A 57,671-nucleotide genomic window follows, 5' to 3' on the forward strand; every position below is an offset into this window, starting at 1 on the left:
ATGTCCCCGAGCGACACCCCCGCCAGGCTCGCCCGCCAGGCCGCGTGCGCCTCGGCCATCGTCCGCGCGAGCGGGCACGTCTCCTGGCACTCCGCCGCGCTCAGGGCGCCGCGTCCTTGCTGGCGGATCTCGCGGCATTCGTAGGGCGCCACCGCGCCGTCCACCGCCTCCACGATCTGCAGCAGCGTGACGTCCTTCGCCGGGCGCGCGAGGCGGAAGCCGCCGCGGGGGCCGGTGGTGGCGGCGAGGATTCCTGCGCGGGTCAGCGCCTGCAGCTGTTTGGCCAGGTAGGGCGCCGGGAGGTCGTAGTACGCCGCCAGTTGGGCCGCCGACGCGGTTTCGCCGGGTTGCAGCTGGGCCAGGGAGGCGGCGCAGTGCAGGACCCATTCGGTGCTGGTCGGCAGCTTCATGGGTGGGATTCTATCTCAGATATTGCAGATCTATTTAGTCCGAGATAGAGTCGTGCCCACGATCCCGGGAGAGACAGGGTCTTGCGAAAAGGAGCCATCACCATGCGCATCGCCGTCGCCGGAGCCACCGGCAACATCGGAACCCGCACCGTCGCGGCGTTGGAGCGCGCCGGGCACGAGGTCGTGGGCATCAGCCGCAACCAGGGCGTGGACCTGGTCACCGGGGAGGGCCTGGACCAGGCGCTGGCAGGTGTGCAGGCGGTCGTGGACGCCAGCAACGGGCCGGTCGGCACGCTGGAGGAGACCGTCGCCTGGTTCGGCGGCACCACCGCGAACCTGCTCGCCGCCGAGGAGCGGGCCGGCGTGCGGCACCATGTCCTGCTCTCGATCGTCGGCGTCCACCGCGTGGAGGGCAACGCTCACTACGCCGGCAAGCGCGAGCAGGAGCGGTTGGTCCAGGCCGGAAACGTGCCGTGGACAATCGTCCCGGCCACGCAGTTCCACGACTTCCCCGCCATGGTCGCCGGTTGGACGACGCAGGACGGCGTCGCCCCGATCGCCCCGCTGCTGCTGCAGCCGATCGCCCCGGCGGACGTCGCCGCCGTCCTGGCGCTGGTCGCCACCGGCGAGCCGAAGGCCCGGTTCGCCGACGTCGCCGGGCCGGAGACCCAGGACATGGTCGACATGGCCCGCCGCACCCTCCAGGCCCGCGGCCAGGCCGTCAAGCTGGTGCCGACCTGGGACGGCGGCATCTTCGGCGTCGCGATGGCCGGGAACACGCTGCTCCCCGGAGAAGGCGCGCGCATCGCGCCGACGACCTTCGACGCGTGGCTGGAGCAAGAGCGCAAGGCCGCGCAGAAGTAGCGGCCCGAGCACTCCGCGGCCGCAGCCTTACCGCCCCGCAGTCTTACCGGCCCGCAGCCTCAACGCCCCGCAGAAAAAAGCAGCGACCGCGCAAACCGCCGGCTGCCCCATCTGCCCCATCGCCCCGATCGTCAGCTCACTCCCAGATACCGCAGCACGGCCAGCACGCGCCGGTGGTCGACGTCGGTCTGCGGCAGGTCGAACTTGGTGAAGATGTTGGCGACGTGCTTCTCGACCGCCCGCTCGCCGATCACCAGCGTCCCGGCGATCGCGGCGTTGGTCCGGCCCTCGGCCACCAGCGCCATCACCTCGGCCTCACGCGGCGTGAGCCGTTCGGCGCGCCCGGGCTGCCGGTTCGCCCCGACCAGCTGCGTGACGACCTCCGGGTCCAGCGCGGTGCCGCCGGCCGCGACCCGGTTGAGCGCGTCGACGAAGTCGTCGATGTCGACCACCCGCTCCTTGAGCAGGTACCCCACGCCCTTGGAGCTGTGCGCGAGCAGATCGGTCGCGAAACGCGCCTCGACGTACTGCGAGAACATCAGGATGCCGAGACCCGGATACCGCCGCCGCAGCTCGACCGCTGCCCGCACGCCCTCGTCGGTGTGGTCTGGCGGCAGCCGGATGTCGACGACCACGACGTCCGGACCGTGCTCGTCCACCGCCGCCAGCAACGCCTCCGCGTCCCCGACCGCCGCGGCCACCTCCTGCCCGCGCGACTTGAGCAGCTGCACGAGACCGTCCCGCAGGATCGCGGTGTCCTCGGCGATGACGATGCGCACGGTGTGCTCGCCCTTCGGTGCGGCGTTATACGGCGGTGGCTGTGGTGGGCTCCACGGTAGCGTGCGGTCCGTGAGCCAAGACGAGGTGGAGATCGACGGCGCGGCGCTTTCCTGGGACGGCGAGTCGTCCCTGGAACGGACCCCGCGGATGCAGTTCTGCGTGGACGCCACGGCAGCCGGCGGCGAACGCTCGGTCATCACGGTGGATGCCGCCTGGCTGAACGCGGGCATCGGCGGAACCGAGATCGTCGTCTCGCCGGACGAGCAGTACGCGGCCCTCTACCACTACTCCGGCCAGAGCGAGGAGGGCTACTGCGCGTTCCGGATCAAGCCGCAGCTGGAGTACGTCGGCGGCTGGGACGAGTGCGGAGAAGGCGAAACCCCGGTCTTCTCGCCGGGATCGCAGTACCTGGCGCACATCCTGATCACCCGCCAGGGATTCCTCTCCCCATCGGGCGAGCCGGACTCCGAGTTCGACTTCTTCGAAGTCCCCGACACCAGGCCGCTCGTCTTCGAGTACGCCGACCTCCGCGTCCACGAGCTGCCCGCCGGCGGCATCAAGCGCTACCCACTCAGGGTCCACCTGCCGGCGGACTTCGGCCGGTTCCTCGCCGACCAGAACACCTCAGCCGAGGAATGGCTCGGCGAGTCCTTCATGACGCAGCTGGAATTCGTCTCGGACCAAGTCCTGCGCATTCAGTGCACGAAGCTGGCCGAGCCGGTCGATGTGAAGCTGCCGATCACCGGCCCCGTCGTCTTCGACCTGTCCGGGTTCTAGCCCTCACGCCTTCATCGGCAGCGCGACCGTCACCGCCGTCGGCCCGCCGGCCGGACTGTCGATCTCGATCGTCCCGTCCACCGTGCCGACCCGGTCCGCCAACCCCGCCAACCCACCCCCGGGTCGCATCCGCGCACCGCCGCGACCGTCGTCCGTGACGCGCAGCATCAGGTGGCGGCCATCGGCCTCGACCGTCACCGTCGCGCACGTCGCATGCGCGTGCTTCGCGGCGTTGGTGAGCAGCTCGGCGGCACAGAAGTACGCCATGGTCTCGATCGCCGCGGCCGGTCGCGGATCCGGCACCCGCACGGTCAGCGAAGTCGGGATGGGCCCGTTGGCGGTCAGCGTCCGCAGCGCGGTCTCCAACCCCTGGTCCAACGTCGGCGGGTGGATGCCGCGCACCAGGTCACGCAGTTCCGCTATCGCCGTCTTCGCCGTGAGCTGCGCCTGGTCGACCAGGCCGCGGCTGTGCTCCAACCGCGCGTCCTCCGCCGAGTCCGCCGACTCCGCGTCGAGGCTGTCCTTCAGCATCACCAGCTGCATCCCAAGCGCGACCAGCCGCGCCTGCGCCCCGTCGTGCAAATCGCGCTCGATCCGGCGCAACGTCGCCGCCGAGTCGTCCACCGCGTAGCTGCGCGACCGCTCCAGCTGCTGCACGCGCGCTGCCATCCGCCCCGAACCGAGGACCACGCGGTAGAACCGCAGGTCCAGCGCCACCAGCTTGCGCGCCGTCCACGCCGCCAGCGCGACCGTCAGCAGCCCGGCGCCGGTGAGCAGGAACGAGCGCGGGAGCGTGTCGAACCAGAACCCGAAGATGTGGATCCCCCGCCGGACAGTGCCGTCCGGTTCGCGCGTGTAGAGGTCGTCCCAGTTCCGCATCAGCGGCCAGAACACCCACAGCAGCCCGTAGACCCACAGCCCCACGCCGACGATCAGGTTCAGCAGCGCGATCGGCAGCCGCACGGACAGGAACGCGGCCTCCGTCCAGCCGCCGCCGTCACCGCCGAGCATGAAGCGGCGCCAGGCCAGAGCCCCGCGCTCGGTGCGCTCGGCCGGCGGCTCCAGCCGCGCCCCGAACAGCCGCAACACCAGCCCCCGGTACAGCACCCCGAACCCGCGCGCCGCGGCCACGGCGAGCGCGATCACCCACGGCCCGATCGGCGTCACCGTCAGCACCACGCCGAGCAGCATCAAGGCACTGACGGCGACGAACGCGACGGCCCACAGCACGGAGCTGGCCACGAGGTAGAGCGCCGCCGCGACGAAGCCGATGTGCGGGGCTTCGGGGGCGGCGGCATCCTCGGCGGACTCCGGCGGCGTGGTGGGCATGACCACCATCATGATCGACGGCCGGCCCGGAACCCAGGGGGCAGGCACGTAGGTCGCACGGTTCGGTTAACCGCCCCCTCGCGGTCAACCGCCCCTCGGTCAACCAGCGCTAAACGTGCAGGCTGCCGGTCAGGATCTCCTTCCCCCAGCCGCACCTTGACCGGCGCTTCGCTGCCCGGCATGGGACCGGTCGTCGGGCACTTCGAGGTCGACATCCACTACGGCGAGTTCGGCGGCGCCGACTGCGGCCCGATCGACAAGCACGGCGACTTCACTGCCGACGACGGCTCGACGATCCATGTCGAGGCGGTCGGCAGCCTGTGCAAGACGCCGACCGCGTCCCCGGCCGGGCAGGCGTGGTACGTGAACACGCGCTCGAACGTCGCATCGACATGCGCTCCGTTCGCCGGAGCGGCGGCCTGCGCCGACGGCATCGCCCAGCACGCCGCCGACGCCACTGCCGCCGCGAGGCCCACGGCCGTTCTCCTGGTACGCGTCATCGTCGTTTCTCCTTCGGGGATTCGCGAGAACAGAACGGGAACTGATGTCCGATCGCCGGTCCAGACTTGCGCCGGGCCCGCGCACGCGTCCAATACTTGATCCGGGCCGGGGCATAAGCGCCACTTATCAGGCCACGTCGAAGGGCCGGAACCGTGATCGAAGTCCGCTTGCTGCGCTCGTTCGCGGTGATCGCCGAGCTGGGGTCGTTCACCGAGGCCGCGCGGCATCTGCACGTCTCGCAGCCCGCACTGAGCCAGCAGATCAAGGCCCTGGAACACCAGCTGCGGACGCCGTTGTTCGTCCGTTCCTCGGGCCCGACGCGCCCCACGCCGGCCGGCGAGCAGCTGCTCCGCCACGCCCTCCGCGTCCTGGCCGCGGTCGACGACGCCACCGACGCGATGCTCGGCCTGGCCTCCGCGCGCACCGGACGCCTGCGGGTCGGAGTCGTGGTCGGCGGCTTCTGGGACATCCTGCATCCGGTGCTCCGCGCACTGTCGGAGGAGGTGCCGGAAGCCAGATTCCGGGTCCGGCAGATCCCGTCGCAGGACCAGCTGGCCGCGGTCCGCCGAGGCGACGTCGAGGTCGCGCTCTACCGCCGCATCGCCGAGGAGCCCGAGGACGGCCTGGTCATCACCCCGCTGCGCGGCGACCCGCTGATCGCCGTCGTCGCCGACGACCACCCCGCGCTCCGCCCGGACGGCTCGCTACCGCTCGCCGAACTGGCCGGCGAGCGCTTCGTCGCCTTCCGCCGGGTGTGGATGCCGCTCACCTACGACCGCTGCCTGGAAGCGTGCCACGACGCCGGCTTCACACCCGACATCGCAGAGCACTGCGAGGACCCGCTGACCATGGCGTTCGCCGTCGCGGGCGGTGCGGTCGCGCTGACCGGCGCAGGCATGGCCGGACGCTATCCGGGGTTGGCGTACCCGGTGGTCACGCCGGTCCGCTCGATCGCGGAGGTGTCGCTGGCGTGGCGGCAGGACGCCGACAATCCGCTGCTGCCGGTGTTCGCCAAGCAGGTGCTGGCGCTGTGCGGTGATCCGGTTCAGTACTGGCAGCAGCCTTCAGACTTACAGCCGCGCCCTCACTGAGACTTCTCGTCCGGCAGAGCCCAGCGCCACACGCAGGTTCGAATCCCCATGTTGCCCTCAGAGAGGTACGGGACCTCCCGTCCCGGGCCGTCGGGTTGCAGGGCACTGTCATAGACCAGGCACGCCTGGCGCGCCACATCGACGTTGCCGCCGGACACGGTGACCATCTCGGGGCAGCCCTGGCCCTTCGGGTGGGTCGGCGCGGGAAGCCCGTCGGGCCAGAACTGGGTCGCGGTGGTCGTGCTGACCGGGCATTCGTACGCCAGGCGCACGGCGGTGCCGACGTAGATGGTCTGGGACTGGGATGCCTTTGAGCTCTTCATCGTTTCGAGGGCGTTGTAGGCGGCGACGACCGGGGCGGGATAGGCGCCGTTGGTCAGGCGGCGGGAGAGCGCGTTCGCGCGCACCGTCTGGTAGCTGCCGTCGGTGCGGCGCACGCCGAGGACGGTGTCGCCGACATCAGGCATCGCCTGGCCACTGGCGCCGGTCAGGACGGCGGGCTGCCCCGCGAGGTCCTTCTGGAGCTCGGACACCAGGGTCTGGAGATCGGTCGGAGAGAGCTGGAACAATCCGTCGGGGCCGAGGACGACGCTGCCGTCGCCGAAGACCGCGATCTCCGGGGGCTGATAGCCCAACGAGCCGAAGGGGCTGTTGCCGCCGACGGCGCTCAGTTCGGCGACGCGTGCGCCGTGGATGTTCGCGGGCGGGATCGAGCCGATGATGATCGGTGGCGATACGCCGCCGGCGGACGCTGGTGACGAGGCCGACGGGGATGTGTTCGATGAAGAGGATGTCGACGTGTCGCTCGGCGACGTCGAGGCGGACGGTGTCCCGGTCCCGGATATCGACGTCGGGGAGCTGGTCGAAGACCCGTAGGCCGACGGTTTCGCCGACGACGACGAGCAAGCCGCTGCCAGGCAGGCGATCGCCACCGCCGACAGTCCGATTCGGATCTTCGAAGCCGTACCAATCCCCGCACCCGGCATCGGTTCCCCCATCTTTCTAGCTGGTCTCAGGGCTCTTATGCCCCGACCGTCCCGACACAGCTTCCACCACCGAGCCGCCGACGGCCAGAGGCTTTGCCTTCGGCGCGGTTGAGCTTAGGTCGGTGCGCCCGCTGTGGTCAGCTCCTGGACCTGCGCCGTCACCGGGCCCAACTTCGCCACCCCGGCCTCGGTCATGGTCCGACCCCAGTGATCGCCCCGACCCTTGACGCAGCTCGTGAGCGGGGCGAGAGTAGCGCCCATGGCTGCTGATCATGACCGCCTGGTCGTCGCCGGCACCCGACGGTACGGCCGACTGCCGAGCCGTCCGGCCGTCGTCGACCCGCTCGCCGAGTACCAGGGCCTGGCCCGGGCGCACCGCCGTCTGCGGTTGAAGGAGTGGGTCGGCTTCACGCTGCTGCACCCGGAGATCTACTCCTCGCTGATCCTTCAGGACGCGCACTACCTGGCGGGCTCCGAGATCTACGTCTACGACCGCGACTCCGGGCGCCTGCACCAGCACGCCGCGAACGCCCTCGGCGGCTCGCTGAACCTGCCGCACAACCTGATGGACAACAGCTGCGCGATCGCCCAGCGCGGCTACCACATCGCGTACGACTTCTCCGAGCAGACCGGCCGGCATCACATCAAGGTCGACATAGCCGCCTCCGGCCAAGCCCCGGCGATCACCGCCGACCTCACGCTGGACGCGACCGCATCGAGCGCGCCGCTGTCGGTGAGCTCGCACCTGCCCGGCGGGAAGATGTACACGCACAAAACCCTGTACCCGGTGTCGGGCACGCTCCGCTTCGGCGACACGACGGTCACCTTCTTCCCCGAGCGGGATCTCGCCATCCTCGACGAACACCGCTCGCTGCTCCCCTACCGCACGCGCTGGGTCTGGGGCACGTTCGCACTCCCGACGGAAGACGGACCGGTCGGCGCGAACTTCGTGAACCGGCGGGAGATCATCGGCCAGCCGGAGGAGTCCTGTCTGTGGGCGCCGGGCTCCTGCGAGCCGCTGTCCAACATCAGCTTCACCAAGCAGGCCGGCGACACGACCGCGCCGTGGCGGATCGCGTCGGCCGACGGCCGCCTGGACGTCGTCTTCACCCCTGAGGGACGCAAGACGGTCAAGCACCACCTCGGTGTTGTGGCGATCGACTACTTCCAGATGTTCGGCAGCTACACCGGCACCCTGCGCACCGACGACGGCACGGTCGTCGAAGTGAAGGACGTGCACGGCGTCTGCGAAAGCATGGACGCGCGGATGTGAGTCGCTATCATGGATCGCGCGTGACCTACGCCGAACCTCCTGCGGCCGTCCCCAGCACGGCCTGACCAGCGGAGGCAAAGGGACCCACCGTCTCAGGTCGCTGTCGAGGTGCCGCCGTTCCGGGCGGATCGCTGGGGGATCACCGTTCGGAGCGTGGAAGGCCGAGATGACAGCGAACAAGAGGTTCAAGAAGCGGGTGCGTTCCCGCGCCGCCAAAACCGGCGAGTCCTACACCGCTGCCCTCCGGCACTTCCGTACAGCTTCAGGAGGAGCTGAGGTGTCGCAACAGCGATCAGAATCAACGGCAGGCGGCGGGAAGCACGTTTCGGTGGCGGTGGCGCAGACCACCGTCGCCGACGACCCGCGGGACGCCGCGGCGCTGCGGGCCGCCGGCGCGCAAGTACGGGACCTGATGCGGGAGGCGGCCGGGGCAGGCGCGCGGCTCGTGCTCTTCCCCGAGGGCGCGATGTGCGCGCCGAACAAGCGGGTGATGTCCTCGCTCCCGGACGAGGTCGGTCCCTCGGACTGGTCCCGCTTCGAGTGGGACGTGCTGCGCGAGGAGCTGACGGCCGTCGCGAAGCTGGCCGGCGAACTGCGGCTGTGGACGGTGCTCGGCGCCGTGCACCGGCTGACACCGCCGAACCGGCCGCACAACAGCCTGTACGTCATCTCCGACCGCGGCACGGTCGAGGGCCGCTACGACGAGCGCCTGCTGTCGAAGACCAAGGTGACGTACATGTACGCGCCCGGCGCGGCGACGATGACCTTCGACGTGGACGGCGTCCGCTTCGGCTGCCTGCTCGGGATGGAGGTCCACTACCCGGAACTGTTCGCGGCGTACGAGCAGCAGGGCGTCGACTGCGTCCTGTTCGCGACGACGGGCACCGGCACCGACGACTGGGAGAAGGCCTTCGCGACCGAAGCGCAGGGCCTCGCGGCGGCGAACGGCATGTGGGTGGGATTCGCGGCGGCGGCGTCACAGGGCACGAACACCCCCTCGGGCCTGATCGGCCCCGACGGCACCTGGTCGGCACGCTGCGCCGCGTCCACCGCCGCCGCGGTCGTCGTCGGAGAGATCGACGACGGCGCGGCGGAAGTGGAGATCGCGGTGCGGTACGCGCGCCCCTGGCGCCGGGAGGCCCGGAGCGGACTGTACGAAGCGCACCGGGTGGTCGCGGATCCGCGCAGCGAGGCGCGGAGCCGCTTCTAAAGCCTGGGGAGTCAGAACCTAGGGAAGTCAGACCCTAGGGAACGTCAGGCCGAGCAGGCGTGCTCTCCTGCGCGGGCATGCTGTTCGACGTCGGCAGCGGATACGGGATCCCGACGTCCAACGTCCCCGTCAGCGCGTTCAGCACCGCCTACTCGGCCACCGACGTGTCGCCGATGTTCACCACCGGCAGCGTCGGGAAGCTCGTGTCCGGCCGGCGCGGTCAGGTTCAGCGCGCCGGTGAAGTCGCCGGTCACGCCGCGCCGCCAGGCCTTCAGGTTCGGCACCTCGACGACCGGTTCTCCTGCATCAGGACCACGACGTGCTCGACGTCGCTCAGGCTCCCCGCACCGCTCGCCGACGCCGGCCAGCGCGGCCGCACCCAGCGCCCCCGCCGATCCGGCGATCAGCTCCCGGCGGCTCTCACGGGTTCCTCCGGTGAAGGGAAATCGCCGCGGTACCGGGGCGCGGATGACAGCGCCGAAGGCTTCACTCTGCCTGCACGAACTTAGTTCGTGCCGGGGTAGGGTGGCACGCATGGCCCCAGACCCCAAGCAGCGTCGCGCCGCCCGCCATGCCCAGCCTGAGGACGCGGACGCGACTGCCGCGAAGCCCCGGACGCCGATCACCACCGAGCGCATCACGGACGCCGCGTTGCAGGTCGTGGCCACCGAGGGCTACGACGCGCTGACCATTCGGCGCGTGGCGAACGTGCTGGGCACCGGCCCGTCGTCGCTGTACGCGCACATCGTCACCAAGACCGACATCGACGACCTGATCATCGGCCGGCTGTGCTCGCAGATCGTGCTGCCGGAGCCGGACCCGGCGCGCTGGCAGGAGCAGTTGCGGGACGTCTACGCGCAGATGCGCGACCTGTACCTGAAGTACCCGGGGGTCTCCAAGGCCGCGCTGGCGATGGTCCCGACGAACCTGGAGATCCTGCGCGTGGGCGAGGGCATCCTCGCGATCCTGCTCGCCGGCGGAATCGGGCCCCAGACCGCCGCCTGGGCCATGGACGGCATGACGCTCTACGTCGCCGGCTACGCGCTGGAGGTCTCGCTGGTGCAGCAGCGGCAGAAGGACCAGGACGCGACGTGGGTACTGAGCCAGGACGAAATGGTCAGCCGACTCACCTCACTGCCCGAAGCCACGTTCCCGCAGACCAGGCGTTACGCGACCGAGCTGACGTCCGGCCACGGGCACCAGCGCTTCGACTTCACGCTGTCGCTGCTGATCGAGAACCTCACTCAGGGCGGCTGAAGCTGCCAGGATGCAGGACGCTCATCCAGATGTGAGTGAGCACATCCACCAGAGCCTCCTCATCGGCGAACGGCTCGACCCCGATCGCCGCCAGGTAGTACAGCCGCTCGCCTAACCAGGTGAGGGCCGCAGCCAGGTCGCCGGTGTCCACTTCGCCACTCGCACCGCTCACATCACCACGGACCACCGCCTCGCCGACAGGCCCCTGATCAGCGGCGATCCGTTCGGCGGTCGCGGCGGTGAAGCTCCCCATCATGCCCAGCCAGAGCTCGCCGAGCTCCGGATCGCTACGCCAGTTCTCGACCATCGCCCTCAGGACCTGGGCCTCGTCCCGCCACAGCTTCGCGCCCTCGCTGATGCCGTGCCGGATGGTCTCGCGCGGGTCGTCGGAACTCGCCATCCACGGTTCGGCGGCCTCGTGACCACGGGAGACGGCACGCCGCGTGAGCTCGGCCAGCACCTGGTGCTTGCCGGCGAAGTAGAAGTAGAAGCTCCCTCGGGCCACACCGGCGGCGGCCAGGATGTCAGCCACGCTCAGCTCGTCGAAGCGGCGCTCGTCGAGCAGACGGCGCGTCGCCGCGAGGATCGCCTCGCGGACTTCGCCCTCGTCACGGCCGGTCCGACGCGGCGCTCCAGCTCCCTGTGCCATGGCGGTCATGGTAGCGACCCTCATGAACACATCGTCTAGACAACCAGTCTAGACAGACTGTCTAGCAGCTGCGTATCGTGGCGCCCATGCGATACACGACCTTCGGGAACACCGGCCTCCGCGTCTCAGAAGCCTTCCTCGGCACCATGGGCTTCGGCGAGGACTGGGGCTGGGGCGTCTCCGTCGAGGACTGCCGGAAGATCTTCACCGCCTACGCCGAGGCCGGTGGCAACGTCATAGACACCGCGAACCGCTACACCGAGGGCTCCAGCGAGCGCATCGTCGGCGAACTGCTCACCAACGACCGCGACCGCTTCGTCCTGGCCACCAAGTACACCCTGTCGATGGACGGCACCGACCCCAACGCCGCAGGCAACCACCGCAAAAACCTGCGCCGCTCAGTCGAGGACAGCCTCCGCCGCCTCAACACGGACTACATAGACCTGCTCTGGGTGCACATCTGGGACGCGCACACCCCGATCGAGGAGACAATGCGCGCCCTGGACGACCTGATCCGCTCAGGCAAGGTCCTCTACATCGGCCTGTCCGACGCCCCGGCCTGGGTAACCGCCCGAGCCCAAACCATGGCCGAACTCCGCAACTGGACCCCCTTCGCCGGCCTCCAGCTCAACTACAGCCTCCTGGAACGCGGCATCGAACGCGAACTCCTCCCCATGGCCGAAGCACTACACATGTCAGTCGCAGCCTGGGCACCCCTAGCCCGCGGCGTCCTCACCGGCAAGTTCACCCGCGACGCCGCCACCGAAGGCTCCCGCACCACCCGCGACAAGCTCTCCGAACACGACCTACACGTCGCAACAACCCTCGACACCATCGCCGACGAACTCGCAATCCCCTCCCCCCAAGCCGCAATAGCCTGGACCCGCACCCACCACCACTGGATCCACCCCATCATCGGCGCCCGCACCGTCAACCAGCTGAACGACAGCGTGGCCGCACTAAACGTCGAGCTGCCACCGGACGCAGTCCGCCGCTTGGAGGAAGCCACCTCCTTCGAGCTCGGATTCCCCCAAGACTTCATCGCCATGACCACCGAATTCGTCTACGGCGAGGCCGGCAACCGCTTCGAGCCGCGCCGCTAGCGGGAACGCTCCCGCCTCGGGCGCCACAGCCACGCTGGGCGCGGATGGTGACGGGCCAGCCTGGCCGGCGATGTCGTTCGTCGTGTCCGACCGGACCATGCGGGGTGTTGGTTCTGGGTCCCTCGCCGCGTCGGCGGGCGCAGCCAACCTGGCCGGGCCGGTGGTGTCAAGCCGAACGAGGCTGGACCACAGCAGCAGTGATCCGGCTTTACACCACCGGACCGGGCTGGTTCCGTTTACGGCGACGACGCGGCGAGGGACCCAGAACCCGGCGACCACAAGCAACACCGCCAGCAGACAGCGCGGCGCACCACGAGCGGACAGAAAGCCGACCAGTCGCGGGCCGCCGCCAAACAGCCCGACGCGCGGGTCGCCCCCTCGCTGTAGAGCGCCCGCCGGAGGCCTCAAGGCGCCCACCACGCCCGACGATTGCCGCCTACGCAACGCGTGCGCAGTGACTCGGACCTGTGCGCGGTCGTGGACACGAAAACCGGCAGCCGCCAGCGCAACCAGCGGGGCACAACCGAACTGCGTCCCCCTGCGAGGTCATCAAACCATTGGCGAAGCCGTAAAAATCGTATGCAAAACCACATACTGCCCACGCCACAAGCTTGCTCAACGACCCATCGTTCCCGGACCCGTCGTTCCTAGACCCGCCCTCCGCCCTAGTCTCCCCCTGGGCCCGCAAACCCCAACCGGGTGAACTTCACCGGACTCAACGACGAAGCAACGAACCCCACACCCACCAACCCGGCCATCCACCACCAAAAAACAAAACGGCCGGATGCTCTCTCGAACACCCGACCGACTGCGGAGGCGGAGAGATTTGAACTCTCGATGGGGTTTAAGCCCCAAACCGCATTAGCAGTGCGGCGCCATAGACCGGACTAGGCGACGCCTCCAAGACCCACAGCCACCGAACCACCGGCGCTTGTACGGTCGCCGATAGCGTACCCGGTCGTCTCGGTGGAGACAAAAGCCTTTGCCGACGGGGTGGGACGCGGGGGATCTCGGAGGCGGGGGAGACGGGCTCGGGGTGCTTGTGGGATAGTCGCCTATCGGTGACCATCGCCACCTTTTCTTCCTCTGCCGTCGCCTCTGGTGCGGGTGTGGGGCGGGATGGTGGGCCCGGCGGCGTGTACCTGTCGCTCGCGGGGGTAGTGGCGCCTGACGCACGCCACGAGGAGGGCCACGGCTGGATGGACCGTTCACCGGTGCGGGGTGTCGCCCGGTTGGCGGCGATACTCGACTCGCTGCCCGAGGCGCTGCTGCTCGTCGACGGCGGCGGGCGTGTAGTCAACGCGAACGCCGTGGCCGTGGGCTGGTTCGAGGCGCCGGGTGCGCCGCTGGTCGGCCGGCCCGTCACTGATCTGCTCTCCGGGTTCGGCACCGCCTTGGCGCGGGTCGCCTCCCCCGACCCGACCGCCGGGGTGTGGACTGATCCGGGCGACTCCGGGGCGGGCTCGGTGTCCGGCGGCGATGCCGGGGTGCCCACCCGCATGGTCGCCAAGCTCGCCGACGGCTCGGCCTTCCCGGCCGAGGTCGTGCGCTCGTTCCTGCCGGCCGGGCACGGCGGGCTGGAGGTCGTGGTGGTGCGCGACGTCTCGGGCGTCGCCGACGCCGAGGCCGAGCTGCGCCGCCAGCAGCGGCAGACCGAACTGATCCTGCGCGCCGCCAGCGAGGGCATCGTCGGTGTGGACACCGGCGGCCGTGTGGTGCTGGTCAACCCGGCCGCCGCGCGCGTCCTCAAATACCGTGCCTCCGAGCTCGGCGGGCTGGAGTTCGACGCGCTGATCGGCGGGTCCGCTCCCGGCGAGCCGTCGCCGGTGGCCGACACCCTGCGCACCGGGCGCAAGCACCGCCTCGGCAGCGAGGCCGGGCTGCACCTGATCGCCAAGGGCGGCGGCACGGTGCCGGTGGAGCTCTCGACGGCCCCGGTGATGGAGGACGACGCCCTGGTCGGCGCGGTCGTCACCTTCGTGGACCTGTCCCGCTTCCGGCTCCCCGCGGTCCAGACCCCGCAAGCCCCCAACGGCGCCGGCGGGCCCGGCGGCCACCCCGGCGTCGGCGCGTTCAGCGGGGCCAACGCCTTCGGCGGGGGCGGCGCGGGTATCAACGGCGCCAACGGCTCCGTCCTGAGCGCGGAGTCGGTCAGCGCCCTGCGACGTCCGCTCGACGCGGCGCGCACCGGCCTGGCCCGCCTGGCCAACACCGGCGACGCCCTGACCCCCGGCACCCGGCACCAGCTGGCCCACGTCACCGCCGAACTCGCCGAGGCCGCGCGCCTGGTCGAGGAGCTGATCGACGCCGCCGCCGGCCCCACCGGCCTGCGCAAGCGCCCCGCCGAGCTGGGCCGGATAGTGCACGCGGCCACGGACGCCGCGACCGACCTGGCCGGCGCGGCCGGCATCGACCTGGCGGTGCACACCGGCCCGGCCGAGGTCGTGATCGACGCCGAACGGATGACGCAGGCGGTCCGCCACCTGCTGGTGGACACGGTCCAGGCCTCTCCCCCGGGCTCCACGGTCGTGGTCGCCGCCGCCCGCCGCGGCCCCATCGCGCGCATCGAGGTGCGCGGCGCGGAGGTCGCCGGCGTGCCGGAGCACCTGAGCTTCGCGCGCACCGTCGTGGAACGGCACGGCGGCCAGCTGACCGTGCACCGTGTGGACGGCAAGGGCGTCACCTATGTGATCGAGCTGCCGGTCGGCGCCGAGGGCGAGAACGAGCTGGCCTCCGGCGCCTCGTCGGCCTCGCGCAACCTGGTCGAGGAGACGCGGATCATCCCGATCGTCCGGGAGATCGAGTCCGCGGAGCCGGCCGGCGTGCTCGGCGGACGGCGGCGCGGCGATTCGGCCGCAGCCACGACGACGACCATCCCCCGGCAGATCGCGCCGCCGGACGAACGACGAGAACTGGGAGACCTGGGAGAACGAGGAGACCGCGCGGACCGCGGGCACCTCGGCTTCGGTCAGACGACCCATGTGCCGGCCAACGCTTCGGCCTCGGGCAGCAGCATGTCATCGTCAGCCTCCAACGGGTCCGGAGCAGCAGGGGCGACCGAGACAGCACCCCGGGGACGTCGCCGCGCAGCGCAGCAGGCGGCCGCGGCCAACGAGAACTATCTGATCCAGCACGTCGAGTCCGCGGGCGACGCAGCGCTACGCACGTCCGGCTCGTACCAGGAAGAAGCGGCGCTGGCGACGTCGGGGAACTTCACTCCCGAGGCCCAGAAAGCTCAGCAGACCGCTTCGCTGTACGGCGATCCGGTGTTCCGCGAACCGGACGGCGGCGACTCGCGCTTCGGCGCGCCTCGGGCTGTCGGGTCGGGGTCGCTGTACGGTCCGGATCCGGCGCAGCCGTTGTTCCGTGACGAGGTTCCCGGTGCTGACGCCGCAGGTGTAGGGCATGGTGGCTTCCCTCCGGGCCCGGGCGCGTTCGGCGGCGAGGCGGCGAACGGGCAGCAACCGGCGACCATGTTCGCCGGCGACGCCCGGGGCGAGCTGCTCTCCGTGCCGAAGACGTCCTCGCCGTTCGGCGACATGGCGGGCTTCGGGAGTCAGGCTGCCGACGCCGTGTTCGGGACCGGGGCGCAGGGTTCCGAGTCGGTGAACGGAAGCCAGAGTGTCGTATTTCCGCCAGTCGGCGATGCGCCGGCGCCTTTGCCCTTCTTGACCGAGGCTCAGGCTCAGAATTCCGCGTTCCCGATCCCGGAGCCGTTCGATCCGAACAGTAAGAGTTCTGATCGTCAGACCTCCGGGCTCTCGCCGGCGGTGTTCCCGCCTCAGCCCGCCCCGTCGCCCCAGCCTCCCGCGCCGTTCCTGACCGAGGCACAGACCGCGTCGCCGTTCGGCGCACTCCCTCCGTCGCCGTTCGCGGCGCCGAAGCCGGCCGTCAGCGAAGTGGCGGCGTGGCCGAACCCGGAGGAGCCGGACCCGGCCCCGCAGGGTGCGGACGCGTGGCCGGCACCGGGCGGCGAGCGGCGCGGGGCCGCGCCGACGCTGCTGGTGTGGCCGACGCCGGAGACCGGTGCCGAGCAGGTGCTGGCCGCGCAGGGGTACGCGCCCACGGCGCTGAAGGCGCCCGCGCAGCTCAGCGAGACCGGAGCGGCGCGTCCGGTGGCCTTGCTGGCCGACCCGGTCGGCGTGCCGGTGACGCGCGCCGCGCTGCACACGCTGCGCGCGGCGGCTGCCGACTCGGGCATCCCGCTGTTCGTGACCGCCGGGTTGGGCGCCGTGCCGGCTGCCGCGATGTCGGCGACCGCGCGGCGCGGGGCGGATCCCTCCGCGCTGCTCAGGGCCCTGACACCGGAGCAGGTGGCGGCGCCCCGGGTGCTGCTGATCGAGGAGAACCCGGATCTGGCCGCCAGCTTCGCGATCTCGCTGGAGCGGGACGGGATGCGGGTGATCCAGGCCGCGAGCGAGAACGACGCGATGGCGGCGATGGTCGCCGAGCATCCGCAGCTGATCGTCATGGACATGACGCTGGTGCGGCGGCGGCGCTCGGGGGTCGTCGACTGGCTGCGGACGTACGAGCGGCTGCATCTGGCGCCGACTGTGCTGTACACGGTGCCGGCGTCGATGACGACGGATGCCGGGGTGCTGCGCGCGCTTCGTTCCGGCGAGGCGGTGGTGCATCTGGTGGACCGCGAGGTCGGGCCGGAGGCGGCGCAGCGGATCGGCGACCTTATGGGGAAGATCGTGGACTGAGGCGGGCTCCGTTTCCGCTCGGAGTCTGGTGTTCTCAGCGCAGTTCGGCTGTCGTGATCAGGCGAATGGCGGCGTCGGCCCACGCGTCGAACGCCGCGCGTCCCGGGTCCGGGCCGAGCGTGCGATTCAGCCCACGAAGATCCGTCGCGCAGCGTCCGAGGCCGGCGGCGTCGAGGCGGTCGGCCGTCGCGTCCAGGCGTGCCGTGAACGAGGGCGGCAGGTGGCGTGCGCCTCGGTGCGTCATCTCGGCGAGGAGTTCGAAGGCGTTCTCGATCGCCGCGGTGAGGCGGTCGGGCGTCAGGGCGGCGCCGTCGTCGAGGTCCTTGGATCCGTCGCCGGACGCCAGGTCGGGGACCACGACGCGGCCCTCGGCGACCACCGCGATCGGCGTCAGGACCAGGCCGCCGCGGCCGCGCCGGACGGTGGCCGACACGTAGTCCGGGTTCCGTTGAAGGGCTTCGGCGAGGGCGTCGAGAGCTCCGGGCACGACGGAGCGGTACTCGGAGACGATGTGCGCGGTGCCGCCGGCCGTGCCGCGGACGACTGCGGACAGGCGCTGGCTGCCGGGTTCGTACCAGAGGTGTTCGACCTCTGCGATCGCCACGACGCGCACGTCCTCGGCGTCGACGCGCGGCCGTACCAGGCGCGGCGGGAGCCGGTCGAACTCAGCGGCGAGCGCGTCCAGGTCGCGCGCGAGCAGCGTGCTGGGCAGGTGTCCCCACGCTCCGCCGGACTGGCTAACGGTCGTGCGCGCGACCCGGTTCACCGCCAACCGCAACCGCCGATCGGCACGCCGGTGCGCCGTCTCGGTCACGACGTTGCCGCCGGCCAGCACTCCCACGGTGCTCCCGGCCAACCGCCGCCCGACGAGATCGGCCCCGGTGGCGGCACCCTCATAGCGGCCATCGAGAGTGAGCACGACACCGGCCGCCGGATCGGCCAGGAACACCAGAGCCCTGCGATCCCCGCCGACGGCGAGCACTCGGCACCCGAGCGCGGTCAGCCGCAGCCGCCGCAACGCGACCTCGGCCGCCTCCTCGGTGCCCAGCACGCGCGACTTCGGCTGCCCCACCGCCGCCCCCGCGACGCGAGCCCGCGCGACCAGCTCGGCCAGCAGATCGGCGACCAACACCTGCTGATGCCGCGCGGCCCGATCGGCATGCGCGGCGACCTGATCGGCCAGATCCTCGGCGGCCAGCAGCGGCCACCGCAGACTCGCGGAGTCGAGATCACGGCGCACGCGCGCCAGGCGCGGGGTGAAGCCGGCCGCGAGGTTCGACACGCCGGTGAGGAAGATGTCGGCGGCGAGGTCTACGGCGGAGGCCAAGGCTTCCGGGACGGCGGTGCCGAGATCCGCGCCACCGCCAACACTCGAACCAGAACCAGAACCAGAACCACTATGCCCAGCGCCAAGACCGCCAGCCATGCCCCGCGCACCTGCCGCGCCATCGCCCGGACCAGTTGTGCTGCCACCACCGGAACCGGCGCCGACTTGCCCAACGCCAAGGCCGCTGATGCCAGGCGCGCTAGCCACGCCATCGGCTCCGGCGCCGCCGCCAGCGGCAGAACTGGAACTGGAACTGGAGACAGCATCACCACCGGGATCGCCAGCCAGGTCCGGCGCACCTGCCATGCCGTCAGCACTGCCGGGGCCGGAGCCCGAGCCGACTGCCGCGCGCTCGTCCGCACCCCCCACCGCGAAGTGCCGATCCCCCGCCTCGCTCCCCAGCGCATCCCACGCGCGCCAGGCCCAGACCGCCAGTGCGACGGCCTCCTTCGTGTCGCGGGCGTCGCTGCGGGCGTAGGCGAGGTCGTGGGGGACCAGGAAGCGGACTGAGCAGTTCGGCAGCTCTACCCAGGGGACTTGCTCGGTTGCGGTCGCCGGGTGCACGCGCGCCAGGTAGCCGGTGGAGTGGCGGCGGCGGGCCGTCGCGAAGCTGCGCTTGCCGAGGAGGGTTTCGAGTTCCTCGTCGGTGAATTCTGAGGGCGACCATTGTTCGAACTTCTCTGCGCCGTCCGAGGCCGTGGCCTGGTACGCCAGTACCACCGCGACGACGTGGCGGCAGGCGCCGGACGCACCGCAGGTGCAGGCTGCCGCTTCCAGGCCGCCGGGTGGGAGGGCACAGATGACGCCGTCGGGGAAGGTGCCGCGGATGGCGTCGGCGTCTTCGGCGATGATGGGGCCGGTGCCGGCTGCGGCTTCTTTCGCCGCGCGCTTGTACAGGCCGCGGTTGGTCAGGGAGACCAGGGCGTCCTCGGTGAGGGCCAGGAGGTCCGCTCGGGTGGTCATGAGTTCACCGCTTCCGCGACGAACGCCGCGAGTTCGCCGGGGGTCATGGCGCCGACGAAGGCGCCGAGGTCGGCCAGGCGTTCGCCCATGTCGCGGTTGAAGGCGGGGTTGGCGTCCTCGTCGAGGGCGCACAGGGCGAGGAAGCGGCAGCCCTGCTCGATCAGGGAGCGGGCGCCACGGAGCAGGCCCGCGTCGCTGCCGCCTTCGTAGAGGTCCGATATCAGGGCCACGATGGTGCGGCGGGGGTTGGCGACCAGTTCGCCGGCGTAGCTCACCGCGCGGGCGATGTCCGTGCCGCCGCCGAGCTGCACCTTCATCAGCAGGTCCACGGGGTCCGTGACGTCGCTGGTCAGGTCGACCACCGACGTGTCGAACGCGACCAGGTGCGTGCGCACGCCGGGCAGCCCCCACAGGCAGGCCGCCGTCACCGCCGAGTGGATCACCGACGACACCATCGACCCCGACTGGTCCACCAGCAGGATCACCTGCCAGTTGTCGACGTGCCGCCGGGAGCGCGTGAAGAAGTGCGCGTCCTCGATGTAGAGCTTGCGCTCCTCCGGCTGGTAGTGCCCGAGGTTGCCGCGAAGGGTGCGCTTCACGTCGAAGTTGCGCGCCAGCCGGACCTGCGACGGACGGCGCAGCCGGGTTCCGGAGAACGCCACGCGCACCTCGGTCGCCAGCTTGCGCATCATCTCCGCGACCACCGCCGCGACCAGTTTGCGCGCCAGCTCCAGCACCTTCGGGTCCATCAGCTGCTTCGTCCGCAGCACCGCCTTCAGCAGCGCCGGGCTCGGCTCGACGCGTTCGAGCACCTTCGGGTCGGTGACGATGTCATGGATCTGATACCGGTCCACCGCGTCCCGGGTCAGCCGCTCGACCGTCTCCTTGGGAAACAGCCGCGTGATCCCGTCCAGCCAGTCGACGGTCGTGAGCACCGAGTCCTCGCTGCCGCCGGGACCCTTCGGGCCGCCCGACGCGGCACCGCCCTTGCGGACGCCGCGCTGCGCCAGGTCGTCGTCGCGGCCGTACAGCCAGTCCAACGCCGCGTCACGCGAGGCGTTGTCCGGGCTCAGCGACGTGCCGGCCGACGCCGGGGCGCCGAGGATCATCCGCCACCGCTCCACGGCGGCAGCCGCGTCAGCAGCAGCCACGGCGTCGGCACCAGCACCGGCCACCGCTCCAGCGGCATCAGACCCCTGCGGAACCGCGTTCACCGGACCAGCCCCTCCCGCTCCAGCACCGCCTGCACATGGCTGTCCAGCTCCCGTCCTCGCGCCAGGGCCAGCGGATCGTCGAGCTTCCCCCGCACCAACGACCGCGCCGAATCCCCCACCCCGTACAACCGCAGCACCTGCCCGGCGATCGTCTCCCGCTCCCTGGGCGGGAAGTACGCGAACGCCTGCCGCAGCGCCGGCAACGCCACCAACAAGTCCCGATCCGTCATCGCCGTGACCAGATCGTCCAGCACCGTCAGCACCGACGCCTCCTGCAGGCACTGCTCCCGCGCCAGCGCGAACAACCCGCCGAGCCAGTCCCCGAGGCTCGCCGGATTCCCGGCGGCCCGGATCGTGCGCTCGGCGTCCGGCGGCGGCGTGCCCAGCGACCAGCCGAATCCGAACGCCGCGCCGCGCAGGTCCGGCCCGGCCTCCGCGTTGTCCGCGATCCGCGCCATCACCTCCAGCGCACGCACCGTGTCCAGACCGAGCCGGGCCGCCGCGTGCCGCAGCGCGTCGCGCAACGCCCGGACCGCGGCGATCCGCCGCGGCGCGGCCGGCGCCCCCGGAGCGCCCGGCGCCGATTCCACCAGCCACAGCAGCCGGTCCACGGCCGCGCCGATAACGATCCCCAACGTCTCGGACTGCTGAGCGTCGAGCAGCTGGTCGTGCCGCCACAGACCGAGCACGGCGGCCAGCACCTCGCCCAGCGGCTCGGGATCGCCGCCGGTGGCCACGGACCGCGACAGCGAGGCCAGCACCTCCCGCGACCAGTCCTCGATCCCGCACAGCACCGCGTCGAACAGCGCCTTCGCGGCGTCCAGGTTCCCGCCGCCCTGCACGCGCTCCCCCAGCCGCGCCGTCGCCGCCAGCTCGACCGTCGGGCCGTAGCCGCCGGCCTCGATCAGCGCGGCCAGCCGGTCCTGGTGGGGGGAGATCCGCCACTGCTCGGAGAACGTGCTGTCCTCGGCGGCCGGATCCGGTCCGGAGACCCGTTGGTAGCCCGGGATTCCCAGAACCCTGAGTCGGTGCAGCAGCCGCGAGGCACCGCGCTCGGCGATGACCGTCAGGTCGAGCGTCGCAGAGTCCTTATCGGCGAGCCCGTGCCGTTCCAGCTCCGCCTCGGCGTCGTGTACCAACGGCGGCAGCGGCGTGTCTTTGTGCAGCCGTCCGACCCGGTCGCCGGACAGCGCCGCGACCATTTCCACGACCGCCGGATGCGTCCCCGGCGCCAGCAGCCGGCGCCCGGTCCAGGGCAGCGGCTGGTCCAGCGCCTCGCCGACCAGTGCCGACACCAGACCGTCGAGCAGGTCGGCGCGGGCCGGATGCCGGTGGCCGCGCACGGCCGCCAGGCCCTCGCCGTTGACCCGCGCCGCGATCAGGTCGGCGGTCGAGACCCGCTGGCTTCGGCCGCGCAGCCGCCGCACGACCTCCTCGGTCAGCGCCGCAGCCGCCGCACGTGGTCCGAGCTCCCACAGCCGCTGGTAGTAGCCCGGGGACGGCATGCCGGACTGGTAGCCGTCGAAGGCGTCGAGGCGCTTGAACGAGTAGGGGACGAGGTAGCTGACGGCGGATTCGACGGATACCGGCTCAAGCTCGGGCCAGCCGACGTCCTGGGACTCACCCGCGAGCCGCAACAGCGCCGGCCGGTGGAACCCGCCGCACACCACCAGTACCGGCCGATCAGGGCTCTGACGCAACGCGGCCGAGATCCACCGCGCCATGTAGCGCTCTCGGATCTCGTCAGACGTCGGCTCACTCTGACCGCCCGGCTCCCGGTCGGCGTCGGACGCCGACCGGACCAAATCAAAGTACGTGTTCAACCGCTCGCCGAGCTCCGCCGACGGCACCTCGGAAGCCTCGATCTCCGCCATGTGGTCCCACAGCGTGTCGATGTTGTCCATCCCGAACTGCCGGCACAGTTCGTCCACAACCTGTGTGTAACGCAGCTCGGCGTCGGCGTACCGGTTGGTCAGCACCGAGAACGCCGGATGCCAGGCCGGCAGGTCGATGAACCGCACCTCGGCGCCGGCCCGCGTGCCCTCGGTCAGCGCGACCCACTCCGGCGAGTACTCGCAGAACGGCGACCACGAGCCGCGCGCCATCGAGCCGTCCCGCACCGACGTGAACACCGCGACCGGCAACTCGTGCCCGAGCAGGAACTCCCCGATCCGGTCGTTCATGTCCGACGGGCCCTCGATGAGCACGTGCGCCGGCCGCAGCCGCTCGATCGCCTCGCGGACCAGGCCCGCGCACGCCGGACTGTGGTGCCTGACGCCGACGACGGTGAGATTCCCGATGACGTCCGCGGTCGGCGTCGAGGCCGCCGGCGGAGCCACCTTCTCAGAGGACGTCATCAGCCGGGCAGCCGGTGCCGCGCGTCGTACAGTTCCTGCCACTGGTCGCCCTTGCGCCGCTGCGCGTGCTGCTCCAGATACGTGCGCAGCTTCGCCAGGTCGTCGGCGTTGTCCTTCGCCGCGGTCCCGGCCAGGCACTCCACGATGTCCGTGGCCGTCCCGGCGTCCCCGCGCAGGAACCAGCCGCGCAGGCCCACGGCGTGCGCCACCGAGACCGCCTCGGCGGTGCTCATCACCGATGACAGCCGCTCCATCGCGTCGCCCCGGTCCGTCTTGCCCTCGCGCAGTTCGCGGAACGCGGTGACCAGCACCTCCAGCACATCGCGGCGCGGCGGCACCGTGACGCCGGAGCCCTGCAGCAGATGCGTCGCCTCCTGCTCGACCAGGGCGAGCTCGGTGGCGAAGTCGGTGATCGCGAACACGGTCTCGAAGTTGAAGCGCCGCTTCAGGGCCGCGCTCATCTCGTTCACGCCCCGGTCCCGGGTGTTCGCCGTCGCTATGACGTTGAACCCCTCGCGCGCGAATACCAGCGCGTCCTCGCCGGTCAGCTCCGGAACCGCCATGACCCGGTCCGACAACGGCGAGAGCAGGCAGTCCTGCACCTCAAGCGGACAGCGCGTGATCTCCTCGAACCGCACCACCCGGCCCTCGGTCATGCCGCGGTACAGCGGCGCCGGGACCAGCGACTTGGTCGAGGGACCCTCGGCGACCAGCAGCGCGTAGTTCCACGAGTACTTGATCTGGTCCTCGGTGGTGGCCGCGCCGCCCTGCACGGTGAGCGTCGAATCGCCGCTGACCGCCGCCGCCAGCAGTTCCGACAGCAGCGACTTGGCGGTGCCGGGTTCGCCGACCAGCATCAGGCCTCTGCTGGTGGCCAGCGAGACCAGCGCGCGGTCGATCAGCGAGGGGTCGCCGACGAACTTGCGGCTGATGCCGACCCGCTCGTCGCCGAGGATGAAGCGCCGCGCGGCGCGCAGGCTCAGCGCCCAGCCCGGGGGCCGCTCGCCGGAGTCGTCGGCGCGCAGCCGCGACAGTTCGTCCGCGTAGCGGACCTCGGCGGCCGGGCGTTGGACGCGCTTGCCGTCGGCGCCCGAACCCGAGCCCGCGTCCCCGGCGGTGTTCTTGGCGGTCACTGTGCGGTCACCTCAGTCAGATCGCGAAGTATTTCGGATGCGGTCACAGGGTCGAGTGTGCCGAACGGGTCCGACCGTTCGGGAACCGGGAGGCAGTACAGGGCCCTGCCGTCGGGCATGACGAACTCCTCGTTCGCGGTCACTGTCAGTGCACCTCTTCCAAATCCCGCAGGACCACCGCCGCGACCCCCTCGTCGAGCCCGGCCAGCGGCAGGGCGTCCCGCTCGAAGTCCGGCTCGTCGCCGGTCGTGCTCAGCCAGACCGCGGTGATGGCCTGGTAGGGCGACAGCGGCACGGCTCCCGCCTCCACTCCCGGCACCAGGTCCATGACCACCCACGTCCCGTCGCCGACCGGTCGGAGCAGCCGCGACCACTTCCGCTCGGCGCCGATCGGGCCGCGCTGCCAGCCGCGGCCCGCCAGTGCTTCGAACTTCGTCGGGCCGAAGCGGACCTCGTACACGGCAGCGTTGCCGGGCACCGCGTCGGGCGAGATGTACGGCCGCACCAAGTGCTTGCCCGCCTGCTCCTCGCCGTTCAGGCCCAGCGGCGGCCGGCCCAGCTGCTCAAACGGCTGCAGCAGCTCGTAGTCGGAGAACACCTCGGACCACCGGGCCAGCGCGGGCCCGAGATCGACCGGATGCGCGACGCCGATCTGCGCGCCTTCGGGGACCTCGTAGTGTGCGTCGTCGACGTCTGCGAAGCTCAGGTCCTCGGCGATCCGGAACGAGCCGAGCAGCCCTTCGTCCTCGGCGTAGACGCCCCACACCAGGCGCCGCGCGATCCGGCCCAGCACGAGGTGCCGGACGACGTACTCGGCGAACTCCTCCGGGATCCAGCGGCGGCGCTGGAGCATCGCCTTCTCCATCCGCGCCGCCTGCTCCTGCGCCCCGTCCTGGACCTGCTTCTTGAGCGTGCCGAACCGTTTGTAGGAGGCGGCGGCCAGCTCGACGTCGTCCCGCTTGCCGGGCTTGGGCAGCGTGCGCAGCACCGTGCCGGCCTCGTCGGCGACGACCGGCCGCAGCAGGTCGTCGAAGGACACGTCGAAACAGCGCCTGCCGTAGTCCAGCCGGACGGTGCCCTCGGCGGTCAACCCCGAGGTCGGGACCAGCCGGTCGGCGAGCCGGTCCGGGGTCAGGTCCAGAGCCTCGGCGACGTCCTCGAACGTGGTCCGGGCCTTGCGTTTCAGCGTCATGGTCCACGAACGGCCGGCGAAGCCGTGCAGCGCCGTCAGCGCGCGATCGCCGCCGATCACGGCGAGCGCGTCCAAGCCGTCGCGCACGAGCTCCGGCTTCGCCCGGCGGTGCCAGGCCCGGATCAGCTCTTCCAGCCGCGCGACCGTGGTCTGGTCGCCCAAGAAGCCGAGCGCGCCGACGACCCAGCGGTCTTCCTCCTCACCGCCCGCCAGGTCCCAGGTCTGGGCCAGGGACCAGACGAACTCGGCGAGCGAGGTCGCGTCGCAGTGCTCTTTGACGATCTCCAGGCCCGGGTAGGGCGCGTCGGGCTTGGAGAACATCAGCATCTCCAGGACCGCTTGCGCGGCGCTGCGCGGAAGCGGGGTCGTGCCGTCCTTCAAGCGGATCTCGGCCAGCAGCGCCGCGCGAGCCCACATCGGTGCCGGCGGAACGGTCCGAGGGTAGGCCTCAAGACCCCGGTCCCCCATGACCTCCTTGACCGCGGTGGCGGCCTCCTCTCCATACGTCTGCTGCGTGATGGTCACGACATCGACACCGTCGGCTTCGAGCCACCGGAGCGCGGCGACGGTGTTCTGCCGGAGCTTGCCGGGCTTGCCCAGCGCCGTCGGCATCAGGCCGCGCACCGCGTCCTCGGGGTGCCGGCGCAGCCAGGAGACGGCGTGCGCGCGCACGGAGCGCAGCCGCACCAGTCCGTCGGCCATGATCGCGGCGATCTCGGCACTCGCGAACGGCTGGAGCAACCGCGCCCGCACGGCCGGGAACCGCGTCAGGGACAGCACCGTCGGAAGCGCCAGGAGCTCGTACTTCGCGACGAACGTCCGGGCCCGGTCCGTGACCTGGCGCATTGGCGGCTGCCAGGCGGGGAGCTGCGGACGCACCAACTCGTCGGGGGCGTACGCGGCGAAGTAGGTCGCGAGGTGTTCGTTGGCGGTGCCGTCCAGGATCTCCGGCAGGACGGCCTTCCAGCCCTGCTCCGGCGTCCAGCCGGCACCGTGCCCGGCGAGCCAGGCTTCGCGCTCGCCGGGCTGCCAGTCGACGGTGACCTCGACCGGCGGGGTCAGGCCCTCGATCACGACCGGCTTACCGCGCTTGTGCTTCTTGTCCCGCCACGGCGGGGCGGCCAGGATCTCGGGCAGATCGAGCGCATCGACGTCGGGGGCGTCCGCGCCGAGCAGCGCTTCGATCCGGTCGCACGCCTCAGGGCTCATCCGCACCGCCTCGATCTTGGCCCGGTCGGGATCGGCGAGGACGACCATGGTCAGCAGGCGGGAGATCTGCGCGGACGGCGCGGCCTCGGCCAGGATCCGCAACGCCCGACGGGGAAAGCGCTTGACCGCTGCCTGGAGGTGTTCCCCCACCCCGTCCCGGTCGATCCACTCGACGAGCACGGACAGCGCCGCGTCGCTCGGGATCCGGGCGATCAGGCCGAGGCAGCGCCGGTGGATCAGGCAGGATCGCGGACGCCCCTTGCGCGGGGACGGGCACCGGTGGCCGACATCGCACCACGCGGTGAGCCACGGCAGCGCCTCGGATCCGGCGACGGTCAGGAAGGTCACCTCGACCTGGGATTCGTGATCCCACTGCCACTCTGTAAGTCCACTGAAACGGTCGGCGAGCGCCGAGGCCTGAGCCGCGGTCGACACCGACGGCAGCAGCGCGGTGAACGCCGGCGCTCCGTGCTCCGCCGCCCCGAGATCGGCCCAGAACCACTCGGGCCGCTCGGGAAACAGGAACGAGGTCAGGGACCGGGTCGCCGCACCGGGTTCGTCCCGGCGCATGCGCTCGGCCGTGGCTAAGAGCTCGGCACGCTCCGCGGCCGAGGCCGAGCGCACGAATGCCAGCAGCCGCAGGAGACCCCACCGCGGACGGAAGTGGTCGTTGCCCGGCACGAAGGAGAAGAAGTCCCCGGTGACCAGGCCCATGATGGCGCTGTACTCGACGAAGGCCTCCATCGCGAAGGCCAGGCTTCTGCTCTGGGCCCACCGATCGATCACGGACACGCCGTGGACAGTCTCCGTGATCAGCATGGACTCGATCAGCGCGGCCTGGAGCGGAGTCTGCGCGTCCAGGTCGGCGATATCGACGCCCGCCAGCACGGCCGCCGGGTCCGGAACGTACCCGAACGCGGCCGCGAACGTGGACTCCGGCGCCGACAGGGCGGCGGCGATCGCCGCCTCATAGTCCGCCTGGTTCTGGCGGCGCAGGCCCAGGACGTTCACGGCTCGCTCGTCGAACTCCGGCGGCTCGCCCGACGGCTGCCACGCGCGGTCCAGGGGCGCGACACCACCGTAGATGCCGGCCAGCTCGAAGAGGTCCTCAGGGTCCTGTGTCGCGGTCTCGCCGCCAGCCGTCACGATGGTCATCGTCCAGTCACCTCGGCCAGGTCTCGCAGGATCTCCGAGGCCCGCACGGCATCGAGTTCGGACAGCGGCACCGAGTGCTCGTCGATCGAGGCGTGCGCGCCGGCCACACTGAGCCAGACCCGGTCGATGGTCTGGTAGCCGGAGCCTTCCGCCACGGCGCCCTTCAGCCCCGGCGAGATGTCCACGATCATGTACCGGTCGTCTTCGCCCAACGGCCGGAGGAACCGCGACCACACCGGCGGATCGCCCATCGGGCCGCTGGACCAGCCGCGGGGCTCCAGGGCGACGATCACGCTCGGGTCCAGGACGATCCCCTGGAACCGCTTCAGCGTCCGGCCGGCCCGCTCGGCGGCGGTCAGCTCCAGCGCCGGTCGGCCCAGCTGGTCCAGGGACTGAAGGATCTCGTAGTCGGCGAACAGGTCGCTCCACTCCGCCACGGCCGAGCCGAGTTCCACCGGGTGCGCGACGCCGATGACAGTGCCTTCGGGAACCTCGTAATGCGCGTCGTGGACGTCGGCGTAGCTGAGATCTTCGGCGATCCGGAAGGAGCCGACGGTCGCGCCGTCGGAGGCGTAGACGCCCCACACCACGCGCCGCGTGATGTGGCGCAGCAGCGGATGCGCAACCATGTACGCGGCGAAGCTCTCCGGCTCCCAGCGGCGGCGGGTGAACATCGCCCTCTCCAGGCGCTTGATCTGGTCCACAGCGATGATCTGCGCGGCCTTCTTGACCTCCGTGAACTGCTGGTACGCCGCCTTCGCCAGTTCTTGGTCGTCGTTCTTGACCGGCCGCGGCATCCGCTGGAGCACCTTGCCGGCCTCGTCGGTGACCCGGGGCCGCAACAGCTCGTCGAAGCCGACGTGGAAGAAGCGCGGGCCGTAGTCCAGCCGAAGCGTGCCCGAGGGGCCCAGGCCCAGGGTCGGGACCACGCGGTCGGCGAGTTCGTCGGTGTCGAGGTCGAGCGAGGCGGCGACGTCCTGGAACCGCTGCTCGGCCCGGCGCCGGACCGGCTTGCGCCGCCCCTTCTGGACCACGGAGTGCAGGGCCGCCAGGGCCCGGTCGCCGCCGATCATGCCCAGTACGGTCAGCGCGTCGCCGACGAGCGCGTACTCGCGCCCCGTGGTCCAGGGCCCGATCAGCGGTTCCAGCCGGTCCACTGTGCCGTCGTCGCCGAGCTGTCCCATGGCGTCGAAGGCCCAGCGCTCCGCCGCGTCGGACCCGCACTCGTGCCAGTTGTGGAACAGCGCGAAGGCGAACTCGCCGAGCGAGGACTCGTCGCAGAGCTCTTTGACGACCTCCAGGCCGGGATAGGGGGCCTCCGGCTTGGAGATCTGAAGCATCTCCACCACGCTCTGGGCCGCGCGCGCCGGGAGCACTCCCGTCCCGTCCTTGAGCCGGATATCCGGCAACACCGAGGATCTGGCCCACATCGGCGTTTCGGGCATGCTGCGCGGATAGGCGCCGAGCCCGCCGTCGCCGAGCAGCTCCTTGACGGCGACGCCGACGGCTTCGCCGTACGCGCCGGAGGCGACGCCCACGACGTCGGTGCCGTCGGCGGCGAGCCAGCGCAGCGCGGCGTCGGCGTTGCGCCGCTGCTGGCCGGCCCTGCCGAGTGCGGCGGGCAGCAGGCAGCGCGTGGCGGCTTCGGGATGGCGTCGCAGCCAGCCCAGGGCTGTGCCCCGAGCCGCACTGCGGCGCCGCGTCATTCCCGCGACCATCGTGGCGGCGATGTCCGCGCTGACGAACGGCTGGAGCAGCCGGCCCCGGACGGCCGGCAGCCCGCGGATGGCCAGCACCGCCGGCAGCGCCAGCAGTTCATAGCGGGCGACGAACGAGTGCGCCCGATCGTCGGCCCGCCGCAACGGCGGCAGCCAGCCGTCCTCCAGCATCGACCGCACCAGCTCCGGCGGTGCGTAGGCGGCGAAGTAGAGCGCGACCGGCGTCATCGGGTCGTCGGGCTGCGCCGGCTGTGTACGCCAGGCCGCGACCTGCTCGGCGATCGCCGGCCAGCCCTGGCTCGGCTCCCAGCCGGCGCCGCGGCCGAGCCAGCGCTCGCGCTCCCCGGGCAGCCAGGCGGCCTCGACGTCGGCTGGCGGCGTCAGACCCGCGACCTGGACCGGCTTCGGCCGCTTGGCCTTCGGGTCCGACCACGGAGGCCGGGAGAGGATGTCAGGGATCTGCGTCTCGGACGCGGCGGCCGGAGCCCTTCGGGTGAGAACGGTGATGACATGGGCCGTGGCCGGGGTCGGTTCCATCTCGGACAGCACACGCAGCGCCGTGTCGGGGAAACGCACCGCTGCGGCGTGCAGGTAAGCCAGAGTCTCGGACCGTCCGTTGTGCCGCTCGGCGAGCGCCCGCATCGCCGCGTCGCCCGGGATCCGGGAGATCAGCTCCAGGGCCTGATGCCGGCTCTCGTTCAAGCCCTGGCCCTGCTTCGGCTGGCTGTCGTACCAGGCCAGCAGGAAGGGCAGCGCTTCGACGCCGGCGACTGACAGGAACGTCAGCTCGACGGCGGGGTCGCCGTCCCATGTCCACTTCTCGTCGGCCCGCAACAGCTCGCCGACCGTGCGCGCCTGCTCGGCGGTGGCGACCGACGGCAGCAGCGAGGCGGCCGGGATCTCCCCGCTGCGCGCCGCCGCCAGGTCCGCCTCAAGCCAGTCCGTACGCTCGGGGAACAGGAACGTGGTCAAGGCCCGGGCAAGGCTCCGGCCGTTGCCCTCCGTCGCGCGCGAGCGCTCGGCGACGGCCATCGCCTCGGCGTGGACGTCGTCCGGCGCCAACCGCACCAGATCCAGCAGCTGCCGCGCCGGAGTCATGAGGTCCAAGAGCGTGGACCGCTCGCGCGGCCCCTGTCGGCAGTATTCGATGAACGCCTCCAGGGCGAAGGGCACGCCCCGTACGTGGCTCCAGACGCCGACGGCCAGGTCCCCGCCGAAGTCCTCCAGACGTTCGAGTGTGCCTTCGGCCAGGGCGGCCTGGTGCGGACTCATCACGGTCAGGTCGCCGAAGTCCACCCCCTTCATCATCTCGACGCTGCGCTTGTTACTGCCGGGATGCTTCATGGCGGCGTCAATCATCGCCTTGGAGGCCTCGACCACGCCCAGCCGCCGCGCGTAGAGCCGCTGGACGTCCTCGCGGTCGATCGGCGGCACCTGATCGGGACGGCACCGGCCACGCGCGATCGCCTCGACCCGCTGGTAGTCGTTCGGCAGCTCCAGGTCACCGGTCATTGTGCGGTCACCTCGCTCAGGTCGTTCAGGATCTCCGAGGCGGTCACCGGGTCCAGGGACGAGAGCGGATCGGTGTGCTCGCCCTGGCGCCAGTAGTCGTGGGCCGAGGCGCCGATCCACATCTTGGTCAGCTCCTGGTCTTCGGCCTCGCCGGCCCAGCCCGCGCCGAACCCGGGCTTCAGCTCGACCACCGCGGTGCGACCGTCGGGCAGCGCACGCAGCAGGTAGGCCTGCCAGCCGCCGTCGCCCGGATCTTCGCGCCGCCAGCCGCGTCGCTCCAGGCCGAGCACCTTGCCGGCGGGCGTCCGGATCCCGGCGAAGCGTGTCAGCAGACTGTTCTGCTCCTCCTCGGCGGTGAGGACGAGGACCGGCCGGCCGAGCTGTCGGAACGGTTGCAGGATCTCGTAGTCGGCAAACACCTCCGACCAGCGCGGCAGATCGTCGCCGAGGTCCACCGGGTGCGCGACGCCGATCAGGGCGTCGTCGGCGAGCGTGAAGGGGTCGTCGTCGACGTCGGCGTAGGAGTCGTCCTCGGCGACGCGGAACGTGCCGCGCACACCGGTGCCGTCGGGTCGGAAGTCCGACCACACCAGCCGCCGGACCAGGTGGCGCAGCAGCGGATGGCCGACGAAGTACTCCTCGAAGTCGGCCTTGGTCCAGCGGCGGCGCGCCACCATCGCCAGCTCCAGCCGGATGATCTGGTCCGAGGCCAGGGTCCGCACGTCCTTCTTCAGGCCGCTGAACCGCTGGTAGGCGGTCGGCGCCAGCTCGGCGTCGTCCTTCACGCCGGGCTTGGGCAGGGACTTCAGGCGCTTGCCGCTCTCGTCGGTGACGCCGGGCTTGAGCTGCTCGTCGAAGAAGACCTGGAAGCGGCGCGGGCCGTAGTCCAGCTCCATCGAGCCGGATCCGTCCAGGCCGAGGTCCGGGACCAGCCGGTCGCCGAGCTGGTCGCGGGTCAGGCGCAGCTCCTTGGCGATGGCCTCGACGCGCTCCTGCGCGCTCTCCTTCAGCCCCCGGAACTTGCCCTTCTGCGAGATCCCGTAGAGGTGGAGCAGCGCGGTGTCGCCGCCGATCGCGGTCAGCACGTCCAGACCGGCGACCGCCCGGGCGTGCCCGCCGTCGCCGGGCCAGACCCGGATCAGCGGGGACAGGCGGCGGACGGCCTCGTCGCCGCCGAACCAGCGCAGCGAGTCCATCGCAAAGGACTGTTTCGCCGGGTAGTCGGCGGTGTGCCAGTTCTCGAACAAGCCCCAGACGAAGTCCGCGAGCGAGCGAGCGTCGCAGAGTTCTTTCACGGTCTCCAGTCCGAGGTACGGGTCCTCGGCGGTGGAAATCATGAACATCCGGACCACGGTACGCACGGCCGACTGCGGCAGCGCCTCCTTGCGACCGGCCATCAGCAGCTGCGGCAAGCTCTCCGGCTCGGCCCAGCTCGGCGGTTCCGGCATGGTCTTCGGCAGCGCGGCGAACAACGGATCCTGAGCGAGGAGCTGGACGACACCGGCCTCGGCTTCGCTGCCGTAGACCGCGGCCTCGGCGCGAACCTCGTCCTGGAAACCCTCGGCGACCAGGAAGCGCAACGCGGTCTCGGCGGCCTGACGGGCCCGGCCGGCCTTCCCGAGCGCCGCGGGTATCAGGGTTCGAGCGGTCAGCGCGGGGTGCCGGCGCATCCAGGCCTGCCCCGGGGCGCGCAGCGTCTTCAGCCGCAGGTTCCAGTCCGCGACCAGCGGCGCTATCTCGGAGCAGGCGAACGGGAGCAGGAGCTCGGCGTTCTCCAGGGGGCTGCTGCGCACCGCGCTCAGCACCGAGGGGAAGGCGTCGATGCCGAAGCGCGCGGTAGCGGTGCTGCACCAGGCGAGGGCGTCGTAGGAGTAGCCGTCCGAGAGGTTCCGGAGGGCCTGCCGGGCCTCCTTTTCCGGGCCCCGCATGACGATCACCATGAGCTGGTAGGCGTTGCGGCGGCCCAGAGCCTTGGCGAGTCGCTTGCCCCAGTCCTCGTCCTCGCGGTGGTGCACGCCGAGCGTGTCGGCGCGCCAGTCCGCGCGCTCTTGATCGTTCATCCAGACGACGTCCGCGCTGGCCGGCGCCGTCAGGCCCTTGATGACGACGGGCTTCACGACCTCGCGCACCCGCTCCCACGGCGGCGTGGTCAGCAGCTCCGGCAGGGCGTCGGCTGCCGCGCGGGGCAGCGGTGCGGCGACGGCGTTGACCAGTTTCTCGACGCGCGCGCGGGGCTCGTCGGCCAGCTGCGCCGCGACCACGCGGGCCGCCTCCGGCCGACTGACGACGGTCAGCCGCAACACTCGCTCCACCGCGGTACGTACCGCCGGCTGGTCCGGCGCGGCCTCGACGAGCAGCCGGATGCCGCGCTCGGGAAAGCGCTGCGCGGCCTCGGCGAGCACGGCCGCGGTGCCGCGGTAGTTCAGCTGGCCGAGCAGCGCCAGGAAGGCCTCGTCGCTGTCGAAGCCGGCGAGCACGCGCTGCACGCGCTGCCGGGACTCGACGCCGTCCCAGTAGTCCTCGGCCCAGCTCGCGATCGCCGGGATCAGGTCCAGTCCGACGGTGGCGACCATGGTCGCGGTCGCCGCCGAGCACAGGCGCAGCGCGTCGGCGTGCGCCCACTTCGTGAGCCGCTCGGCCTGCCGGGCCGTTGTCACCGCGCCGATCAGCAGCCAGGCGGCGAGGCCGTCGCGGACCTCCCAGCGGCGGCCCAGCGGGCCGGAGACGTCCTCGTCGACCCACTCGGAGCACTCGGGGAACAGGAAGGAGATGAAGGTGTTGCGGACATCGGCCGGGCTCCGCAGGGCACCGGCCGCGGCGCGGGCGGCGACGTAGTCGTCGTCGCCGGCCGTGACGAGGTGGCGGCGCATCCGCGCGGCCATCGCGAACCGCTCCTGCGCCTGGGCCGCGTCGTGGTCCTTGCGGCGCAGGGCCGGAATCTTCTGGCCCTTACGCAGGAAGAAGATGCCGAAGCCGCCGAGCTCGATGGTCGCCGCCGCCGCGAACGGGACGCCCCGCGCGGCAACCCAGGCGTCGACCAGGACGTAGGGCTCGTAGTTCTTCGGAGCGTCGTAGATCACCACGGCCGCGGCGATCGCAGCCTGCTGCGACGTCATCGCGGCCAGGTCGCCGAACTCCGACTCCCGCATGGCCGCGGCCAGGTCGCCGTCGGTGCCGTCGTGGCCGAGCACGAGCTCGACGGTCTTCGCCGCCTTGCCGAAGACCCGTTCGAAGTCTGCGACGGCGTCCGCGGCCGGTTCGAACACCGCGTCCGGAGCCGCCGACCTGTCATCGCGGCGCGGTATCACCAGCGACCGGGGATCAAAGTGCTTGTCGAACAACCCTGCGACAGCGTCCACCGGTTCCAGGACGTTCCCCACTAGCCCTCCCAAGCCAATCGCTCGCCCGAATGGGGATGACCCTAGCGAGGCAAACCGACAGGGGTGGCAGGGTCTGGAGACCTCGGTCCCGAACAGCACCGCGTGAGCGTCATCCGCACGTAGCCCTCAAGTTGCTGACCCGTTCGGGTGCATGATCCCCTCGAACTTATGGCGCTCCGGTTCGCGGCATTCATGGCGCTGTGGACCGTCTTCTACTACTCGGTTCCCAGTTTGCACCTGCTGACCTGGACCGTGATCGGCCTGGGCGGGGTCGGCGCGGTGCTGGTCGGGGTCCGCCGCCACCACCCGAGCAGCCCGCTCGCCTGGTACTTCCTGGCCGGGGCGATGCTGACGCTGGTCAGCGGGGACACCGTGTACAACCTGCTGACCGACGTCTTCGACGAGGTCGAGCCGTTCCCCTCCATCGCCGACGCCATCTACCTGCTGACCTACCCGCTGGCCGCGGCCGGCGTGATGCTCATGGTCCGGCGGCGCAGCCCGCTGCGCGACCGCGCGGCGCTGATCGACGCCGTCATCCTGACCACGGCCGCGGCGCTGCTGCTGTGGGTCTACATCATCACCCCGACCGTGGACGACCGGACGCAGTCCTGGACCAGCAGCGCGGTGTCCATCGCCTACCCGCTCGGGGACGTGATGCTGCTGGCGGTGAGCGCGCGGCTGGCCACCGGCGGCGCCCTGCGCGGGCCGGCGGTGCGGCTGCTGCTGCTCGGCGTGGTCGGGCTGACCGGGTCCGACGTGGCCTACGCGCTGGTCCGGCTGTACGGCGTCTGGCATGTCGGCACCCCCGCCGACCTGGGCTGGGTGGTCTTCTACGTGGCGTGGGGCGCGGCCGCGCTCTCGCCGTCGATGACCGAGCTCACCGAGCCGGTGGCCCGCGGCCGGCGCGGCGCGGACCGCGCGCGGGTGCTCCCGCTGGCGGTCGCGGCCCTGGTCGCGCCGAGCGTGCTGATGATCGAGTCACTGGAGGCGGACCTGCGCGACGGCCCGGTCATCGCCGTGACCTCGGCCTTGATGTTCCTGCTGGTCCTGCTGCGGCTCTACCTGGCCGGCCGCCAGACCCGGGAGCTGGACAACCGCGCGCACACCCGGGCCATGCTGCGCGAGCTGAAGTACCGCGCCTACCGGGACTCGCTCACCGGCCTGGGCAACCGGCTGCGCTTCCAGGACCGGGCCGAGCGCGCCCTGGCCCGGGCCCAGGACTGCGGCGGCGTGGCCGCGATGCTGCTCATCGACCTGGACAACTTCAAAGAGGTCAACGACACCCAGGGCCACAAGGTGGGCGACGAGCTGCTGGTGGCCGCCGCGTCGCGGATAGCCGGGGCGGTCCGGCCCGGCGACCTGCCGGTGCGCCTGGGCGGCGACGAGTTCGCGGTGCTGCTGTCCGACGGCGCCTCCGAGGCCGCGGCCGTGGCCCTGGCGCAGCGGCTGATCGGGGTGCTGGCCGAGCCGTTCCGGCTGGCCGGGGCGCCGGTGCCGGTCCGGGCCAGCATCGGAGTGGCGACCAGCCCCGGCGGCGCCGGCGGCACCGAGGAGGTGCTGTTCCGCAACGCCGACCTGGCGTTGTACGCGGCCAAGGCGGACGGCAAGGGCACCTGGCGGCTGTTCGATCCCAGCCTGTACGACGCCGCGCTGCAGCGCCTGGCGCTGCGCACCGGCCTGGACCGGGCGCTGGCCGTCGGCGAGTTCGAACTGCACTACCAGCCGATCGTGGACCTGCAGGGCCCACCGCGGGTGGCCGGCTTCGAGGCGCTGGTGCGCTGGCGGCATCCCAAGCTGGGGCTGCTGGCGCCGGGGAACTTCGTGCCGGTGGCCGAGGAGACCGGGCAGATCACCCCGATCGGGGCCTGGATCCTGGAGCGCGCGACGGCCGACGCGGCCGCGGCCGGGTTCGGGTACGTGGCCGTGAACGTCTCCCCGCACCAGTTCAGCGGCGGCGGGTTCGTCGACACGGTGCGCTCGGCGCTGCGCGCGGCGGACCTGCCGGCGGACCGGCTGACCGTGGAGATCACCGAGAACGTCTTCCTGCACGAGGCCACCGCCGACGCCCTGGCCGACCTGCAGCGGCTGGCCCTGCTCGGGGTGCGCATCGCCATCGACGACTTCGGGACCGGCTACTCCTCGATCGGGTATCTGCGGGACCTGAAGTTCGACGTGATCAAGGCCGACAAGTCGTTCGTCGACCGGATCACGGACAAGAAGGATCATGAACGGCTCCTCCGGGGGATCGTCCATGTTGCCGCGACCATGGACCTCGCCGTGGTGGCCGAGGGGGTCGAGACCATCGCACAGCGGGACCTGCTGCGCGACATGGGGTGTGCCTACGCACAGGGCTTCTTCTACTCGCCGGCGGTGCCGCTGGCGGAGACGTCCGGTGTACGGGCCGCCATAGAGATGGGAGAGAACTGATGGCGCGGCACGAAGTGTGGGCCGAGCTGGCCCGGTTGAAGGACACCACGCGGTTCTACGACGCCGTCATCGAGGAGCAGGACCGCGCCGAACCCCGGCGGATCCGGATCGGCGACGAGTGGCTGTCCGACTTCGCCTCCTGCAACTACCTCGGCTTCGACGTCGATCCGGAGATCATGGCCGCGCCGGCGGAGCTGATCGCGAAGTGGGGCACGCACCCGAGCTGGTCGCGGCTGCTCGGCAATCCCAAGCCGTACCTGGAGATCGAGGAACAGCTCACCGACCTGTTACAGGCTCCTGACACGCTCGTGCTGCCGACCATCACGCACATCCACATGACGGTGATCCCGGTCCTGGCCGGCAAGGGCACGGTGTTCTGCGAGGCGCAGGCGCACCGCACCATCTACGACGGCAGCTCGGTGGCCCGCGGCAACGGCGCCACCCTGCACCGCTGGCGCGCCACCGACCTCGGCGGACTGGCCGTGGCGCTGCGCAAGGCGCCGAAGGACCTGCCGCGCCTGGTGTGCATGGACGGCATCAACAGCATGACCGGCAACGAGCCGGGGCTGGCGGCGATCGCGGACATCTGCCGGGCCGAGGGCGCGCTGCTGTATGTGGACGACGCGCACGGCTTCGGCGTGATCGGCGAGCGGTCCTCGGCGGAGACCTCGCCGTACGGGGCGTTGGGGAACAGCATCGTGCGGCACCTCGGGGAGTCGTACGAGGGACTCGTGCTGGTCGGCGGGTTCTCGAAGGCGTACTCCTCGCTGATGGCGTTCCTGGCGCTGCCCACGCAGATGAAGGAGTACCTGAAGTTCGCGGCGGCGCCGTACCTGTACTCGGGCCCCTCGCCGACGGCGTCGCTGGCCACGGTCCTGACCGGGCTGAAGGTGAACCGGGAGCGCGGCGAGGTGATCCGCGGCAGCCTGTGGCACAAGACGGCGCGGGTCATCGACCACGTCCGCAAACTCGGGCTCTACACGCCGAACCGCAGCGGCTTCCCCATCATCGAGCTGCCGGCCCGCGAGCCCTCCGACATCGACGAGATCGCCTCGATCCTCTGGGAACGGGGCATCTACGTCACACTGGCGGCGTACCCCCTGGTGCCGCGGGACCAGGCCGGCTTCCGGATCCAGGTGACCGCGGCGAACACGGACGAGGAGATCGACCAGCTGAACACGACGCTGACCGAGCTGGCGCCGATGCTGAGCAAGGCCGAGGGGCACGGCCACGGGTACGGGTACGACGGCGCGGCCGGTTCAGCAGGGCACTGACGTGCACCTGCACCTGGACCTGAACAGCCTGAGCCAGCTGGGACGCCTGACGCTGGCGTTCGTGCTGACCTACCTGCTCGGCTTCGAGCGCGACCTGCGCGGCTCGCCGGCCGGCGACCGCACCTTCTCGCTGATCGGCGTGGGCAGCGCGATCATCGCGGTCCTGGCCAAGGACGGCAACGCCCCGAACGCCCTGGCCGGCGTCATCACCGGCGTCGGCTTCATCGGCGCCGGCGTGGTCTTCCGCCCGAACCTGACCATGTCGAGCCGCTGGCACCTGATCGACACGGTGAAGGGCGTGACCACGGCGGCCACCATCTTCGCCGCCGCCGCGATCGGCGCCGCCTGCGGCTTCGGCCGCCTGATCCTGGCCACCGGCGGCACGGCGCTGGTGCTGCTGGCGCTGGAGGTCCGGCACATCCCGATCCTGAAGTTCGCCGACGGCCGGCGGTGGGCTTCGCGCTTCGCGAACGACGAGGTCGAGGTGGATCCGGAGCCGGGCCGGGGGAAGGATTCGCCCGGATCGTGACAGGCCGGGAGTAACACAGCATACTGATGAAGTAAGGCGGTATCCCGAGGTGCGGCGCGGCGCGGTGGTTCGCGATGCCCGGGGAGGCCGGTGTGGCGGGGTGGGAGGTGCTGCGGGACGCGGTCCTGGTGCAGGTCCCGACCGCCTGGCTGGCGTCGGTGCCGCCGGGCGCGCTGGACGGCCTGGTGCTCGCCGGGCCCTCGCCGATCGCCGATCTGCACCGGCGCAGGCTTGCCGGGGACCGGGTGCTGCTGGTCGATCGCGAGCGCTACCGGCGGGTGGAGGCGACGGCTGAAGCGCCGTTCAGCCACGGCGCCGATCGGCTGGCGCGGTATGCGCGGCTGGACTCCGGGACGCCGCCGGGCAGCGTCGATGGCGATGCCGACGCCGATACCGATACCAATGCCGTCACCGGTGCCAGCGCCGGTGCCGATGCCGGTCCGCCGAGCCTCGACACCGCCGACCCACTGGACCTCGACCTCGCGGCCCAAGCGCACGCCTCCGCCGTGCTCACCCCGACCGGCCTGATCGCCGCCGGCGACGTCGAGACCCTGCGCGCCGCCCTCGACGCCTTCGAACGGCGCCGCGACGAGCGCAGCGTCCTGACCCTGCCGTTGGGAGCCGGCTGGCTGCGCCCGGAATGGCGCCCGATGCTCATCAAGCTCCTGATCACCGCCGAGGGGCCGAAAGCGTTGGCGCTCCAGGAATCGGGCGATCCCTTCGGCCGGGCGCGCTCGGTGCCGCTGCTCGCCGATCTGGCCCGGACCGTGCCGGACCTGGGGATCATCCGCACCGATCTGGCCGGAGTCGGCGCAGTGGCGCTGGGTGCGGCGTTCACCGCGATCGGCCTGACGGCGAACCACCGGCACATCCCCTCGCCGGGCGGTCCGCCGCGGGCCACGGGGCGGCTGGAGGAGCCGGGCGTCCCGGTGCTCGTGCCGGCGTTCCTGAGCTTCCACGGCGGCCGGAGGCTGGCGGTGCGGCTGGATCCGGACAGCGAGGCGGCGCGCTGCCCTTGTTACGCCTGCCGTCCCGGCCTGCCGCTGACCCGCTTCGTCGGGGCCGAGGCCGGGCAGGCGACCGCGCACAATCTGGCGGTGCTCGAAATGCTCGTCGAGGAACTGGCGATGCGGCCGGTGGGCGGCGCGCGGATCCGGTGGTGGCTCGGAAGGTGCGCGGAAGCCTATGCGCAGCTTCAGGAATTCAACGGCGGCGAGGTGTCAGGGCGCCGTTTGGAGGAGCCCGCACAGCTCAGGCAATGGGCTGAGTTGCGGCCGGTATGAGACGAGTCGGCGGCGGCGAACCGAGGCCCGCCGCCGCCTTTGGATCTGTAACGCTTCCGGTCCTACTTGTCCCGCTGGAGCGTTAGTTCACGTTCAGCGCGTTGTCGTCGTTGACGAACGAGGTCTGCCCGTTGCCCGTCTCGGTGCCGGTGAACTTCAGCGTGATGCTCTGCCCGATGTACGGGCTCAGGCTGTACGAGAACTGCGAGTAGCCGTTGTTGGCGTCCAGGTTCGAGAACGTGTGCAGCGTGCTCAGCACCGTGCCGGAGGAGTTCAGCACCTGGACCGCCAGCTTGTCCTGCGCCGCGCCGGAGCTGTTGGCCGTGTCGATGTGGAGCCAGAAGGAGAAGGTCGCGGTCTTGCAGGTCGCGGGGATCGATGCCTTCTGCGCCAGGGTGTCGGTGTGCCGGCTGCCGTAGCCGTCGAGCCAGGCGTCGTAGTTGCCCGAGTGCGAGGGCTCCGAGCCCAGGTCGCTGTTGATGACGCCGGCGGTCGCGGTCCACGGGGACGCCGAGCCGGTCTCGAAGCCGGGGTTGCCCAGCAGCTGCGCCGCGGTGCAGCCGCCGCCGGACGAGGCCACGGTCCACGTGAACTGCGCGCTGCCCGAGGCAGTGCCCGAGGACGCGGTGACGGTCACGTTCGAGGTGCCGGCGGTCGTCGGAGTACCGGTGATGGCACCCGAGGAGCTGATCGACAGACCGGCCGGAAGACCCGTCGCCGAGAACGTCAGCGCCTTACCCGCCGAATCCGACGCCGAGACCTGCAACGTCGAAATCGTGGTGCCGACGGTACCCGACTGGGAACCCGGGTTGGTCACCGAAACAGTCTCGGTCGGCTGCGAGCTCACGGTCCACGTGAACTGCGCGCTCCCCGAAGCGGTACCGGACGACGCCGTGACCGTCACGTTCGACGTGCCAGCCGTCGTCGGAGTACCGGTGATGGCACCGGAGGAGCTGATCGACAGACCGGCCGGAAGACCCGTCGCCGAATACGTCAGCGCCTTACCGGCCGAATCCGAGGCCGAGACCTGCAATGTCGAAATCGCAGTGCCGACCGTGCCCGACTGGGAACCCGGGTTGGTCACCGAAACAGTCTCGGTCGGGGTCGTGCTGAACACGTCGGTGATCGGCGTGGCCGACGAGGCGTTCCCGGCGTACGGCAGGCCGTACATGTCCTCGATCGTCCGCAGCACGTTGTAGTGGTTGATCGTCTCGCTGTACTGGCCGGGCTTCACGCCCGCGCCGTAGAAGATCGTCGGGATCTGGTTGGACTGCGAGGAGTCGTCCTCGTCCCAGGTGACGATCAGCAGGCTGTTGTGCGTCTTGGCCCACTGCGCGTACGCGTCGAGGTTGTTGTGCAGGAACGTGTCGCCCTGCGCGATGGTGCCGTCGTGCATGTCGTCCTGGAGGTTCGGGACCACCCAGGACACCGTCGGCAGCGAGGCGAAGTTCGCCGAGGACGGGAAGTTCGTGAAGGGCTGGTTCGAGCTCGACGGGATGTGGTTGGCCGAGGTGCTCGGGGCCTCCTGGAAGTTCACCCAGGGGTTGTGCTTGCTCGCGTAGTTGCCCGAGGTGCAGGCCGTCGAACCGGTCGAGGGCAGGCCCTCGGAGTAGCTGTCCCAGGTGTCCCCGGCGGCCAGCAGCTGAGCGCCCTCGTTCGGCTTGTCGATCGCCACCGGGCACTGGTCCCCGGTGATGCCCTGGTTCGTGCCGGAGAACAGGTCCAGGTAGTTCGGCTCGGAGGGGTGCTCGATCGCGAAGGACTGGGTGAACAGCGCGCCGCCGGCGGCCAGGGTGTTGTTGATGTACGGAGCGTCGGCGGTGTCGCCGATGATCTCGCCGTACGAGTGGTTCTCCTCCATCACGAGGACGACGTGGTCGTACTTCGGGACGCCGCCCGCGGCGTGGGTCGGTTGGGCCGCCACCGCCAGACCGGCCACCGTGAGCGCGGCGCCGGCCGCGGTGGCGGCCGCCCGGCGCAGGGTGCTGTGACTCGTGATTCTGCTCAGGGGATGATGGTGCTTGCCGGACACGTGATCTCCTCCTAGGCACACAGACTGCGCGGCACCCCGGGTCGGAGTGCCGCGCTGTTATCAATAGTCTGCGATCATGAAGTGGAGAAGTCCCGGCAATGAATCCTTTGCCGGATTCTTGCCTTTCCGGACAGTTACGGGCAGTTACGGCACGTCCACCCGGTACGGGTCGTGCTCGCTGAGCAGCTTGTCCAGCCGCGCCTTGTCCACCCGGCCGACGATCTGTTCCTCCTCCTGCTTGTCCCGCACCACTTTCGCCAGGGTGATCGCCGACGTGATCGTGTACAGCAGGCCCAGGCCCAGGAACGCCCGCTCCCAGGCGTTGACCGGGAGGTAGGCGATGCCGACGACGGTCGCGCCGGCGGACACGATGAACGAGGCGACCGCCTGGAAGTAGTACGCGGCCGTGTTCCGGTTTGCCAGTGGCGTACTCATGCTTCGATGATGCGCCGAACCGCGTCACCGATCGTGAGTACGGCTACTCATTCACGTGCTCATTGGTTCCGGCGGAACCCGAGTACCGCGCCGCTGGCGGTCAGGATGTAGACCGCGCCGCCGGAGGGGTCCGGCACCAGCAGGTCCGCGCTGTTGGCGTTCGGGCCCTCGGGCATCGGGTAGTTGTGCAACACCGAACCGTCGGCGGCGTTCAGCACCGCCATCGCCAACGCGGTCTGGTCGGTCGGGGTGTGCACCTCGACCCAGATCTTGTCCCCGACCACGGCGGGGACGTTGGCGACGCCGTTGAACGTCCTCGGGTTCGGCCACACCTGGGCGCCGGCCTTCTCCTTGCTGCTCACCTGCAGCGCGTACATGCTGTTCGAATCGGTCGCGAAGGCGGTGTCGCCGGACTCCAGCACCTGGCCGGTGAAGCGCTTGTCGCTGGTCGGCGGGGTCTTCCCCACCGCGGGGAAGGTCCACATCCACTTCCCGCTCGTGTCGTAGGTGTGGACCGAGCCGCTGTGCATGTCGGTGAGGTAGACGTGCTGGGCCGTGCCGGTCACGGTCGGGGCGACGGTCCCGGCGCCGTTGTCGGTGTAGGCCTGGAACGGGACGTGCCAGACCTCCTTGCCCTTCTGCACGTCCATGGCCCGCAGGATCCGCAGCGAGTTCTGGTCGCAGAGCGTGACGTAGATGAGGTTCCCGGCCTTCGGCACCGTCAGCGCGACGCTGGTCTGGTCCAGGGCCAGCCCGGTCGGCGGCGACGCCACCGTCTGCAGGTCGCTGGCCTTCATGCTCCAGAGCGTCGCGCGGTTCGTCACGTCGAAACCGGCCAGGCAGGGCGGGAAGCTGGGGTCGAAGCTCGCGGCACCGACGACCAGGACGCCGTTGACCAGTCCCAGCACGCCGCACTGCGGCATGTTGTTGGTGGACGTCGTGGCCTGCAGGCCGGTCTTGGCGTTCCAGGCCGCCGAGCCGTCCTTCAGGTTCCACGCGTACACGGTGCCGTCGCCGTAGGTGTAGATGTAGTTGTCGTCGGCGGCGATGCTCGCCCCACCGACGTTGCCGACGGCCGGGATCGACACCGGCGCGAACGCCTTGGCACCGGTGGTGGTGTCGATGGCGATCAGGTCCTGCGGCGAGTTCGGGTTGACGCTCGTGGCCGTGTAGATGCTGATCAGCTTGCCGCCCCGCACGACCGCTCCCCCGGCGGCGCCTCCCAGGTCGACCGGAGTGCTCCAGTCCTCGCTCCACTTGCCGAGGGTGTGCGACGGGGTCGGGGTGGGGGACGGGGACGACGACGCGCCCGTCGTCGGACCGGTCGAGGGGGAAGAAGTCGTGGCGTCCTTCGACGGCGTTCCGGTCGGATACGTGGCCCCGGCGTTCTGCGCGGTCGACTTCTTATCGGCGCTGCGCGTCGCGGCGTACCAGGCGCCGCCGCCGGAGGCGGCCACCGCCACGGCGCCGGCGATCCCCGCCAGTACCCTGCGCCGGCCCGGGTTCGGCCGGTCGGGATCGGCCGCCGAAGGCGCGGCCGTCGTCCCGATCGCGCTGCCGCCGCCGGTGCTGCTCACGTCGCCGAGCCCGGCGGAGGTGGCGTCGGGGTTGACCGGAGCCGGCGTGGGCACCGGATCGTCGCCGACCCCGGCGTGCGTCGGCGTGGCCTCTTCGGCCCCGGCGACCGGCGCGGCGGAGTACTGGCGCATATCGCGGTGCACGGCCTCGGGCAGCCAGTCGTCGGCCCCCAGGGCTCCGGCCTCCTCCGGCGGCAGCAGGGCGTCGAGCAGCTGGTCGGTGGTCGGCCGGTTGGCCGGGTCCTTCTCCAGGCACGCCGCGACCACCGGCCGCAGCGGTATCGGCACGCCGGTGAGGTCCGGGGACTCGTGCACCACGAGGTACAGCTGGACGTGGTCCGGCCCGTCGCCGAACGGCGGCACGCCGGTGGTCGCGTAGACCAGGACGCCGCCGAGCGCGAAGACGTCGGAGGCGGGCATCAGCTGCGGATCGGCGCGGCACTGCTCGGGGCTGGAGTACCGGGGCGAGCCGACGACGATGCCGGTCGTGGTCAGCGAGCTGCCACCCTCGGAGGCGCTGATGCCGAAGTCGATGACGCGGGGCCCGTCGGGGCCGCAGATGACGTTCGAGGGCTTCAGGTCGCGGTGGATCAGTCCCGCGCTGTGGATCGCGCCCAGCGCCTCGGCGATCCCGGCGCCCAGGATCCGCACCGAGCGCTCGGGCAGCGGTCCGTGGTCGTGCACGGCGCGCTGGAGCGAGGGGCCGGGTATGTAGGCGGTGGCGAGCCAGGGCTCGGCGTCGTCGGGGCCGGCGTCCAGCAGCGGGGCGGTGTACAGCCCGTCCACGGTCCGCGCGGCCTGCACCTCACGCCGGAAGCGGATGCGGAAGCGCTCGTCCTCGGCGTACTCGGCGCGGATCACCTTCACCGCCACCGGCCGGCCGCCGCGCGACCGGGCCAGGTACACCCGTCCCATGCCGCCCGCGCCGATCCGCGCCAGCGGTGTGTACGGCCCGACGCGAGCCGGGTCTTCGGGCTTGAGCGCTTCCATGGGGTCCCCCTTCTGAGGGGAAATCGTAACGGTCGACCATCGGGTTGGGTGGCAGTGCCGGGGCGTTCGCCGTCCTCACAGCACGTGGGCACCCGCGGCCGGGCCCAGCGCCCGCCGTACCGCGCGCACCGAAGGCGCGGTCTCCAGCGCCGCCGCGACCCTGGCCGCGGCGACCGCGTCCGCGGCGAGGAACGCGCAGGTCGGGCCGGATCCGGAGAGCAGGGTACCGATCGCCCCGGCGTCCTGTCCGGCCTGCAGAGTCGCGCGCAGGTCGGGGCGCAGGGAGGTGGCCGGCCGGGTCAGGTCGTTGCGCAGAGCCGCGCCGAGCAGCGTTGAGTCTCCGGCCCGCAGCGCGCGCAGCAGCTCCTCGTCCACCCCCGGCGCGGCCGCGTGCTCCCCGGCCTGCTCGCGCAGCCGGTCCAGCTCCCGGAAGACCGCCGGGGTGGACAACCCCTCGTGAGCAAAGGCGAACACCCAGTGGAACTCGCCGCGGGCCAGCACCGGGGTGATCTGCTCACCTCGGCCGGTGCCCATGGCGGTACCGCCGTGGAGCGCGAAGGGGACGTCGCTGCCGAGCTGCGCGGCGAGCGCGTGCAGGTCGTCCCGGGACAGGCCGGTGCCCCACAGCGCGTCACAGGCCACCAGCGCGCCCGCGGCGTCGGCCGAGCCGCCGGCCATCCCGCCGGCGACCGGGATGCCCTTGGTGATGTGCAGCCGCACAGCCGGGCTGCGGCCCGCGGTCCGCGCCAGGAGCTCGGCGGCGCGCCAGGCCAGGTTGGTGTCGTCCAGCGGCACGTCGACCTGCCCCTCGCCCTCGCAGGTGAGCGCGAGGGCGTCGGCGGTGCTGGCGGTGACCTCGTCGAACAGGCCGACGGCGTGGAAGACGGTCGCCAGGTCGTGATAGCCGTCGGGGCGCAGCGGGCCGACCGAGAGCGCCAGGTTGACCTTCGCCGGCACCCGGACGGTGACCGACTCGGTGGCGCCGGGATGCGGAGTGTCGTCGTCGGGGGTGAAGGCGGCGGCGGTCACGAGGCTTCCCCGGAACCATCGGCCCCCCGCTGAGGGGGCGGGGGAGGTCTGTGCTCCGCCAGACGCGCGAACTCCTCGACGGTCAGCGTCTCGCCGCGCGCGCCGGGGTCGATGCCGGCGGCGGTCAGCGCCCCCTCGGCGGCGGCCGGGGAGCCGGCCCAGCCACTCAGGGCCGAACGCAGGGTCTTGCGGCGTTGTGCGAAGGCGGCGTCCACAGCAGTGAAGACGTCACGGCGGTCGGCGACGGTTGTGGGCGGGACCGCACGCCGGTCCAGGCGCACCAGCCCGGAGTCGACGTTCGGCGCCGGCCAGAAGACGCTGCGGCCGATCGAGCCGGCCCGCTTCACGTCCGCGTACCAGCGGGCCTTGACCGACGGCACGCCGTAGACCCGGCCCCCGGGTTCGGCGGCCAGCCGGTCGGCGACCTCGGACTGGACCATGATCAGGGTGCGTTCGATGCTCGGGAAGCGCTCCAGCATGTGCAGCAGCACCGGGACCGCGACGTTGTAGGGCAGGTTCGCGACCAGCGCGGTCGGCGGCGGGCCGGGCAGCTCGGCGATCCGCAGCGCGTCGGCGTGCACGAGTTCGAACTCCACGTCCCCGGCGGCGATGCCCGGCGCGAACTCGGCCAGGGTGTCCGGCAGCGCGGCGGCCAGGGTCGGATCGATCTCGACGGCGACCACCCGGCGGGCCACGTCCAGCAGGCCCAGCGTCAGCGAGCCCAGCCCGGGGCCGACCTCGACCACCACGTCGTCTGCGGTGACGTCGCCGGCCCGCACGATCCGCCGGATGGTGTTCGGGTCGATGACGAAGTTCTGCCCCAGCTTCTTGGTCGGCGAGACGCCGAGCTTGTCGGCGAGCCGGCGGACCTCGGCGGGGCCCAGCAGGCGGGCCGGCAGCCGGGCCGGCAGCTGGTCGGCGGCGGCCGGTGGTGGCGGGGAGTGCGGAGTTTCGGACATCGCGAGCCATCGTATGCCGCGGCGGCGCGCCGGCCGTCCACTTCCACTCGGCCGGAACAGCGGTGCGGCGCGGCACCCCGGCTCTGGCCGGGTGCCGCGCCGCAGCACGAAGCTTTGTCAGTCCTGCGTCACTTGAACAGGTTGTGCCCGCACACCGGCCACTGGCCCGCGCCGGACTGCACGTACAGCAGCTTCGCGCGATAAGTCTGCTCGGCCGGCGTAGCGTTCGACGGCAGCCCGGAACCGCCCATCGCGGCCCAGGTCGACACCGAGAACTGGTAGAGCCCGAAGTACAGCCCGCCGCCGCCGACCGACTTGGGGTTGCCGCCGGACTCGCATTGCGCGACGCCGGCCCAGTTCAGGCCGTCGGCGCCGGCCACAGTGGTCGGGACGGCCTTGGTGCCAACCTTCACCACGGCGTTCACCGGCTGCTTGGTGATCGTCTTGCTGACGATCTTCGGCGCCTGCTTCACGCCGTTGATCGTCAGGTACGCGTACACCACCTGCTGCACGCCCGGGACGCCCTCGGTGATCGTGGTCCGCGACCCCACGTACGAGCTCGGATCCGACTGCTCGGTCGTGGAGAAGTCGATCGGGACCTGCTTGGTCTCCTGCGTCCCGGTGACGCGCTCGACGGTGATGTTCTCGCCGTCGGTGGGGAAGGAGGCCGGGTCCGGATTCGCGGTGTCCTGGCCGGACAGCGTCACGTTGGCCTGGGCCAGCGCCTGCGCCACGGTCTGCGCGGTGGTGTCCACGGGGATCGAGCGTCCGTCGACGAGTATGTTGACGTGCCGCTCGGTCCGGACCTGGAAGGCCAGGCCCTGGCGGCCGATCGCCTGGTCGCGGTTGACCGACAGGTACGGGTTCGCGCCGCCGCGCACCCCCGCGTCGCTGAGCGCCTCGGCGACGGTGGTCGCGGTGGACCAGATCTGCTGGTCCTTGCCGTCCACGGTGACGTCGAGCTGGCGGCCGTAGCGGACCGAGATCTGCTCGCCGTCCACCAAGGTGTCGCCGGGGGCGGGGGCCACCTGGTCGTGGGCGTCGGTGACGATGCCCTGCGCCTTGAGGACGTCGGCGACCTTGCCGTCGAACGTGTGGATGGTGCGTTCCTGGCCGTCCACGGTCAAATGGACGGTCTTCTCGAAGCCGACGTAAGCGCCGGCAGAGCCGACGAGCCCCAGCAGGACCGTGCCTTGTACGGCGCGGACCTTGACCTTGGAACCCTCGCTGTGCCGACTAGCGGAACGTCTACTGCTCACGCTGATCCAGACCTCGCCGTGTCCGGCTACGACGCCCCGGGCTCCTTCGAAGACCCGTTCTTCACATCGCGTCGATCCGGCTGCCGAGGCGACACTAGCGGCAACCCCGCCGCGCCGCCAGCAGACGTCCGGTCGATGTCCTGCGACATCCCTTTCAGTCCAAGTCGACTGTCGGTCGACTGATATGACTACCTATGCCCCGGCGCTATGCCGGGACCTTGAAGGCATCCCGCAGGTTGCTGTCGAGGGCCTGACAGAGTTCAGCCAAAGCGGTGTCACTGTCCATGCCTCGCAATGCGGCCATCGCACGGACTGTGTAAGGAACCAGGTAGGGCGCGTTCGGCCGTCCTCTATAAGGAAGCGGTGTGAGGAACGGCGCATCGGTCTCGACCAGGATCCGGTCGAGCGGCGCCACCTGGAATGCCTCCTGCAATGCCTGGTTCGCCTTGTAGGTGAGGTTCCCCGCGAAGGACATGTAGTAGCCCCGCTCGCCGCAGACGCGGGCCATCTCGGCGTCACCCGAATAGCAGTGGAAGACCACTGTTTCGGGGGAACCCTCTTCAACAAGGATGCGCAGGACGTCCTCGTGCGCATCGCGGTCGTGGATCACCAGGGCTTTGCCATGGCGCTTCGCGATCGCGATGTGGGCCCGGAAGGAGTCCTGCTGCGCCTGGACGCCTTCGGGACCGGTGCGGAAGTAGTCCAGGCCGGTCTCGCCGATGCCGAGCACGTGCTCGTCGGCGGCCAGCTTGTCGATCTCGGCCAGGGCGGCCTCCAGGGCCGCCGCGCCGCCGGGCGCGCGGTCCTGGCCGGACCAGCCGTCGGGGTCGCCGAGGACGAGGCGCGGGGCCTCGTTCGGGTGCAGGGCGACGGCGGCGTGCACACGCTCGAAGGCGGCGGCCAGCTCGACGGCGGTCTGCGACGAGGGGACGTCGGCGCCGACCTGGACCAGGGTGCGGACGTTCACGGCGTCGGCGGCCGCGATGATGTCCGCGGCCGCCGGCTCCTGCATGTCCAGGTGCGTGTGGCTGTCGCCGACCGGGGCCGGCAGGGGCTCCGGCGCCGGGGGCGGGGTCTCGTCCCGCTCCCGGGACTTCCGCTTGCGCTTGCGCTTCGTCTCGCCGGGTTCTGTCGCGGCGCTGTTCGCTTCGGGCTGACCTGCCTCGCCGTGCTCTGTCACGCGCCTACTCTGTCACGCGGCCGGTCCCTGCGGCGCCTCGCCGTCGGGCCCTAAGCCGCCCCGCCGTCGGGCCCTAAGCCGCCTCGCCGCCGAGCCGCGCCAGCTCCTCGTCGACGATCGACGGGTCCAGCTTCTTGAAGATCGGCGTCGGCGGCTCCAGCTTGCGCCCGACCTCGATCGGCGTGGACTCCCAGCGGGCCAGCGCCTGGTCGTAGTCGCCGGTGAGCACCGGGTACCCCGGTCCGCCGTCCAGGTCCTCGACCTCGCGCAGCTCCGGCATCGCCGACCAGGTGCCCTCGCCGCCGAGCAGGTGGAAGACCTTCTCGGAGGAGAACGGCAGGAACGGCGTCAGCAGGGTCTTGGCGTCGTCGACGACCTGCAGGGTGACGTGCAGGACGGTGGCCATGCGCTCGGGGTCGGTCTTGGCCAGCTTCCACGGCTCGTGGTCCGAGACGTACTTGTTGGCCTCGGCCACCACCCGCATCGCCTCGGCCAGCGCGGCCTTGAAGCGGCAGCGGTCCAGCAGGTCGCCGACCGCCGCGAAGGCCCCGCGCGAGGCCGCCAGCAGCGCCTCGTCCTCGGGCGTGAGGTCCTTGGCGGCCGGGATCTCGCCGAGGTTCTTGGCCGCCATCGACACGGCCCGGTTGACCAGGTTGCCCCAGCCGGCCACCAGCTCGTCGTTGTTGCGGCGCAGGAACTCGCTCCAGGTGAAGTCCGTGTCCTGGGTCTCCGGGCCGGCCGCGGTGATGTAGTAGCGCAGCGCGTCGGCGTCGTAGCGGGACAGGAAGTCGCGGACGTAGATGACCACGGCGCGGCTGGAGGAGAACTTGCGGCCCTCCATGGTCAGGAACTCCGAGCTCACCACTTCGTGCGGCAGGGCGAGCGCGCCGAGGCTGCCCGGCTCGCCGTTCTTGTCGCCCCTGCCGTCGTAGCCGAGCAGCATCGCCGGCCAGATCTCGGAGTGGAAGACGATGTTGTCCTTGCCCATGAAGTAGTAGGCGGCGGGCGCCTCGCCGTCCGGGCCGACCTGCCAGAAGGCGCGCCAGGCGTCCGGGTCGCCGCTGCGCCGGGCCCACTCGACGCTGGCGCTCAGGTAGCCGACGACCGCGTCGAACCAGACGTACAACTTCTTGTCGGGGCGGTCGACCCAGCCCTCCAGCGGGACCGGGACGCCCCAGTCCAGGTCGCGGGAGATGGCGCGGGGCTGCAGGTCGTCCAGCAGGTTCAGGGAGAACTTCAGGACGTTGGGACGCCAGGTCTTCTGCTCCTGCAGCCAGGACCCGAGGACGCTCGCGAAGGCGGGCAGGTCCAGGAAGAACTGCTCGGTCTCGATGAACTTCGGCGTCTCGCCGTTGATCCGCGAGCGCGGGTTGATCAGCTTCTCCGGGTCCAGCTGGTTGCCGCAGTTGTCGCACTGGTCGCCGCGCGCGCCGTCGTAGCCGCAGATGTAGCAGGTGCCCTCGATGTAGCGGTCGGGCAACGTCCGGCCGGTCGAGGGGCTGATGGCGCCGAGCGTGGTCTTGGGGAAGATGTAGCCGTTGTCGTACAGGCCCTTGAAGATCTCCTGCACGACCGCGTAGTGGTTGCGCGTGGTGGTGCGGGTGAACAGGTCGTAGGCCAGGCCGAGCGACCGCAGATCCTCGGCGATGACGCGGTTGTACCGGTCGGCCAGCTCGCGGGCGGTGACACCCTCCTTGTCGGCCTGGACCAGGATCGGCGTCCCGTGCTCGTCGGTCCCGCTGACCATCAGCACCCGGTTGCCCGCCATCCGCTGGTAGCGGCTGAAGACGTCCGAGGGGACGCCGAAGCCGGAGACGTGGCCGATGTGGCGGGGCCCGTTGGCGTAGGGCCACGCCACGGCGGTGAGGATGGTGCGCTGGGTGGACGGCATGAGGCCTAGGGTATCTGCCGCGGCGGGCTCACCTGGTGCGGTTGCGATGGGGTCCAGATACTGGACGTGGAGGGGTGGGCCGGCCGAGTAGTCAGCCCTCCGTGCCGTAAGGCGCCGAGGCGAGTTCGGCGAGCATGGCTTCATACTCGTCAAGCGCCAAGATCACGACGGGCCCGCGTCCGGAGCGGGTGACGATCACCGGCTCGCGATCAGCCACTACCCGCTCGAACGTCTCGGTCAGATGAGCTCTCGCATCGGAGCTTGACATGGCACGCATACTCGCATGTAACCTTCCGCGTCGCTTCGGTGACAAATTATGCACCGTCAGCTTCCTCAGCCGACTCCTTCGCCGCCACCACCGCGTCGAAGACCTCCCGCTTCGGCAGCCCGACCTCGGCGGCGACCTCCGCGATCGCCTCCTTCCGCCGCAGCCCGCCGTCTTCCTCCTTCGCGAACACCAGCTCGGCGAGCTCCGCCGTGCTCAGCTCGCGGCCCGCGCCGGGGGTCGCGCCGCCGACCACCACGGTGATCTCGCCGCGGATCTCGCCTTCGTCGGCCCACTTCGCCAACTCGGCGAGGGGGCCGCGCTTGATCTCCTCGTAGGTCTTCGTCAGTTCGCGGCAGACTGCCGCCGGGCGTTCGTCGCCGAAGGCCGCCGCCATGTCCGCGAGGGAGGCGGCGAGGCGGTGCGGCGCCTCGAAGAAGACCATCGTGCGCGGTTCGGCTGAAAGTTCCGCCAGGCGGGAGGTGCGGCCGCCGCCTTTGCGCGGGAGGAAGCCCTCGAAGCAGAAGCGGTCCACCGGCAGGCCCGAGACGGCCAGGGCGGTCAGGACCGCGGAGGGCCCCGGGACCGCCGTCACCCGGACTCCGGCCTCGACCGCGGCGGCGACCAGGCGGTAGCCGGGGTCGGAGACCGAGGGCATGCCGGCGTCCGTCACCACCACCACGCGGGCGCCGGCGAGCAGGTCGCGGACCAGGTCGGGGGTGCGGGCGGTCTCGTTCGCCTCGAAGTAGGAGACCAGGCGGCCCTTCGGCGTGATGTCCAGCACGCGGAGCAGGCGCTTGAGCCGGCGGGTGTCCTCGGTGGCGATGACGTCCGCCGACGCCAGCTCCTCGGCCAGCCTCGGCGGCGCATCCTCATCCCGGCCGATCGGGGTGCCGGCGAGGACGAGGAGGCCGGGGGCCGGTTCTGTTCCAGTCACGTGACCATCCTCGCCCAAAAACGGTGATCCCCTGTCCGAACGGCCGGACGACTCCCTACGATGACCGGGTGACGAGCCTCGCCCCGACCCGTTCCTCGCTGCCGGATGACGACAGCGAGGAGGACTACGGCGGCCGCCGTCGCGGCCGCAGCGGTTCGCACCGCGAGCGCGGGCGCGTCTGGTGGCGCCCGAACCTGCGCCCGCGCGACGACGAGCAGGGCGAGCTGACGCTGCGCGAGCGCCTGGTCCCCTCCTTCGCGCAGGAGCCGCGGTGGATCACGTGGGGCTTCCCGATCCTGATCATGCTCGTCGGCGGCTTCATGCGGTTCTGGCACCTGGGGCTGCCCAAGTGGGTCATCTTCGACGAGACCTACTACGCCAAGGACGCCTGGGCCACCATCCACTTCGGGCACGAGATCGGCTGGCACGACGACCCCCCGGTCGGCATGGCCAAGGACGACGCGGCCATCATCGCCAACCCGCACATCTGGCGGACGCTGATCGCCAACCACCAGGGCAACGCCGTGCACCCGCCGGTCGGCAAGTGGATGATCGGCGCCGGCGAGTGGCTGTTCGGCTTCACCCCGTTCGGGTGGCGCTTCATCCCGGCGGTCTGCGGCACACTGGCGATCCTGATGACCGCGCGCATCGCCCGGCGCATGTTCCGCTCCACGCTCATCGGCTGCCTGGCCGGTCTGCTCCTGGCAGCGGACGGCCTGGAATTCGTGATGAGCCGCACCGCACTGCTCGACATCTTCGTCATGTTCTGGACGCTGGCCGCCTTCGGCTGTCTGCTCGTCGACCGCGACAAGATGCGCTCCAGACTCGTCGACTGGCGCGAGAGTTATCCGTCGACACCGCTGCCGGACGACATCCAGGCCCCCAAGCTGGGCTGGCGTCCCTGGCGCATCGCCGGGGCGATCTGTCTGGGCCTGGACATGGGAACCAAGTGGAGCGGGATCGCGATGATCTTCGTCTTCCTGGTGATGTCGCTGCTGTGGGACCACGCGGCCCTGCGCGCCGTCGGCATCCGCCGGCACTGGATCGGGTTCTTCCGCCGGGACACGTGGCAGGGCATCTCGATGGGCCTGCTGTCGCTGGCCACCTACACCGCCACGTGGACCGGCTGGTTCGTCACCAAGGACGGCAACTACCGGCAGTGGGCGGCGCAGAACAACGCGATCCACTTCCCGGTGCTCTCGGCACTGCGCAGCTGGTGGCAGTATCACTGGGAGACGGTGATCTTCCACACCCATCTGGACTCGCCGCACGCGTACATGTCGAACCCGTGGAGCTGGCTGATCATGGGCCGCCCCACCGACTACTACTACTGCAACCCGGGCGCCACCGGCTGTCCGCCCCTGGCAGCCAACCAGCACCAGCAGGTCCTGGCCCTGGGCACCCCGCCGCTGTGGTGGTTCGCGACGATCGCTCTGATCTGGTGCTGCTGGCGCTGGCTCTTCCGCCGCGACTGGCGCGCCGGAGCGATTCTCGGCGGGATGCTCGCGGCCTGGGGTTTCTGGCTGAACTACCAGCACCGCACGATCTTCACCTTCTACGCGGTCGCCTTCGTGCCCTTCATGTGCTTCGCGGCGGCGTACCTCCTGGGCGTGATCGTCGGCCGCGCCGACGCGCTCCAGTACCGAAGGGTCTGGGGCGCGGTCGTGGCCGGGGCGATCACCGTCTACATCCTGGTGATGTTCATCTACTTCTATCCGATCCTCTCGGCGCAGACGATCACCTACAACCAGTGGCTGGACCGCATGTGGTGGCCGAGCTGGATCTAAGACCGCTGTGCCGCCTTTCGCAGCGCCCGACCAGGAGCTACCGTCCAGTAACATGGAACTCTCCTACGCGCGCCGAGGCTCAGGCGAGCCGCTGGTCCTGATTCACGGCATCGGCCACCGCTGGCAGGCCTGGGAGCCGGTCCTGGACCGGCTCGCCGAGCACCACGACGTGATCGCGATCGACATCCCCGGCTTCGGCAAGTCCGCGCCGCTCAAGCTGGCCCCGGGCCAGCGCCCCACGATCGGGCTGACGATGGAGCGCATCGCCGAGTCCTTCCCCAGCTTCGGCATCGAGCGGCCGCACGTCGCCGGCAACTCGCTCGGCGGCGCACTGGCGCTGGAGCTGGCCCGCGGCGAGCAGGCCGCCTCGGTCACCGCGCTCTCCCCGGCCGGGTTCTGGCACACGCGCTGGGAACCCGCGTGGGCGTTGGGGAATCTGAGCGTGACGCGCGCCGCGGCCTTCGCCCCGAAGCCGGTACTGCGTTATGTCGCCGACCACGAAACGGCCCGGGTCCTCGCCTTCGGCATGATCTTCGGCAAGCCGCGCCGGCTGGATCCGACGTTGGCTCTGGAGGACACCATCGCGCTGCGCGAGGGCCGCTCGTTCCGGCCACTCGCCATGGCGTCCAGGGGCTACCGCTACACCGGTGAGAGCGACGTCCCGACCACGGTGGCCTGGGGCACGAAGGACCGGATCCTGCTGCGCCGGCAGTTCGCACAGGCCAAGCGGGTGCTGCCGAAGGCCCGGTTCGAGGACCTGCCGGGCTGCGGCCACGTACCGATGAACGACGACCCGGACCTCGTCAGCCGGCTGATCCTGGAGACCACGGGCGCCATTCCCGCCCAAAGGTGACCGGTCGTCCAAAGACCCGACTTGTAGACTCGCGGGAAGGGAGTCATTGCCACCAGGGGGACGGACCGCAGCTGATGACCGAGAACTGGCAGCAGGAACCGGCACCGCGGCTGTCCACCCCGCGTGATCGCGGTGAATCGGGGCCGGGTTCGATCCCGGCGCCCTACACAGGGCAGTCTCAGCCCTATATTGCACAGCCTTATATAGCGCAGCCCTACACCCAGCAGCCCTATACGCAGCAGTCCTATACGCAGCAGCCGTATATCGACACCACCGACGACACCATCGACGTGATGTCGACGATCATGGTCGCGGTCGGCACCGTCCAGCGCCGTGCGGCACGCCCTCCGGAGATCGGCACCGTCGAGGAAGCCGAGCGCATCCTCGGCTACGCCGTCGATTCGCTCGACGCGGACTCCGACCTCTACTCCTTCGGCACGGTGACCGACGGCACCGTCTGCCTCGTCCCCGACGACGGCCGCTGGGCCGTCTTCCTCGCCGACGGCGGCCAGCGCCGCTACGCGGGCGTCTTCGACGACCCCGTCCAGGCCGCCGTCCACTTCGCCGGCGTCCTGCTCCTCGCCGCCGCGGAACGCGGAGCCCTCCCCAAGCACGCCGGACCGTCGGCCCTCCCCGGCCGCACCAGCGACCCCCTGGCCGAAATGCTCGCCGGCCCTCCGATCACCCCGCTGGCCGGCGATCCGCCGACCTCCCTCTACACCGACCAGCGCCTCACGATCCTGACCCCGGGCACCGAGGTGGACCGCTTCGGCGACCAGATGGGCAACACCGTCTACGCGGCCCGCACCAGGTACCAGCACCGGTCTCTGCCTCCGGACTACATAGAGCGGCCGTACCGGGTCTATCGAGTGCGCGATCCTCTGCGCGCTCTCACCGGTACCGCGATCCCGTGGTTCGGACAGCCTGGAGGCGGTATGGCGTACCTGTTGCCGCGCCCTATAAGAGACCTCCTGCATGAGGGCGCTCTAGTGGAAATCCCCTCCGCTACCCTCGCCCCGTCCTGAGGTTCGCCTTGAGGTTCGCCCCGGTGATTCGCTCTGAGATTCGTTGTAAGGCTGTAAGCGTTTCTCGACAGCGCGTCGGGAACGCGCGACACTGGTCACGCGTTCCCAGTTAAAAGACGTAATACGTGTCGAGGTGACGCTGTGTCCTCTTCGCTCTCCGATCGTCGTACCGCCGCCAGGTTCCGGTCCGACCGCAACCTCAGCGCGCGGATGCTGTCGGTGATGGTCCTGCTGGCAGCCGTCTATGGCGCGGCCATCTTCCTGATGATCCGGTTCCTGGGCCGCGCCTGGCCGCTCGGACTCGCCGTGGTCGTCGCCTTCGCCACGTTCCAGGTGCTCACCTCCGGCAAGCTCGCGCTGCGCACCATGGGCGCCCGCGTCGTGACCGCCGAGGAGGAGCCGGAGCTGCACGCTCTGGTCGACCGCCTCTGCGCGCTGGCCGGCATGAAGAAGCCGGCCATCGCGGTCGCCGAGTCCCGGGTCCCGAACGCCTGCGCGGTCGGCCGTTCCAAGGGCGACTCGACGCTGTGCGTGACCCGCGGGCTGTTGGACGCGCTGGACCCGCCGGAGCTCGAAGGCGTCATCGCCCACGAGCTGTCGCACGTCCAGCACGGCGACGCCGCGGTGATGACCGTCGCCGCGTTCGTCGGCGTCCTGGCCGGCCTGGTCGCCCGCGTCGGCCTGCGCTTCATCTACATCGGCGGCCGGGCCCGCGGCCTGTGGCACATCATCGTCGCGGCCATCGGCCTGATCGCCCTGGCCGCCGCCACCTGGTTCGTCTCGCTGGTCCTGACGCGCTCGCTGTCCCGCTACCGCGAGTTCGCCGCCGACCGCTCCGCCGCGCAGCTCACCGGCAATCCCTCGGCCCTGGCCTCGGCGCTGACGAAGGTCGAGGCGAAGGTGCGCGGAGGCGGCGGCATCCCGCAGACCGACCTGCGCAAGGCCGCCGCCCTGAACGCCTTCTACTTCGCCCCGGTCACCTCCGCCAAGACCACGGCGCACCACCTGCTGTCGACGCACCCGACGACGCAGGCCCGGCTGGACCGGTTGGTGAGAATGTCGACGGAGATGTCAAAGAACGGATAAAGATTCACTTCTCGGCCTGTGACGGCCGGGTCACGCCTCGCGGCGGACCCGGCCGTCGGCGTCTCAGCTGCTTGCGACGCGTACGCGGCTCGCATGAGGCCCGTATGCAGCGCCGGAGGCCGGTCGTCGCAGGGCGCTCATACGCTCACCGGCTGTCCATTCCACAGCCTGCAAGGTCACAGACTGATCAAATACGAATGTTCGAGTCCTTTGATAAATGCCTGCTATGCTTCGCGAGTTTTCCGAGCAGCACCATCCCCTGACTTTGCAGGCATCGGAAGGATCAGAAGCATGGGCGAGAGCCAGATCCAGTCCCAGTGGGAGCGTGTCGGCGGGGAGGCGGCCGTCAAGGCCGTCCTGGACCGCTTCTACGAGGGCGTGCTGGAGGAGCCGCAGCTCGCCGGCTTCTTCGAGAACGTCGTGGTGGACGACATCAAGCCGCACCTGGCGGAGGTCCTCAAGGTCGTGCTCGGCGGCCCCGGCGCGCGCACCGACCTCGACCTGGCCGAGTACCTCACCGAGGCGCACGCCGACCTGGGTGTCTCAGAGTCCGACTACTCACTGACCGGCCAGGTGCTGATGGACACGCTGAAGGAGTTCGACGTCCCGGCCGACATCGTCGAGACCATAGCCGGGGCGCTGGCCACCGTGCAGCCCTTCGTGGTTGCCGTGTAGTCGTGATGGATCCGCACCTCCTGCGCACCTCCTGGGCGAAGGTCGCCCAGCACGGGGAGCAGGTGCCCTTGTTCTTCTACGG

Annotated in this window: 43 protein-coding genes and 1 tRNA gene (2 of these 44 cut by a window edge); 21 read left to right on the forward strand and 23 right to left on the reverse strand. The window is 71.0% G+C overall.

Going from position 1 to position 57,671, the window contains the following annotated elements; genetic code table 11:
• A protein-coding gene (locus tag ABH935_RS25630; protein WP_370380469.1) for an Rrf2 family transcriptional regulator crosses the window boundary here: on the reverse strand, nucleotides 1–410 show its 5' portion. It extends 58 nt beyond the left edge of the window; only the first 410 of its 468 coding nucleotides appear in the window; its start codon is at nucleotides 408–410; the stop codon falls past the left edge of the window.
• Nucleotides 411–512: 102 nt separating this feature from the next.
• Here ABH935_RS25630 and ABH935_RS25635 point away from each other — a divergent pair, with 102 nt between their 5' ends.
• A complete protein-coding gene (locus ABH935_RS25635; RefSeq protein WP_370380470.1) occupies nucleotides 513–1,274 on the forward strand; it encodes an SDR family oxidoreductase in 762 nt (253 codons plus the stop codon).
• 131 nt (nucleotides 1,275–1,405) lie between these two features.
• Here the strand turns inward: ABH935_RS25635 and ABH935_RS25640 are convergent, their stop codons facing one another.
• Nucleotides 1,406–2,053, reverse strand: coding sequence for a response regulator (locus tag ABH935_RS25640; protein WP_370380471.1), 648 nt, complete (start codon nucleotides 2,051–2,053; stop codon nucleotides 1,406–1,408).
• A gap of 70 nt (nucleotides 2,054–2,123) precedes the next feature.
• On the opposite strand from ABH935_RS25640, the gene ABH935_RS25645 reads away from it, so the two are divergent.
• Entirely contained in the window at nucleotides 2,124–2,831 is a 708-nt protein-coding gene (locus ABH935_RS25645; RefSeq protein ID WP_370380472.1) for a hypothetical protein, read from the forward strand.
• Between the two features lie 3 nt (nucleotides 2,832–2,834).
• On the opposite strand, the gene ABH935_RS25650 is transcribed toward ABH935_RS25645, so the two are convergent.
• Nucleotides 2,835–4,160 (reverse strand): sensor histidine kinase, encoded by a 1,326-nt coding sequence (locus ABH935_RS25650; protein ID WP_370380473.1) that lies wholly within the window; start codon nucleotides 4,158–4,160, stop codon nucleotides 2,835–2,837.
• A gap of 180 nt (nucleotides 4,161–4,340) precedes the next feature.
• Between ABH935_RS25650 and ABH935_RS25655 the strand changes: the two genes are divergently transcribed.
• Complete coding sequence (locus ABH935_RS25655) at nucleotides 4,341–4,760, forward strand: hypothetical protein (RefSeq protein WP_370380474.1); 420 nt, start codon at nucleotides 4,341–4,343, stop codon at nucleotides 4,758–4,760.
• Between the two features lie 53 nt (nucleotides 4,761–4,813).
• Nucleotides 4,814–5,752, forward strand: coding sequence for a LysR substrate-binding domain-containing protein (locus ABH935_RS25660; RefSeq protein ID WP_370380475.1), 939 nt, complete (start codon nucleotides 4,814–4,816; stop codon nucleotides 5,750–5,752).
• Here ABH935_RS25660 and ABH935_RS25665 read toward each other — a convergent pair.
• Nucleotides 5,746–6,387: a hypothetical protein gene (locus tag ABH935_RS25665; protein ID WP_370380476.1), complete on the reverse strand. Its 642-nt coding sequence runs from the start codon at nucleotides 6,385–6,387 to the stop codon at nucleotides 5,746–5,748. The genes ABH935_RS25660 and ABH935_RS25665 overlap by 7 nt on opposite strands.
• Nucleotides 6,388–6,403: 16 nt before the next feature.
• Between ABH935_RS25665 and ABH935_RS25670 the strand changes: the two genes are divergently transcribed.
• The 5 genes from ABH935_RS25670 to ABH935_RS25690 all read left to right on the forward strand — a co-directional run bounded on the left by ABH935_RS25670 (nucleotide 6,404) and on the right by ABH935_RS25690 (nucleotide 10,478).
• Entirely contained in the window at nucleotides 6,404–6,628 is a 225-nt protein-coding gene (locus ABH935_RS25670) for a hypothetical protein (protein WP_370380477.1), read from the forward strand.
• 369 nt (nucleotides 6,629–6,997) lie between these two features.
• Nucleotides 6,998–8,011 carry a DUF2804 domain-containing protein gene (locus tag ABH935_RS25675; protein ID WP_370380478.1) on the forward strand — a complete coding sequence of 338 codons (1,014 nt, stop codon included), beginning with the start codon at nucleotides 6,998–7,000 and terminating at the stop codon, nucleotides 8,009–8,011.
• Between the two features lie 166 nt (nucleotides 8,012–8,177).
• The gene (locus ABH935_RS25680; RefSeq protein WP_370380479.1) at nucleotides 8,178–9,221 is read left to right on the forward strand and encodes a carbon-nitrogen hydrolase family protein; all 1,044 of its coding nucleotides are present in this window, start codon (nucleotides 8,178–8,180) and stop codon (nucleotides 9,219–9,221) included.
• A gap of 77 nt (nucleotides 9,222–9,298) precedes the next feature.
• Nucleotides 9,299–9,730, forward strand: coding sequence for a hypothetical protein (locus ABH935_RS25685; RefSeq protein WP_370380480.1), 432 nt, complete (start codon nucleotides 9,299–9,301; stop codon nucleotides 9,728–9,730).
• A 25-nt stretch (nucleotides 9,731–9,755) separates the two neighbouring features.
• On the forward strand, nucleotides 9,756–10,478 hold the full coding sequence (locus ABH935_RS25690) for a TetR/AcrR family transcriptional regulator (protein ID WP_370380481.1): 723 nt from the start codon (nucleotides 9,756–9,758) through the stop codon (nucleotides 10,476–10,478).
• Here ABH935_RS25690 and ABH935_RS25695 read toward each other — a convergent pair.
• Entirely contained in the window at nucleotides 10,462–11,127 is a 666-nt protein-coding gene (locus ABH935_RS25695) for a TetR/AcrR family transcriptional regulator (RefSeq protein ID WP_370380482.1), read from the reverse strand. The two genes, ABH935_RS25690 and ABH935_RS25695, sit on opposite strands and share 17 nt — an antisense overlap.
• Nucleotides 11,128–11,213: 86 nt before the next feature.
• Here ABH935_RS25695 and ABH935_RS25700 point away from each other — a divergent pair, with 86 nt between their 5' ends.
• Nucleotides 11,214–12,230 carry an aldo/keto reductase gene (locus tag ABH935_RS25700; RefSeq protein WP_370380483.1) on the forward strand — a complete coding sequence of 339 codons (1,017 nt, stop codon included), beginning with the start codon at nucleotides 11,214–11,216 and terminating at the stop codon, nucleotides 12,228–12,230.
• A gap of 811 nt (nucleotides 12,231–13,041) precedes the next feature.
• Here the strand turns inward: ABH935_RS25700 and ABH935_RS25705 are convergent.
• Nucleotides 13,042–13,132: transfer RNA gene (locus tag ABH935_RS25705), tRNA-Ser, on the reverse strand.
• A gap of 297 nt (nucleotides 13,133–13,429) precedes the next feature.
• Here ABH935_RS25705 and ABH935_RS25710 point away from each other — a divergent pair.
• Nucleotides 13,430–16,936, forward strand: coding sequence for a PAS domain-containing protein (locus ABH935_RS25710; RefSeq protein ID WP_370380484.1), 3,507 nt, complete (start codon nucleotides 13,430–13,432; stop codon nucleotides 16,934–16,936).
• Nucleotides 16,937–16,970: 34 nt separating this feature from the next.
• Here the strand turns inward: ABH935_RS25710 and ABH935_RS25715 are convergent, their stop codons facing one another.
• The 7 genes from ABH935_RS25715 to ABH935_RS25745 all read right to left on the reverse strand — a co-directional run bounded on the left by ABH935_RS25715 (nucleotide 16,971) and on the right by ABH935_RS25745 (nucleotide 34,096).
• Entirely contained in the window at nucleotides 16,971–19,226 is a 2,256-nt protein-coding gene (locus tag ABH935_RS25715) for a hypothetical protein (RefSeq protein ID WP_370380485.1), read from the reverse strand.
• A complete protein-coding gene (locus ABH935_RS25720; protein WP_370380529.1) occupies nucleotides 19,223–20,335 on the reverse strand; it encodes a VWA domain-containing protein in 1,113 nt (370 codons plus the stop codon). Before ABH935_RS25720 ends, ABH935_RS25715 begins: the two co-directional genes overlap by 4 nt.
• Nucleotides 20,336–20,436: 101 nt before the next feature.
• Nucleotides 20,437–22,797, reverse strand: a complete 2,361-nt coding sequence (locus ABH935_RS25725) for a DUF5682 family protein (protein WP_370380486.1) — start codon at nucleotides 22,795–22,797, stop codon at nucleotides 20,437–20,439.
• A complete protein-coding gene (locus ABH935_RS25730) occupies nucleotides 22,797–23,930 on the reverse strand; it encodes an AAA family ATPase (RefSeq protein WP_370380487.1) in 1,134 nt (377 codons plus the stop codon). The genes ABH935_RS25725 and ABH935_RS25730 overlap by 1 nt, the downstream gene beginning before the upstream one ends.
• A gap of 145 nt (nucleotides 23,931–24,075) precedes the next feature.
• Nucleotides 24,076–27,486 (reverse strand): DUF4132 domain-containing protein, encoded by a 3,411-nt coding sequence (locus ABH935_RS25735; RefSeq protein WP_370380488.1) that lies wholly within the window; start codon nucleotides 27,484–27,486, stop codon nucleotides 24,076–24,078.
• The gene (locus ABH935_RS25740) at nucleotides 27,483–30,716 is read right to left on the reverse strand and encodes a DUF4132 domain-containing protein (protein ID WP_370380489.1); all 3,234 of its coding nucleotides are present in this window, start codon (nucleotides 30,714–30,716) and stop codon (nucleotides 27,483–27,485) included. Before ABH935_RS25740 ends, ABH935_RS25735 begins: the two co-directional genes overlap by 4 nt.
• A complete protein-coding gene (locus tag ABH935_RS25745; RefSeq protein WP_370380490.1) occupies nucleotides 30,713–34,096 on the reverse strand; it encodes a DUF4132 domain-containing protein in 3,384 nt (1,127 codons plus the stop codon). The genes ABH935_RS25740 and ABH935_RS25745 overlap by 4 nt, the downstream gene beginning before the upstream one ends.
• A 168-nt stretch (nucleotides 34,097–34,264) precedes the next feature.
• On the opposite strand from ABH935_RS25745, the gene ABH935_RS25750 reads away from it, so the two are divergent.
• From ABH935_RS25750 to ABH935_RS25765, 4 genes are all read left to right on the forward strand, one after another.
• Nucleotides 34,265–36,523 (forward strand): putative bifunctional diguanylate cyclase/phosphodiesterase, encoded by a 2,259-nt coding sequence (locus ABH935_RS25750; protein WP_370380491.1) that lies wholly within the window; start codon nucleotides 34,265–34,267, stop codon nucleotides 36,521–36,523.
• On the forward strand, nucleotides 36,523–37,797 hold the full coding sequence (locus ABH935_RS25755) for an aminotransferase class I/II-fold pyridoxal phosphate-dependent enzyme (protein WP_370380492.1): 1,275 nt from the start codon (nucleotides 36,523–36,525) through the stop codon (nucleotides 37,795–37,797). The genes ABH935_RS25750 and ABH935_RS25755 overlap by 1 nt, the downstream gene beginning before the upstream one ends.
• Before the next feature lies 1 nt (nucleotide 37,798).
• Nucleotides 37,799–38,326 (forward strand): MgtC/SapB family protein, encoded by a 528-nt coding sequence (locus ABH935_RS25760; RefSeq protein WP_370380493.1) that lies wholly within the window; start codon nucleotides 37,799–37,801, stop codon nucleotides 38,324–38,326.
• A gap of 74 nt (nucleotides 38,327–38,400) precedes the next feature.
• Nucleotides 38,401–39,609: a hypothetical protein gene (locus tag ABH935_RS25765; protein ID WP_370380494.1), complete on the forward strand. Its 1,209-nt coding sequence runs from the start codon at nucleotides 38,401–38,403 to the stop codon at nucleotides 39,607–39,609.
• Nucleotides 39,610–39,691: 82 nt separating this feature from the next.
• Here the strand turns inward: ABH935_RS25765 and ABH935_RS25770 are convergent, their stop codons facing one another.
• The 10 genes from ABH935_RS25770 to rsmI all read right to left on the reverse strand — a co-directional run bounded on the left by ABH935_RS25770 (nucleotide 39,692) and on the right by rsmI (nucleotide 52,163).
• Complete coding sequence (locus ABH935_RS25770) at nucleotides 39,692–41,641, reverse strand: alkaline phosphatase family protein (protein WP_370380495.1); 1,950 nt, start codon at nucleotides 41,639–41,641, stop codon at nucleotides 39,692–39,694.
• A gap of 144 nt (nucleotides 41,642–41,785) precedes the next feature.
• On the reverse strand, nucleotides 41,786–42,076 hold the full coding sequence (locus ABH935_RS25775) for a YiaA/YiaB family inner membrane protein (protein WP_370352787.1): 291 nt from the start codon (nucleotides 42,074–42,076) through the stop codon (nucleotides 41,786–41,788).
• 59 nt (nucleotides 42,077–42,135) lie between these two features.
• Entirely contained in the window at nucleotides 42,136–44,643 is a 2,508-nt protein-coding gene (locus ABH935_RS25780; protein WP_370380496.1) for a protein kinase, read from the reverse strand.
• Nucleotides 44,644–44,718: 75 nt separating this feature from the next.
• Complete coding sequence (locus ABH935_RS25785) at nucleotides 44,719–45,672, reverse strand: 4-(cytidine 5'-diphospho)-2-C-methyl-D-erythritol kinase (RefSeq protein WP_370380497.1); 954 nt, start codon at nucleotides 45,670–45,672, stop codon at nucleotides 44,719–44,721.
• Nucleotides 45,669–46,631: a 16S rRNA (adenine(1518)-N(6)/adenine(1519)-N(6))-dimethyltransferase RsmA gene (gene rsmA, locus ABH935_RS25790; protein ID WP_370380498.1), complete on the reverse strand. Its 963-nt coding sequence runs from the start codon at nucleotides 46,629–46,631 to the stop codon at nucleotides 45,669–45,671. Before rsmA ends, ABH935_RS25785 begins: the two co-directional genes overlap by 4 nt.
• Nucleotides 46,632–46,759: 128 nt before the next feature.
• Complete coding sequence (locus tag ABH935_RS25795) at nucleotides 46,760–47,890, reverse strand: ubiquitin-like domain-containing protein (RefSeq protein ID WP_370380499.1); 1,131 nt, start codon at nucleotides 47,888–47,890, stop codon at nucleotides 46,760–46,762.
• Nucleotides 47,891–48,095: 205 nt separating this feature from the next.
• Nucleotides 48,096–48,941 (reverse strand): TatD family hydrolase, encoded by an 846-nt coding sequence (locus tag ABH935_RS25800; RefSeq protein WP_370380530.1) that lies wholly within the window; start codon nucleotides 48,939–48,941, stop codon nucleotides 48,096–48,098.
• 202 nt (nucleotides 48,942–49,143) lie between these two features.
• Nucleotides 49,144–50,961: a methionine--tRNA ligase gene (gene metG, locus ABH935_RS25805; RefSeq protein WP_370380500.1), complete on the reverse strand. Its 1,818-nt coding sequence runs from the start codon at nucleotides 50,959–50,961 to the stop codon at nucleotides 49,144–49,146.
• A 91-nt stretch (nucleotides 50,962–51,052) separates the two neighbouring features.
• Nucleotides 51,053–51,229: a type II toxin-antitoxin system Phd/YefM family antitoxin gene (locus ABH935_RS25810; protein ID WP_370380501.1), complete on the reverse strand. Its 177-nt coding sequence runs from the start codon at nucleotides 51,227–51,229 to the stop codon at nucleotides 51,053–51,055.
• A 46-nt stretch (nucleotides 51,230–51,275) separates the two neighbouring features.
• Complete coding sequence (gene rsmI / locus ABH935_RS25815; protein ID WP_370380502.1) at nucleotides 51,276–52,163, reverse strand: 16S rRNA (cytidine(1402)-2'-O)-methyltransferase; 888 nt, start codon at nucleotides 52,161–52,163, stop codon at nucleotides 51,276–51,278.
• A 68-nt stretch (nucleotides 52,164–52,231) separates the two neighbouring features.
• Here rsmI and ABH935_RS25820 point away from each other — a divergent pair, with 68 nt between their 5' ends.
• The 6 genes from ABH935_RS25820 to ABH935_RS25845 form a co-directional block, all read left to right on the forward strand.
• Entirely contained in the window at nucleotides 52,232–53,950 is a 1,719-nt protein-coding gene (locus tag ABH935_RS25820) for a dolichyl-phosphate-mannose--protein mannosyltransferase (protein ID WP_370380503.1), read from the forward strand.
• A gap of 52 nt (nucleotides 53,951–54,002) precedes the next feature.
• The gene (locus tag ABH935_RS25825) at nucleotides 54,003–54,803 is read left to right on the forward strand and encodes an alpha/beta fold hydrolase (protein WP_370380504.1); all 801 of its coding nucleotides are present in this window, start codon (nucleotides 54,003–54,005) and stop codon (nucleotides 54,801–54,803) included.
• A gap of 74 nt (nucleotides 54,804–54,877) precedes the next feature.
• On the forward strand, nucleotides 54,878–55,828 hold the full coding sequence (locus ABH935_RS25830; RefSeq protein ID WP_370380505.1) for a TNT domain-containing protein: 951 nt from the start codon (nucleotides 54,878–54,880) through the stop codon (nucleotides 55,826–55,828).
• Between the two features lie 141 nt (nucleotides 55,829–55,969).
• The gene (locus tag ABH935_RS25835) at nucleotides 55,970–56,914 is read left to right on the forward strand and encodes a M48 family metalloprotease (protein ID WP_370380506.1); all 945 of its coding nucleotides are present in this window, start codon (nucleotides 55,970–55,972) and stop codon (nucleotides 56,912–56,914) included.
• Between the two features lie 291 nt (nucleotides 56,915–57,205).
• Entirely contained in the window at nucleotides 57,206–57,589 is a 384-nt protein-coding gene (locus tag ABH935_RS25840; RefSeq protein WP_370380507.1) for a group 1 truncated hemoglobin, read from the forward strand.
• 5 nt (nucleotides 57,590–57,594) lie between these two features.
• A protein-coding gene (locus tag ABH935_RS25845) for a globin domain-containing protein (protein WP_370380531.1) crosses the window boundary here: on the forward strand, nucleotides 57,595–57,671 show its 5' end (the start). Its footprint extends 1,039 nt past the window's final position; the window shows 77 of its 1,116 coding nt (coding positions 1–77); its start codon is at nucleotides 57,595–57,597; its stop codon lies off the right edge, out of view.

Origin of the sequence: Catenulispora sp. GAS73 (genome assembly GCF_041262085.1) — a bacterium.
Classification (GTDB): Bacteria; Actinomycetota; Actinomycetes; order Streptomycetales; family Catenulisporaceae; genus Catenulispora.

Excerpts from the sequence above, each read along its gene's own strand:
- ABH935_RS25750 (WP_370380491.1), top strand. The coding sequence starts at position 34,265 with ATGGCGCTCCGGTTCGCGGCATTCATGGCGCTGTGGACCGTCTTCTAC.
- ABH935_RS25720 (WP_370380529.1), bottom strand. The coding sequence starts at position 20,335 with ATGATCCTCGGCGCCCCGGCGTCGGCCGGCACGTCGCTGAGCCCGGAC.
- ABH935_RS25840 (WP_370380507.1), top strand. The coding sequence starts at position 57,206 with ATGGGCGAGAGCCAGATCCAGTCCCAGTGGGAGCGTGTCGGCGGGGAG.
- ABH935_RS25695 (WP_370380482.1), bottom strand. The coding sequence starts at position 11,127 with ATGGCACAGGGAGCTGGAGCGCCGCGTCGGACCGGCCGTGACGAGGGC.
- ABH935_RS25690 (WP_370380481.1), top strand. The coding sequence starts at position 9,756 with ATGGCCCCAGACCCCAAGCAGCGTCGCGCCGCCCGCCATGCCCAGCCT.
- ABH935_RS25700 (WP_370380483.1), top strand. The coding sequence starts at position 11,214 with ATGCGATACACGACCTTCGGGAACACCGGCCTCCGCGTCTCAGAAGCC.
- ABH935_RS25775 (WP_370352787.1), bottom strand. The coding sequence starts at position 42,076 with ATGAGTACGCCACTGGCAAACCGGAACACGGCCGCGTACTACTTCCAG.
- ABH935_RS25735 (WP_370380488.1), bottom strand. The coding sequence starts at position 27,486 with ATGACCATCGTGACGGCTGGCGGCGAGACCGCGACACAGGACCCTGAG.
- ABH935_RS25810 (WP_370380501.1), bottom strand. The coding sequence starts at position 51,229 with ATGTCAAGCTCCGATGCGAGAGCTCATCTGACCGAGACGTTCGAGCGG.
- ABH935_RS25830 (WP_370380505.1), top strand. The coding sequence starts at position 54,878 with ATGACCGAGAACTGGCAGCAGGAACCGGCACCGCGGCTGTCCACCCCG.
- ABH935_RS25675 (WP_370380478.1), top strand. The coding sequence starts at position 6,998 with ATGGCTGCTGATCATGACCGCCTGGTCGTCGCCGGCACCCGACGGTAC.
- ABH935_RS25755 (WP_370380492.1), top strand. The coding sequence starts at position 36,523 with ATGGCGCGGCACGAAGTGTGGGCCGAGCTGGCCCGGTTGAAGGACACC.
- ABH935_RS25635 (WP_370380470.1), top strand. The coding sequence starts at position 513 with ATGCGCATCGCCGTCGCCGGAGCCACCGGCAACATCGGAACCCGCACC.
- ABH935_RS25710 (WP_370380484.1), top strand. The coding sequence starts at position 13,430 with ATGGACCGTTCACCGGTGCGGGGTGTCGCCCGGTTGGCGGCGATACTC.
- ABH935_RS25765 (WP_370380494.1), top strand. The coding sequence starts at position 38,401 with ATGCCCGGGGAGGCCGGTGTGGCGGGGTGGGAGGTGCTGCGGGACGCG.
- ABH935_RS25715 (WP_370380485.1), bottom strand. The coding sequence starts at position 19,226 with ATGACCACCCGAGCGGACCTCCTGGCCCTCACCGAGGACGCCCTGGTC.
- ABH935_RS25650 (WP_370380473.1), bottom strand. The coding sequence starts at position 4,160 with ATGCCCACCACGCCGCCGGAGTCCGCCGAGGATGCCGCCGCCCCCGAA.
- rsmA (WP_370380498.1), bottom strand. The coding sequence starts at position 46,631 with ATGTCCGAAACTCCGCACTCCCCGCCACCACCGGCCGCCGCCGACCAG.
- metG (WP_370380500.1), bottom strand. The coding sequence starts at position 50,961 with ATGCCGTCCACCCAGCGCACCATCCTCACCGCCGTGGCGTGGCCCTAC.
- ABH935_RS25725 (WP_370380486.1), bottom strand. The coding sequence starts at position 22,797 with ATGACGTCCTCTGAGAAGGTGGCTCCGCCGGCGGCCTCGACGCCGACC.
- ABH935_RS25825 (WP_370380504.1), top strand. The coding sequence starts at position 54,003 with ATGGAACTCTCCTACGCGCGCCGAGGCTCAGGCGAGCCGCTGGTCCTG.
- ABH935_RS25655 (WP_370380474.1), top strand. The coding sequence starts at position 4,341 with ATGGGACCGGTCGTCGGGCACTTCGAGGTCGACATCCACTACGGCGAG.
- ABH935_RS25740 (WP_370380489.1), bottom strand. The coding sequence starts at position 30,716 with ATGACCGGTGACCTGGAGCTGCCGAACGACTACCAGCGGGTCGAGGCG.
- ABH935_RS25780 (WP_370380496.1), bottom strand. The coding sequence starts at position 44,643 with ATGGAAGCGCTCAAGCCCGAAGACCCGGCTCGCGTCGGGCCGTACACA.
- ABH935_RS25685 (WP_370380480.1), top strand. The coding sequence starts at position 9,299 with ATGCTGTTCGACGTCGGCAGCGGATACGGGATCCCGACGTCCAACGTC.
- ABH935_RS25680 (WP_370380479.1), top strand. The coding sequence starts at position 8,178 with ATGACAGCGAACAAGAGGTTCAAGAAGCGGGTGCGTTCCCGCGCCGCC.